Below are 57,671 nucleotides of genomic sequence, written 5' to 3'. Positions count from 1 at the left end.
CGGCCCTCTACGCCGCCGACGCACGCGGCACCTGGCACGGTAGCTCGATCACGGCCACCTCCGTGCTGCGCGGCTCCGGGATCCACGCCGACATGCTCGACCCCAAGCACGCGGCCCGCAACGCAGAGCTGGTACGCGGCATCCTCCAGGAGGGCGGCGCCGATGCCCGATGAGGCGGAGGACGAGTGGAGCACCCGTGACCGGGCGGGGGACGGCGCCCCCCGGGTCATCGTCATCGGCGCCGGCGTCGCGGGAATGTCCACCGGGTGCTACGCGCAGATGAACGGGATGCGCTCCCGCATCTTCGAGAAGCACGTACTGCCCGGCGGCTGCTGCACGGCCTGGTCGCGCGACGGCTACGTCTTCGACTACTGCATCGAGTGGCTGATCGGCACGGCCGCCGGCAACGAAGCCAACCAGGTCTGGCGCGAACTGGGGGCGCTCGACGGCAAGACCATCACCAACTTCGAGATGTTCAACCAGGTCGTCGACGAGACCGGCCGCTCCGTGACCTTCTACAACGACCCCGACCGGCTGGAACGCCATCTGCTCGAACTCTCGCCCGCCGACGCCCGGCTGATCCGCTCGTTCTGCCGGGATCTGCGCAGGTTCATCGACATCGAGCTGTACCCGTTCCTGACCGCCCCCGCCCTGCGGACCGTACGCGAGAGAGCGGCGTTGCTGCGCACCGTCCTGCCCGCGTTCCGGCTGTTCTGGCGCACGGCCTCGACGCCGATGCACGCATTCGCCGACCGGTTCCAGGACCCGCTGCTCCGCCGGGCGTTCCGCAACATCTTCTTCCAGGACCCGGAAGGCTTCCCGCTCCTGCCGTACCTGTTCAACATGGCCGGCGCCCACCACAACAATGCCGGTTTCCCGCAAGGAGGTTCGCTGGGCCTGTCCCGGTCGATCGAGGAGCGCTACACATCGCTGGGCGGCCGGATCAGCTACCGGGCGCGCGTCGAGCGGATCCTGGTCGAGGAAGGGCGCGCCGTCGGGATCGAACTGCGCAACGGCAGGCGGTACTACGCCGACCATGTCGTCTCGGCCTGCGACGGCCACACCACGATCCACGGCCTTCTGGAGGGCCGGTTCACCGGACCCCGGATCGACAAGCTGTACGACGAACTGCTGCACCGCCCCGGAACCCTGTTCCCCGCGGTGGTCTCCGCCTTCGTCGGGATCCGGGGCGAGCTGGGCCCCGGCCGGCCCCACAGCACCACATATCTGCTCGCCCCGGAGGACGCCGCGCGACTGCCCGGCGCGCTCCAGAGCAGTGTGGTGGTGCAGCTGCGCTCCGACTACTCGGACGGATTCGCCCCGCCCGGCAGATCGGTCGTCCACTGCACCTACTTCAGCGACTTCGGGTACTGGAAGGAGCTGCGCGCCGCCGACCGCAAGGAGTACCGCGAGAAGAAGCGCCAAGTGGCCGACTTCGTCAGGGGATTCCTGGAGCGCCAACTGCCGGGGGTGGGTGAGCGCATCGAGCTGGTCGATGTCGCGTCCCCGGCGACCACCCGGCGCTACACCGGCAACCACGACGGTTCCATCCTGGCCTGGAAGGCGTTCTCCGAGGCCGACGACATCGCGGCCAAGCTGGTCGGCAAGGACCGTATGCGCCTGCCCGGCCTGCGCGGATTCTCCATGGCCGGGCAGTGGGTCGGCATGGGCGGACTGATCCGTGCCGCGTCCACCGGGCGGTTCGTCGTCCAGTACCTCTGCGACGAGCTGGGGCGCGGGTTCACGGCGTCCGAGAGCCGGGGCACCGAGCCCTGGCACCCCGGGAAGCTGGGCCGGCTGCCCCAGCTCGACAAGTGGTCCATGCGTGGTGACACCCGCACATGAACACCGAGGAGAACAGGGACATGCCGCGTACCGAACGAGAGTCGATGATCATCATCGGCGCAGGGCTGGGCGGTCTCTCCACCGGCTGCTACGCCCGGATGAACGGCTACCGGACCCAAGTCCTGGAGATGCACGAACTGCCCGGCGGCTGCTGCACCGCCTGGGACCGCGGTGACTTCAGGCTGGACCCCTGCGTCAGCTGGCTGCTGGGCAGCGGCCCCGGCAATGAGATGCACCAGATCTGGCTGGAGCTCGGCGCGCTGCAGGGCAAGGAGGTCAGGCACTTCGATGTGTTCAACGTCGTACGCGGCACATGCGGCCGGGCGGTCTACTTCTACTCCGACCCCGACCGGCTCCAGGCCCACCTCACGGAGCTCTCGCCCGCCGACTCCGCCCTGATCAGGGACTTCTGCAGACAACTGCGCGCCTTCCGCAAATGTCTCGCCGTCTATCCCTTCCTCAGACCGGTCGGCCTGATGCCGCCGATGGAGCGCTGGCGGATGCTGGCCTCCTTCATCCCGTACTTCAACGTCGTGCGCAAATCCATCGGCGTACTCATGACCGACTTCTCGGCCAGGTTCAAGGACCCTCTGCTGCGCGAGGCGTTCAACTTCATCCTCTACGAGAAGCACCCGGCCTTCCCCGTACTGCCGTTCCACTTCCAGCTCGCCTCGCACGCCAATCTCTCCGCAGGCGTCCCCGAAGGCGGATCGCTCGGACTGGCCGAGTCGATCGAGCGGCGCTACCGCGGGCTCGGCGGCGAAGTGACCTACAACGCCAAGGTCGAGGAAGTACTGGTCGAGGACGACCGCGCGGTCGGGGTACGGCTCAGCGACGGGCGTGAACTGCGTGCCGACATCATCGTCTCGGCCTGCGACGGACGCACCACGATGATGGACCTGCTGAAGGGCCGCTACCTCAACGAGGCGTACCACCGCCTCTACACCCGGACCATCGAACAGCCCGGCATGGTGTTCCCGGGATACTTCACACTCTTCCTCGGCCTGCGCCGGGAATTCCCCGACGCCGACCCCTGCACCACCTATCTGCTCGACGAGACGGAAGCGGCCGGCCTGACCGGCATCCGGCACCCCAGCATCAACGTCCAGTTCCGCAACAGGCATTATCCGGAGCTCTCCCCGCCCGGGACGAGCGTCGCGTACGTCACCTACTTCTGCGACATCGCCCCCTGGCGCGCCCTGGACGAGGGCCCGGAACAGGCGACCCGGACCCGAGGCGGGAAGGAGCTCCACACGCTTCCGGTCCGCCACGGCCGCGGCTACTACGCGGCCAAGCGCCGGGCCCGCGAGACACTCGTGGCGTTTCTGGAGCGACAGCACCCCGGCATCTCGGACGCCATCGCCGTACGCGATGTGTCCAGCCCGCTCACCCAGGTGCGGTACACGGGCAACTACGACGGCACGGTGCTCGGCTGGCAGCCGTTCGTGGAAAGCGGGGAAACGCTGGAGAAGCTCGTCAAGAAACACGGCCCCGGCCTGCCGGGACTGCGGAATTTCTACCAGTCCGGAGTCTGGGCCACCACGGGCGGTCTGATCCGCGCGGCGGCGGCCGGCCGCCACGTCATGCAGTTCATCTGCCGCGACGACGGCCGCGAGTTCACCGCGTCCGTCGACCGGAGCGGTCCGCCACCGACCCACCGGGTCATCGAGGTGGGGCCGCGGCCGGTGCCACGGCCCGTCGCAGAGGGCCGCCCGGCCCTCGTCGAGAGAGAGGGAACGGGATGAGGGCCAGGAAATGGGTGGTGCGCGAGCACATCGAGGGCGTCCCCGACATCGAAAGGGTCTACGGACAGGTCGAGGAGGAGATCGACACCGAACTGGCCCCGGACGAGATGCTCCTGAGGACGCGCTACGTATCGGTGGACCCCTACCTCCAGGGCATCGCGCTGGACACCCCGCTCGGTGCGCACATGGGGGCCGACTCGATCATGGAAGTGCTGGAAGCGGGTCCGGAGGCGGCCCACCGCCCCGGTGATCTGGTGCAGGGATTCGGCGGCTGGCGCACCCATCTCGTGAGCAACGGCGCGCCCACCCCCTGGCAGACCGGGACGTTCCCGATGGTCTTCCCGGCCTACCGCCGTCTGGACCCCCGCTGGTACGACGACGCGCTGCCGCTCCCCACCGCGCTCAGCGTCATGGGCGGCCCCGGCATGACCGCCTGGGGCACCCTGACCAAGTTCATGTCGATCCGCCCGGGGGACACCGTTGTGGTCAGCGGCGCCTCCGGATCCGTCGGCTCACTGGTCGGCCAGCTGGCCAAGCTCGCGGGTGCCCGGGTCGTGGGCACCACGTCGACGGCGGAGAAGGCGGACTACCTCGACGAGCTGGGATTCGACGCGGTCGTCGTCTACCGCCACGGAGACAACCGCGAGGCCGTACGGGAAGCCCTCCTGTGGGCCGCGCCGGACGGCGTCGACAAGTACTTCGACAATCTGGGCGGCCCCGTCACCGACGCCGTGTTCTCCATGCTCAACATCGACAGCCAGGTGGCCGTGTGCTGGCAGTGGGCCACCCAGGTCGGCCGTGACGTCACGGGACCGCGGCTGCTGCCGTACATCATGTTCCCGCGCGCCCACGTGCGAGGCATCTTCTCGCTGGAATGGTTCACCGACGAGAACTGGCGCGCGCTCCACGACGAGCTCGGGGGCCTGATCCGGCGGGGCGAGGTGCGCTGCGGACACACCCTCCACCACGGCTTCGAGAACATCCCCGACGCCTATCGGAGCCTCTACCAGGACACCGGAGCCAGCCGGGGCAAGGTGCTGGTCGAACTCTGACGCCGGCCCCGCAGCACCGCATCCCGCCCGTACCCGCCCAGCAGTCCGCCGTACCCACGCAAGCCAGGAGGTCCCATGTCCTGCCCCGCCGACGCCCACGTCCGCCCCGGCCCGCCGATGCCCCCGCTGCACCGTCTGACGTTCGACCCGCCCGGCCCGCCCAGGCCCGTCGAGTTACCCGATGGGACACGGGCCTGGCAGGTGAGCCGCTACGCCGACGTCCGCAAGGTCCTGACCGACAGCCGATTCGGACGCGCACGGCTGCACCCGCCGGACGCGCCGTCGCTGTCGGGCGAATCCGGGCTGGTGAGCAGCCTCGACCTGATCTTCAACCAGGACGGCGAGGACCATCTGCGCCTGCGTCGCACCATGCGGCGTGCCTTCACACCGCGGGCAGTCGCCCGCTGGCGGCCCTGGATCGAGACGATCGTCGAACAGAGCCTGGACGAACTCGCGGAAGGCGATCGTCCGGTGGACCTGGTGGCCGGCTTCACCCTGCCGCTCCCGGTCGCGGTGATCAGCAGACTGATGGGGCTCGATACCGATGCCCGGGAGCAGCTGCGCCACTGGAGCCAGTACGCCTTCTCGGACGGCTCCCATCCCGAGGAGGAAATGACCTCCGCGCTGGCGGAGTTCGCCGTCTTCGGAGCGAAGCTGCTGTCCGAGCGGCGCAGCACACCGGGTGAGGACCTGACCAGCATGCTGGTCAAGGCGGCCGACGAGGAGGGCGGCATCCCGGAGGGTCAACTCGTCGACCTGGTATGCGGGTTGGTCGTCGGCGGCCATGACAGCACCATGACGATGCTGGGCAATTCGCTGCTCTATCTGCTCGGTGAACGGCCGGAGGCCTGGCCGCGTCTCGGGGCGGACGAAGAGGCCGCCGGGGCTTTGGCGGAGCGACTGCTGCATCTGATTCCGCTCGGCGACGACCGGGGGACCGCGCGCCATGCCGCCATCGACACGGAGGTCGGCGGTGTGACGATCCCGGCGGGTTCGGTGGTGCTCGCCGACTGCGGCTCGGCCAACCGCGATCCCGACGTGTTTCCGCCCCGGCCGTTCGACGACCTCTTCGCACCCCTGGCGGCGCCCACCCTGGCGTTGGGGGCGGGCTCGCACTACTGCCTGGGGGCCTGGCTGGCCCGGCTGGAGCTCCAGCTCGCGCTGCACCGGATCGCCGCCCGCTTCCCCGGTCTGCGTGTGGCCGAGCCCGCCGAAGAGGTCGAGTGGCACCTGGGCACCACTTCACGCAGCCCGCGGCGGATCGTCGTCACCTGGTAGGGGTGGCCGTTCGCGGGGCGGGCGTCACACGGCGGGCTTCGGCCAGTCCTGTGCGTCCGCCCACGCGGCGTAGGAGGTCCAGGGGACAGCGGGGAACTGCGTCCGCAGCGCCGCCATGTCCACCTGGTAACCGCTGTCCACGAAGAAGCTGTACATGGCAAACATATCGGGGTTCGCGGTGCGGAGGTCCTCCAGCGAAGACTGCCGGAACGCGACCGTGCCACCTGCGGCCCGCCCGATCTCCGCAGCCATCCGGACCGGTGTGGGATCGTCGCCCGCCACCTCGATCCGCTGCCCGATCCAGCGGTCCGGATCGGCGACGACCGCGGCCACGACACGGCCCAGATCCTGCCGCGCCACCTGCTGGATGGAGGTGTCGCCGGGAACCGGCATGGTGAGCCGACCGGCGGCCACCTCGTCCACAGCACCCAGTGCGTTGTCGTAGAAGTAGGCCGGCGCCACCACCGTCGCCGGCAGCCCCGAGGCGGCCAGCAGCTTCTCGGTCCTGGCCTTGGTCTCGAAGTGCGGGACACCCGTGTCGCGGTTCGCACTGGCGACGGAGGCCATCACCAGATGCGGCAGAGCGGCGTCCGCGGCGGCCCGCACGATCGCCGCGCCCTGGGCGACCTCGGCGTCCAGGCCGTCCTGGAACGGGGTGGTGACGGCGAACGCGGCGGTGGTGCCCCGGAACGCATCAGCGAGCGTGGCCGCGTCGAACAGATCCCCCGGCACGACCTCCGCCCCGGCCGCCGCCAAGGCCCTGGCCCGTCCGCTGCCGGGATCGCGCACCACCGCGCGCACGGCGCGTCCCGACTCCAGCAGGGCGGTGGCCACCGCGCCGCCCTGGCCACCGGTCGCGCCGAGTACCGCGACGGACATGAGGTCTCCCTGATCGAGCGACATGTGTCCATGCTGCCCAGAACCGGCGGGAGCTGCCACCGGGACGGATCAGCTGCCGGAATTGGCGGCGTTGCGCCAGACGGTGAGGTCCAGAGTCATATACGTACTGGGCGAGTCCTCGCCCGAGAGCCCCTGGACCGTAACGAGGCCCATGTGCCCCGTCCCCGTCGTGACACAGATCTGCCGGCCCTTCGAGATCGTGTTCAGGTAGATGGTCTCGGTGAACCGCGTCTCGGCACGGCAGGTCGCGAGCGATCCCTCCTGCCCCGGATCGAGCAGTACCAGGCTTCCGCCCGTGGTCTCCGCGTCGAGATATCCACCGGTGTCGTAGGAGAGCTCGTACCCACCGTCCTCGCCCTGCTGGGGCCGGACGTTGTCGTCCCCGAGCGTCAGGTGGTAGCCGGCCGTCAGATTGATTCCCTTGTACTCATCGGGCTTCGGATCGGGCCTGGTGCTCGGCTTGGAGCCGGCCTCCTTGTTCCCTTCCTTGGTCCCGTCGCCGGCCTGACTGCTCTGGGAGGAACCGCCTGCGTGCGTCTGCTCGCCCTTGTCCTTCTCCTTGAGCAGCACGTACAGCGTGCCGCCGCCGACCACACCGAGGATCAGCGCGGCGGCGATCGCGACGACCGCGCGCCGCTTCCCCGAGTCCCCGGCGGGCCGGGGCGCCTGGGGCGCGGGCTGACCGGGATACGTCTGTGCCTGCGCGGGCATCTGCGTCGGCATCTGGGTCGGGGCGTAGGCATGGGCGTGGGCCTGGACCTGGGCCGGAGTGGGCGCCTGGTACTGGTGCTGCGGCTGGGGCGGGACCTGGGAGGGCTGAGCCGGCTGAGTGGGCTGATACGCCACGGGCGGACCGTATCCCTGCGGCGGGGTGGCCGGGGTCACCGGCGTGGTCGGCGAGTAGGCCACGGGCGGGGCGGAGGTGGGCGGCGGCGGAGTCTGGACCGGAGCCGGGGCCGCCGCGCGTACCGTGATGTCGGCGGTGACCGGAGCCGGCAGCCAGTCCTCGGGGCGGCGCAGCACCGTCTCCGCGTTCGCGGACTGGCACAGCGCGATGACCTCCGCGATCGACGGCCTGGCCGCGGGGTCCTTGGCGAGGCAACGGCTGACCAGGTCCATCAGCCGCTCCGGGATGCTGCTGAGGTCGGGCTCCTCGTGCACGATCCGGTAGAGAACGCCGTGCGAGGTCCCCTCGCCGAACGCCGGGACCCCCGTCGCCGCGTATGCCGCCACCTGGCCGAGCGCGAAGACGTCGGTGGCCGGGGTCACCTTGCGCCCGGCGGCCTGCTCCGGCGCCATGAACGAGGGGGTGCCGATGGTGACGCCGCTGCCGGTGAGCGAAGTCGCGTCGGCTGCGTGGGCGATACCGAAGTCGATGACGCGGGGGCCGTCGGCGGCGAGCAGCACATTGGACGGCTTCAGGTCACGGTGGACGATGCCCGCGCCATGGATGATGTGCAGGGCCTCGGCCATGCCGGCGATCAGCAGCACCACCGTCTCGACGGGCAGCGCCCCGTGCGCGACGACCGCGTCGGCGAGCGAGGGGCCGGGCACGTAAGCGGTGGCCAGCCAGGGCTGCGCAGCGTCGGTGGCGGCGTCGATGACCGGCGCCGTGAACAGACCCTGCACGCGCTGAGCGGACTGCACCTCCTGCGTGAACCGGCGGCGGAATTCGGCGTCCTCGCCGAACTCGGGCCGGATCACCTTGATGGCCACGGGCCGTCCGCCGGGTGTGTATGAGAGGTACACCTTGCCCATACCGCCCGCGCCGAGCTTGGCGGCGAGCCGGTACCCGGCGATGGTGGTCGGGTCGTCTCCGTCGAGCGGCTGGAAGACCTGGGAGGCCCTTCCCGAGTCCGGCTGCTGACCACTCATCACTTACGTCTCCCACGCAGAACGCCGATGTCGAAACGGCACCTTATACAAGGACGGGCCGTCGGCGCCCGTTCCGGCCAAGTACTCAGAACCGGGAGGACGCTGCCGGTGGTGAGCCCGGTTGCAGATCCGCGTCAGGCGGCAGCCTGCGAGCCGCGTACGTGCCCGCGCACGCCGTCAGCAGCATCACGCAGCCCGCGAAAATCAGCCCGGCCTGGCGCAGCCCGAGCCAGGTGGCCATGGCGCCGACCCCGACCACCGGCAGGGAGATTCCGCCGTAGGCGACGACGAAGAACGCCGAAATCGTGCCGCCGCGATGCTGCGCCGGGGCCGCGCCGCTGATCAAAGTGAGCGCGGCACGGAAGGCCAGGCCCTGGCCGGTGCCGCCGCACAGGGCGCCCAGGACCAGCAGGAGCAGGGACTCGGCGAGCAGTGACGACGCCACCAGCAGCAGGCCGACGACGAGGACGCCGCAGCCGACCGGGAGCGCGAGGCGTGCGCCGATCCCTTGGGTCAGGGACTGCCCGGCGGTCGAGGCGAGGAAGACGGAGAAGACCACGGCGCCCGAGACGGCCAGATTGTGCACATCCAGCGTCCGCGATGCGAAGCTCGGTGCGACCGCGGTGAACAGGCCGAGCAGCGCGAAACCGGCGAAGGCCGCCAGTGAGGCGGGCAGGAAGACCCCCTTCACCTCGGGGGGAACGGCCAGCCCCAGCGGCTTCAGGGGCGGCCGGCGCTTCGGCTCGGCAACGGTCTCCGGGAGGAGCCAGGTGATCCCGCAGGCAAGCGTCACCAGTCCCAGATGGACCCAGAACGGAAGCGTCAGCGGCCAGGGCGTGTACTGCGCGAGGATCCCGGAGAGCAGCGGCCCGCAGCCCAGACCGCCCATGTTCGCCGCGGTGGCGGCGAACCCCGCACGCGCCTTGTGCCCGGGGCCCGCCAGTTCGATGACGGCCGCCGTCGCGGCACCGCTCAGCAGCCCGGCCGCGCAGCCGGACAGCAGCCGCCCCGTGAAGAGCAGTGGCAGACCTCTTTCCAGCAGGAAACACCCCGCACTCGCCGCCGACAACGCCAGGGCGCACAGGATCACAGGTCGTCGGCCGGCCTCGTCGGAGTAGTTTCCCGCCACCAGCAGCACAGTGATGACCGCGACGGCGTAGACGGCGAACACAACGGTCACCATCAGTTCGGAGAACCCGATCTGCTCCTGGTAGAGACCGTACAACGGGGTGGGCAGAGTGGTGCCGGCCATTCCCACGGCGAACACCAGCGCCGCGGCCACATAGCCCGGCCGCCACCGGCCACCGGCAAATCGTGTGCATTCGTGAACTGTCACGCGCATCACCTCGCGGCCGGTGCCCCGTCGCGGCCGGCTCCGGGGCGGGTCAGTCCCAGAGCTCGTGCGTCATGACCCGCTCGGTGTACGCCGGCCTGCCGTCGGTGTAGACGAGATGGAGCCGCGTGAACTGCCGCAGTTCGGGATGGGACGGCCAGGTCTTCGGGCGGTCCAGCCGGACGATGACGGGGTAGGAGTGGAACTTGCCGGCCGCGCAGTAGGGCTGACAGTCGTTCACCGCGTCGAGCGCCGTGCCCGTGGCGGAATTCGGTCCCCAGTGGGACCAGTGGATGTCGATGAGGCGATTGTTGCCGTCCCCGCAGGCGAGCAGGAAGTCGCCGGGGCGTACCTGCGCCTCCGAGAAACAGTCGACGGCCACGGTGCGATCCGCTGGGCGGGACTCCGTGGACGCGGGTGCTGATGCGGAAGCGGATGCCGGAACGGGAATCGCCGCTGCGAACGCGGCGGCGGCGCACAGCATGACCGCTGTCCTGAGGTTGCGTAGTTGCATATCGGCTCCTCGGCTGCCTCTTGTCGGGCCCACGCCGCCCGGGGCGGTCGCCGGGCATGACGCCCTTCTTCCAGCCGTCGTTCCTGAATCGACAATATGGCCGCACCCAGTGATACACCAACCGTACGGGTGATAACAGTGTAAAAATGGTGCGAAAGGTGTTCGGTCCGTCGCCCGGACGCCGTTCGTTACCGGTTGGTGCTACCTTCCGGTCGCGCCGGTCTTCGCGGGCGTTCAGGTGGCGTGGTCCGCGGGCCCCGTGGCCGACTCCCACTCCGAACGTGCGGGGCCGTCGAACGCGGGCGTGAAGTCCGGGTGTTCGCCCAGCCAGTGTGCCAGCCGGGCACGCACCTCCTCGGTGCCGTATGCCTGATCGGCCGTCAGGACGAGATGGCGGGCCTTCGCCCGTGCGCGCATGACCAGCGGGTCGTCGAAGGCGCAGGCGGCGAGAGCCGCCCTCTCGCGGCCGGCCGCGGTGGGAGGTTCCGTCGACACCCGTGCGGGATCGCTGAGTTGAGCCGCATCGGCCCGGTCCGCGGCGACCTGGGCGTCGAACCACGGGCGCAGGTCGCGCGCCGCCCATCGGCGGTACTCGGCGGTGAACGACGCCGGGTCCGAGGCCGTGCCCGCATGGTGGGCCACCCACTGTCCCGCCAGCAGGGCCATGGCCACTCCCTGCCCCATCGTGGGATTGGTGTACGCGAGCGAGTCCCCGATACCCACCAGGCCGGTGGCCACGGGCCCGTCGGCGTCGGCCAGCGAGGTCCAGTGATTGTGCAGGCCGCCCATCGTGAGTACACCGGAGACCGGCTCGGGCTCCAGGTCCAGCCATGCCGCGATGGCGGGGAAGGTCCGGGCGACCCTTTCGAACACCGCGGGGTCCCGCAGGGCCGCGCGGGTGGGATCGGCGGTGGAGACCGTCAAGGACGCCGCGAAGATGCCGTTGTCCGACGGGAACACCCCGCCGACCGCGAAGGCCGAGAACGAACCGGGTCTGATGCGTCCGGGATCACGCGGCCCGTCGGCACGCAGCCGGTACCAGCGGCAGAAGTACGCGATCGGGACGCGGTGGTTCTCCACGACCGCGTCCCGGCAGCCCTCCTCGGCAAGCCACCGGGGCACCGGGGACCGGCGCCCGCCGGCGTCGAGTACCAGATCCGCGCGGTGCGCCTGCGACGCGGACCGCACCCCCGTGACCTGCGGGATGTCGCCGTGCCGGTCGACAGTGAGCCCCTCGGCGGCCTCCCCGAGCCGCACATCGACGCCCGGTTCGCGGTGCACCGCGTCGTGCAGGGCGGCCTCCAGTACTATGCGCCGGGTCCGGAGCGTCACCAGATCCTCGTCCCCGGGGCGGGCGGGCGGACGCTCGGCGAACCAGTCGAACTCGTTGTGTTCCCGGGCCCCCATGCGCAGCATCGCGCGGTACGCGTCCGGAGCCTCCGCGCGCAGCACGGTCCGGACCGGGGCCAGAAGACCGTGCGGCTGGACCGCCTGCGGCACACCGGGGCGGTGCCAGTCGAAGAAGTCCCCGTCGAGGTCGCGTCCCGGCCGGTGGCCGTCCCGCTCGAAAACGGTCACCCGATGGCCCCGACGGCCCAGGAACAGCGCTGCGGCCAGGCCGCCGATCCCGCCGCCGACAATCGCAACCCGCGTCAATGTGGTTCCCTCCACGCCGTGTTGCCGACCCACCGTATCCCAGGGTCCCCGGGGGTGGGACGCCCGGACGGGGCGTCGGAGGGCTCAGTCCCGTTCCAGCAGCCGCTCGGTCGCCGACAGTGCCGTGCGCAGCGCACTCGCCCGGTCGGCTCCACGCCGGCCCAGGACGACCCTCGTGCTCAACCCGTCGAGCAGGGCGAGGAGTTCGGAAGCGCGCGCCGCCGTATCGAGGTCCGCGGCGAAGCGGCCCTGCCGCACGCCCTTGGCCAGGAGTGCGCTGGTCGTGCCATCCGTCCGCGTGCAGCAGCGCGCCGCGCATGACGCCTTCGATGGGGTATCCGGCCTTGAGCGCCACTTTGCAGGAGGCCGGGTTGGCCACCGAGTGGCACAGCCGCAGCCGATGCAGGCCCAGCTCCTCCAGGGCCCACCGGCTGACGCGCTTCACCGCCTCGACCGCGACCCCACCGCCGCGGGCCGCGGGCAGGAGCCAGTAGATGATCTCGGCGCTGCCGCCTTCGAGATCGACGTCGGTCAGCCCGATGAGTCCCGTGGCCTCGCCACCGGGCCGGGCGACGGCCCAGACCGCGCCCGTCTCGGCCTGCCAGCGCCCGTGCATGCGCTCGATCCTGTTGCGTGCGTCCTGCGCCGACTCCACGGTGAAGAGGTTCCATCGGCGAATCGCCGGATCCTGGTCGGCGGCTGCCAACGCATCGGCGTCCTCCAGGCACCAGGGTCGCAACTCCAGGCCGTTGGGGAGGCCGAGTACCAGTTGGGCGTTCCGGGCCATCCGACCTGCGGAAACGACAGGGGGTATGGGTGCACTGGTGATCATCGGGGCATCGTGCCACAGGCTTTCGGGCGCGCGACATCGGATGTCGGCGCATCCGGAATCAGGCCCTGCGCAGCACGAAGGGCGCCCGATGAGCAGCTGCCCATCGGGCGCCCTTCGTGGTGCGTCCGGATGATCCTCTTCCCGGGACGGGGGTGCCGGCCCGGGGGAGGGGAGTGCGCCGGGATCAGACCGCCGGGGCCGGGTAGGTCGGGTACTCCACGCCGGAGACGTGCTGGACGACGCGGATGACCTGGCACGAGTAGCCGAACTCGTTGTCGTACCAGAGGTAGAGGATCGCGTTGTCGCCGTCGACCTTGGTGGCGCCGGCGTCGACGATCGAGGCGTGGCGCGAGCCCATGAAGTCGCTCGACACCGCGTCCGGGGCGGTGGTGAAGTCGATCTGGCGCTTGAGCGGCGAGGTCAGCGACACATTGCGGAGGTAGTCGAGGACCTCGTCGCGGGTCGTCTCGCGTCCGAGCCGCAGACTGAGGATCGCGATCGAGACGTCCGGCACCGGGACCCGGATCGAGCTGCCGGTGATCGGCGCCTTGAGCTCGGGCAGCGCCTTGGCGACCGCGGACGCGGCACCGGTCTCGGTGATGACCATGTTCAGCGGCGCGGAACGGCCGCGGCGGTCGGCCTTGTGGTAGTTGTCCAGCAGGTTCTGGTCGTTGGTGAACGAGTGGACGGTCTCCACGTGGCCGCGCAGGACGCCGTACTCGTCCGCCATCGCCTTCAGCGGCGGCACGATCGCGTTGGTGGTGCAGGACGCGCAGGACAGGATCTGCTCGTCCTGCTTGATCGTGTCGTGGTTGACACCGTGCACGATGTTCGGGACGTCGCCCTTGCCCGGCGCGGTCAGGACGACCTTGTCGATGCCGGGGCGCAGGTGCTTCGACAGACCCTCGCGGTCGCGCCACTTGCCGGTGTTGTCGATGAGGATGGCGTCCTTGATGCCGTACGCCGTGTAGTCGACCTCGGACGGATCGTTGGCGTAGATCACCTTGATCTCGTTGCCGTTGGCGACGATCGTGTTCTTCGACTCGTCGACGGTGATCGTGCCCTGGAACTGGCCGTGGATCGAGTCGCGGCGCAGCAGCGAGGCGCGCTTGACGATGTCCTGGTCGCCGCCCCGACGGACGACGATGGCGCGCAGCCGCAGGCCGTTGCCGGAGCCGGCCTTCTCGATGAGCAGACGGGCGACGAGGCGGCCGATGCGGCCGAAGCCGTAGAGGACGACGTCGCGTCCGTCACCGAGCTCGAGCTTGTTGGCACCCGTGGCGCCGGCGACGGCCTCGGCGGTGAACTCCTCCACCGAGAGACCGCGCTCGTCGGCGGCGTAGGTCGCGGCGAGCATGCCGATGTCGATCTGGGAAGGACCGAGGTCGAGCGTGGTGAGGGCCTGGAGGAACGGCAGCGTGTCGGTGACCGACAGCTCCTCACCGGCGATCTGGCGGGCGAATCGGTGGGTCTTCAGGATGCTGACCACCGACTTGTTCACCAAGGATCGGCTGTGGAGCAGGACCGTTACGTCCCGCTCCCGGTGCAGTTTCCCGATGACCGGGATCATCGACTCCGCGATCTCCTCGCGGTTCTTCCAGCTGGTGAACGAGTCGTCATTGACAGTCACAGGTTTATCTTTCGAGCTAGGCGGCGCTCATATGGTAACCCCTCGCTACTTTGGTCATCCAAACGGGCCGCCCGTGCCGGGTGCTGTCAGGCCGTCTCGCGTGCGGCGCGGGCCAGGATGCCCAGGCCCTCGTCCAGTTCCTCGCGGGTGATGGTGAGTGGCGGGAGTATCTTGACGACCTCGCTCTCGGGGCCGGAGGTCTCGATCAGCAGGCCCAGCTCGAAGGCGCGCCGGGCGGTCCGGGTCGCCCGGTCCCGGGCGTGGAACTCCAGGCCCCAGATCAGACCGCGGCCGCGGGGATCCTCGGTGTCCTCGAAATGCTCGGAGCGGATCGCCCGGAGCGCCTCCTCGACCCGGTCGCCGAGTGCGAGCGTCTGCTTCTCCATCGCCTGCCCGTCGGCCCAGTAGGCGTCCAGCGCGGCGGCCCCGGTCACGAACGCCGGATTGTTGCCCCGGAAGGTGCCGTTGTGCTCGCCCGGCTCCCAGATGTCCAGTTCGGGCCTGAAGAGGGTGAGTGCGAAGGGCAGGCCGTAGCCGCTGATGGACTTCGACACGGTGACCACGTCCGGCACGATGCCGGCCTCCTCGAAGGAGAAGAACCCGCCGGTGCGGCCGCAGCCCATCTGGACGTCGTCGACGATCAGGAGCATGTCGTGCCGCCTGCACAGGTCTTCGAGGCCGCGCAGCCACTCGCCACGCGCGACGTTGACGCCGCCCTCGCCCTGCACCGTCTCGACGATCACCGCAGCCGGCCGGTCGAGGCCCGACCCGGAGTCGTCGAGAAGCCGCTCGAACCAGAGGAAGTCCGGGCTCCGGCCGTCGAGATAGCCGTCGAACGGCATGGGTGTTCCGTGCACGAGCGGGATGCCGGCGCCCGCCCGCTTGAAGGCGTTTCCGGTGACGGCGAGCGAGCCGAGCGACATGCCGTGGAAGGCGTTGGTGAAGGATACGACGGACTCGCGGCCCTTGACCTTGCGTGCCAGCTTCAGCGCCGCCTCGACGGCGTTGGTGCCCGTCGGGCCCGGGAACATGACCTTGTAGGGCAGTCCGCGGGGGCGCAGGACCGTGTTCCGGAAGGACTCGAGGAAGGTGCGCTTGGCCGTGGTGGACATGTCCAGGCCGTGCGTGACGCCGTCCCGCTCGATGTAGTCGATCAGCGCGCGCTTCAGCAGCGGGTTGTTGTGGCCGTAGTTGAGCGAGCCCGCGCCGGCGAAGAAGTCGAGGTACGTATGGCCGTCCTCGTCGTACATGCGACTGCCCTGCGCACGGTCGAAGACGGCGGGCCAGCCGCGGCAGTAGCTGCGGACCTCCGACTCCAGGGTCTCGAATATGTCCGGGCCGGGCCGGGTGGCGGTCATGCCGCGACCTGCGCGAGGTCCACGGCGAGGGCGAGGGCGGGAGCGACGGCCGGGGCTTGGGAGGGCAGGGCGTTCTGACGGTCCATAACGAATCCTTAGGAACAGAGGGAGGGCTGGTGAAAGGAGTCCGTCGAGCCGTGCGCGGCGTCCCGGATCCCGACTGCCCGAACCGGTCGCGCGCAACTCTGCGAGGCATCGAATTTCGCATCGAAATTCGCCTCCATCCTATTGGAGATGAGACCTGCAGAGAAAAAGTCGAGGTTTTGCAGGATCTCCGGCCGGATTCTAACTCGGCCCTGTCGAGGATCAATCAAGCTCTGATCCGTGATTCCGTGGAGACTGTTTTCGGATGCCGTGAGCGGTGGCATACGGCTCGCTCGCGTCCACTCTCACCTCGGCTTTCTCGATGAGGTCGACGAAATGGGGCTCATTTTCCAGTCATTGACCGTGAGAGATATTGCCGATGTCGAAATACGGCGCCTAATGTTCAACGTGTCGGAAGGCGGACCGCGACCCGGGCTTTCGCAAGGGGTTCTCTTCCTTCCTCGCCGGCGCCCGTCGGCGGGAACTTCGGTAAAGAAGCGGAGGTGACAGAAATGGCTCTCGACATCGAGATCATCGAGGACGGCCAGGTGCTGCTGCACCACCCGTCCACCTGATCATCCCTGAGGGGATGACGGTCAGTCCGGCTGCGGTGCCGCAGAGCACCGCAGCCGGACCTGGGCCTGTCCGGCGGACAGGCCCGGGTCCGGGCGAAAGCAGCCGAGAGGGAGAGACGAATGAAGGTCCGCCGCCCCGAGCAACTGCTCCTGCGCTGGGTGCCCGAAGGGCTGGAAGCCGGCGTACCCGGGCGACGCCAGTGGATCCGGCTCTCGGACGATCTGCGCAAGGTGCTGGACAGGGCCGGAGACGGGATCGAACTGGACGATCTCGCGGGCGCCTTCGGCGCGGAGCACGCGGCCGGCGTGCGCGAGGCCGTCGGTGCGCTGCTGAGACTCGGAGTGCTCGTCGCGGTGGACGGCGCGGACCGGATGCCGCCGCTGTGGCAGCGTTGGGGAGGCCTGGCCCAGCGCCTCCACATCGAGGCGCGCGACGCCGACTATCTCGTCGACTCCCCCCGGCGGGCCGACGAGGCGGACGCCATCCTCACCGAGGGCGATGCGCCCGAGGCGTTCAAGGAGTACACCGACCGCCCGGTCGTGCCACTGCCCCGCCGGCCACTGAACCTGACCGCACCCGTCGACGACGTGTTCGCCGCGCGGCGCACCCATCGCCGGTTCACCGGAGCTCCCGTCACGCTCGACCAGCTCGGCACTTTGCTCTTCCACAGCTTCGCGCCGCACAGGTTCATCGACGGCGGAGCCTTCGGGGTCCAGCAGTGCCGGGTCAGCGCCTCGGCAGGCGGCCGCCACGAAGTGGAGGCGTACGTCGTCGCGTACGACGTCACCGGCGTCGAACCCGGCCTGTACCACTACTCGGTGGCCCGCCACGCGCTGGAGCTGCTGGACTCCGACGCCTCCCGTGCGCGAGTGGCGGAACTGACCTACGGTCAGGAAGCCTCCTACGACGGTGCCTTCACCGTCTTCACCACGGCCGTCGCCAACCGCCTGGCGTGGAAATACCGCCATCCGCGGGCCTATCGGCTGTGGATGTACGACGCCGGGCACTACGGACAGACCTTCGCGCTTGCCGCCACGGCCCTGGGCCTCGGCCCGTTCCAGACCGTCGCCTTCGTCGACAGCGAGGTGGAACGGTTCCTCGGCGTCGACCCCGACGAGGAGTTCGCCGTGTATCTCCTGGCCGCAGGGGTCCCGGAAGGGCCCGCCTCGCTGCTCCCGGCCGACTTCGCCTTTCCACGCCCGGGCGCGGTGCGCTGACGCACCGGTTCTCGTCTCCTGACCCCGGGCCCGCACACGACAGGAGTACGCCATGGGCTTGAAGCGCTGCACCGCGCTGCCCCCCGAGGAGTTCCGTGAATCGGTGTTCGGCCGCCGGTACCTGCACACACCGGCCCAGGACCTTGCGGAGGACTTCGCCGACCTGTTCTCCCCGCAGGGCCTGGAGGACCTGATCTCCGGCGGCTTGCGCACCTCGTCGCTGCGGCTGGTCCGCGACGGCGTGGAGGGCGACATCACCCGGGGATGCATCCCGGAGTCCGGCGACGCGCCCGGCACGGCGCCCTTCCCCAGCACCGACGGAATCCGGGCCGGACTCAAGGCCGGACAGACGCTGATCGTCCGTTCGCTGCACCGCTTCCACGCCCCGATCCGCCGCTTCGCGCACGAGCTCGCCGCCGAACTGGGGCACCCCGTCAAGGTCAACGCCTTCGTCACGCCGCCGAACTCCCAGGGCGTGGACCTGCACTTCGACGTCCAGGACGTCCTGGTTCTGCAGATCGCCGGTGCCAAACGCTGGCTGCTGCGTACCCCGCCGCTGCCCGATCCGCTGGCGGCGCACGCATGGTTCGACGTCTCCGCCCAGCGGCGCAAGGAACTGCAGGACGCCTCCCAGCCGCTCGCCGACCTGGTGCTGCGGGCAGGGGACAGCCTGTACCTGCCCCGGGGAACCATGCACTCGCCGATGACGCAGAACGAACTGTCCATCCACCTCACCGTCGCCGTGTCGAGGACCACCCGCCACGATCTGCTCACCGAGCTCGTGCGCAGAGCGGTCGACGACGACTGGCTGCGCGCCGGGGTGGAGACGGACCAACTCGTCGCCGACCCCGACCTCGCGCGCCGCACTCTGAGGGAGGCCGGCGAACGGCTCGCCGCGCTGGGCCGCGACATCTCCACGGACGAAGTGCTGTGGGCGGTGCGCAAGTCGGCGTTCCATGAGCAGACCCCGGAACCCGTGCCGGTCCTGCCCGTGGACGACGACGCGTGTGCAGACGGTGTTCATCGGCTCCGGACCGGCGTGTACTTTCACACGGCTTGCGTGAAGGATGACGTCCAGCTCTCGGTGGGCGGCCGTCGGGTGCGGCTGCCCGCGGCAGTGCTGCCTTTCCTGGAGGGGCTGCGCCGTGATCCGGTCGCGGACCTGACCGGTCTCGGCGCGGCGCTGGGAGAGAGCAACGCCCGGAAGGTGGCCGCGGTGCTGGTCGACATCGGTCTGCTGCTGCCGCCCTCCGTGTCTGCTCGGCCCGCCGGCCGGCCGGACGGTGCTCGGGCACCGTCCGGTGTCGTACCGCGTAGAGAAGTCGTACCGCGTAGAGAAAGCGACCCGGACAACTGATGACAGAAGACACCACTGCCCCGGACCGCGCCGGCCGAGGTGCGGGAAAGAGCGGCTCACCCGGTGGGAAGCTGCGTGACCACCGGTCCTTCCTGCAGTTGTGGCTGGGGCAGGCCAGTGGAGCAATCGGCGACCAGGTGCTCCCCGTGGCGCTCAGCCTGTACATCCTTCACCGGGGCGGTGGAGCGGGTCAGGTGGGCCTCGTGCTGGCCGGCCGGGCCGTCGCCCTGGTCGTGTGCCTGCTGATCGGTGGCGTGATCGCGGACCGGATGCGCCGCACCCGGATTCTGGTCGCCGCCGACGGGTTCCGCGCCGTGCTGCTGCTGACCACCGCGCTCCTGCTCACGCAGCTGCCGCTCGGTCTGCTGCCCCTGGTCACCGCCCTGGTCGGCGCGGGCGAGGCGCTGTCCCGTCCGGCCTCCCGCTCCCTGCTGCCCAGCCTGCTGCCCGATGCCCTCCTGGAGCGCGGAAACGCCCTGGTGTCCGCGGCGCAGCGCGGCTCCGCCGTCCTCGGCGCACTGGCGGGCGTCGCCGCCGTCACTCTGATCGGGGTGCGGCCCGCGCTGCTGGTGACCGGCATCGTGTTCGCGCTGGCCGCGTTCTCCGTGATGCGGGTGCGGGACACCGGGCCCGCGACGGCTTCCCGCACATCGCCGCTCGCCGATGCCGCGGCCGGACTCCGGGCCATTCGCAGCCGGCCATGGGTGATGGCCGTCATGGGAACGGTCTGCCTGCACCTCTTCGCCGGTTCGGCCACCGCGCTCACCCTGCTGCCGATCGTGTCGCGGCGTGAGTTCGGCGGAGATGTGGCGTACGGCGTCGTGCTCTCCGCGATGGGGCTCGGCGCGCTCCCCGCCATCGCGCTGGCCGCGCGCTGGCGGCCCAAGGCCCGCGGCGCCGTGTCCATGCTCGCCCTGACCGGGTACGCGTTGGTGCCGCTGAGTCTGGCCGCACCGTTCCCGCTGCCCGTCGTGATCCTCTGTTTCGCACTCGGCGGCTTCGTGGTCGAGCTCTACTTCGTCTACTGGCTGTCCGCGCTGCAACGCGCCATTCCCGACGAACTGCTCGGCAAGGTGTTCGCTCTGGACCAGCTCGGCGCCTATGCCCTGCTGCCCGTCGGATACGCGCTCGTCGGGCCCATGGTCGGCCTGATGGGCATGACCGGAACGCTCATCGCGGGCGGTGTCGTCGTCGCCGCGTCGAGTCTGCTGTGCCTGGCTGTCCCCGGTGTCACACGCTTCGCCAACCCCTCGGACGACTGACCCGACCGCAGCGCAACGGCGGCGTGGGACGGTGCGCGCCGTTCACACCGCTGCCGCCAGGTAGCGCAACGAGGCCAGCGCCGGGCGGACGACGATCCGGTCGGGCGCCCGGCCCCTCGCCGCCAGCACCTCCCGCAACAGCGCCTCCCGCTGGTGCAGGACCCCAGGCCGGCCCATGAGCACCTGCTGCCACTCGGCTCGTGTGGCGCGGTGCGAGGCCTCCGTCCCTGGGCGGTACTCGACCCGGCAGTCCAGCACGATGCCTGCGTCCACCTTCCCCGGCAGCGGGGAGAGGCCGATATGGACGGACGTCTCGGGGAAGTCCACCACCACGGTGTCCAGATGACAGGAAACATGGAGGGCACCGGCCAGACGTCTGTCGCCGATGATCAGCGCGAACCGGAGAGCGAGGCCCTGCCGTTTCACGCCCGTCCGCCGACGGCGTCCCGGCGGGGAGCCGATGGGGTGCGGTGATGTGCCTGCGTCGGTCATGAACTGCCCTCCTTATCGTTCCGTTGTGGTGGACGGCGTGCTGTTGCCCGTCAGAGCCGAGTCCACCAGAGTTCCGGCGGCGCCCGTGTAGTGGGTGGGATCGAGCAGTACGGTCAGTTCCCCGTCCTCGAAGTGTCCGGACAGTTCCGGGATTTCCGCGAGCACCGCGGCCAGCGCCCGCCCGGTCCGGGCCGCCTCCGCCGAGGCCCGGGTGAGGATCTCCCTCGCGGCGCGTTTGCCCAGCCGGGGCGCGAGTACGGCCACGATCCGCTCCGAGACGATCCGGCCGCCGGTGAGACCGAGATTGGCGAGCATCCGGTCGGGGTGCACCAGCAGGCCCTCGGTCAGCTCGACCGCCGTGTGTGTCGCGCCGCCGGTCAGGCGCAGGCATTCGCGCAGCAGGGCCCACTCCGCGTGCCAGGCCCCCGCCGACCGTTCGTCCTCGGACACCAGACACTGTGTGAGACCGGCCGCCATGACGGGAACCTGAAGCGCGGCGCTGCGCAGCAGCGTGGCCAGGACCGGGTTGCGTTTGTGGGGCATGGCGGACGAGGCGCCCCGCCCGGCCACCGAGGGCTCGGCGACCTCGCCGACCTCCGTCCTGGACAGCGATTGCACATCGACCGCGATCTTTCCGAGTGCGCCGGTGACGAAGGCGGTGACGGCGGCGATGTCGGCGACAGGGGTTCGCAGCGAGTGCCAGGGCAGTACGGGCCGGGCAAGCCCCGTCTCCGCCGCATAGGCGTCGGCCAGCCGGTCGACGTAGTCGGCCTGCTCGTCGTCATGGGATGCGGATGTGTCGTGTGGGACGGTGTCGCCGGCCGATCCGTACTGCAGATAGCCGGCCAGGGTCCCGGCGGCTCCGCCGAGCGAGAACGGCAGGCCGCCGTCGATCAGCCGCCCGACCCGCTCGGCGGCGTCGACGACGAGCCGGCGCCAGCCGGCCGCCTTGAGCCCGAACGTGGTGGGCACGGCGTGCAGGGCCAGGGTGCGACCGGCCATCGCCGTGTCGCGATGCTCCGCCGCGAGCCCGGCACAGGCTTCGGCGACCCGGTGCAGATCACGGTGGACCACCCGAAGGGCACGGTCGGCGACGAGCATGGTGCCGGTGTCGAGGATGTCCTGGCTGGTCGACCCGCGGTGCACGTAGTCGGCGGCGTCCGGGTCCTGCGCGGCCACCACCTCGGTGAACGCCGCCACCAGACCCACCACGGGGTTGGCGGTCTCCCGCGCGCCGCGCGCGATGGCGACCGGGTCGATCAGTTCGGCGCGGGCGCACGAGGTGATGGCCTTCGCCGCGGCCCCGGGCAGGGTACCGAGCCGTGCCTGTGCCCGCGCCAGCGCGGCCTCGGCGTCCAGCATCGCCTGCAGCCAGGCGATGTCGGACACGACGGCCTCGACGGGGGTGCCGGCCCGCACGGGGGACAGCAGGCCGGCGTCCACGGCCCCGGGCCGGAAAGCCTCAGGTCGGTGGTCCCGGTGCGCCGTCATGCCGTCACCTCGGCACGCTGCCCGCCCAGCGGCTTCTCGCCGCTCAGCTCCACGACGGCATGGGAGAGAACGGGGGAGAGGGCCAGCACGGCCCGGGCGATGGCGTCGGCGTCGCCGAGCGTCACCGAGCCGACCCCGGGGCGGGCCCCGGCCGCGGTCACCCAGTGCACGGACTCCGTGGGGATGCCGAAGCCGAAGCGGCGCGGATGGGCCCGCCCCTCGGCATCGACCACGTGGTACGGCCGGTCGGTGACCTCCATGCCTCCGGTCTCGTACGTCCTGCCGCAGTCGGCGGGTATGTGGAAGGTGCGGCACTGCCCGGTGGCGAGGAGCTGGCGCAGCAACGGGTCGGCGGTGCGCCGCAGATCGGGTTCCGGCAGCCTGGCCTCGATCAACGTCGTCGCCCGGTACCGCGCTCCCGGTACGGCAGGGGAGTCCGCGACGAATCCGGGACGCTCCTCGTCGACACGGACACGCATGCCCGGTCCGACGACTTCGAGGACACCCGCCTCGATCAGCGCGGCCATCTCCTCGATGCGGGAGACGGGCGGGCCGATCGAGAGGAAGGCGTTGAGCCCCGTGTACCAGCCGTCGAGCTCATCACGATGGGAGTCGCCGTCCAGGCCCGCGTGGTCCACCACCAGCCTGATCTCGTTGCGCAGATCACGCAGCACATCCAGGGCGGCCTTGTGCGGGTCGTCCACATTGCCGCCCCGGGCACGTCTGATGTCCCGCTCCAGGTAGGTCAGCAGCCAGCCGCGGAAATCTTCGGCGGAGGTGAACCGGCGTCCTCCGTAGGGCCGTTCCGTCTCCTCCCAGCTCCAGTGATCCAGGTCCTCGATGCCGAAGTCCCGGACGACCGCGGACCGCGCCCCCTGGTCGGCGGCCGCCAGGTAGGCATCGGCGAGCCGCGCCCCGTCCGCCGCACGTCCGCGCGAGGCGAGCAGCGTGCTGTAGTAGACGCTCTCCACCTCGCGGGCGATCAGCGGCCACAGGGCGGTGGAGAACTGGAGCCGGTCACCGCTCCGGTGACGCTCGGACAGCTCCCGGATGGTCCGGGGCGTCAGCAGCCGCGGCGTGTGGCGGTGGTGGATCCCCTTCTGGTTCTCGCCGCGGGCGTGGTAGGGCATCCCGCGCCGTGAACCGGAGACCAGATGCGGTTCCAGGCCGGACGGCCGGTAGCGCAGCCGCCCGCCCTCGCCGGGCTCCCGTTCGAACTCGCCGCCGCGCCCGGACGTGAGCAGCGCCATGTGGTCGAAGAAGTTGAGACCGAGACCGCGCAGCAGCACCGGTTCGCCGGGGCCGATGTGCGTCAGGTCGAGGTCGGCGGGGTTGGCCGGCAGCAGATGGGCGAGGCCCAGTGCGGCGGCCTCCTTCCCGAGTCCGCTGTCCTGCCGGGAACCCACGTGTCCCAGGGCGAGTACCACGGCGTCGAGCCCGGCCAGCCGGGTGCCGTCGGTGAGCAGCAGGGTCTGCGGGCCACCGGTGTCGTGCAGGGCGACCGCGGTGGAGCGGTGCACGGTGACGTCGACGTGTTCCGGTGCGGCGGTGACCACCTGGCGGAAGGCGTCCTCCAGGTACCGGCCGTAGAAGGCCCGGGTGGGGTAGGTGTCGCCGTCCATGGCGCGCGCCTCGGCCAGTGTTGCGTCGTCGTGGCCGGCGAGGAGCTGGTCGAGACGGCTCATTGCGCTCAGAGCCCGTGCCCAGTCGTGGAGGCTGGGACCGCACTCGATCGGGCCCGCCATCTCCACGGAGTCGTCGGTGTAGACGGTGACCTGCGAGGCCACGGTGTTCATCAGCAGTTGCCGTGGCTGGTCGGTGCGCCACACCTTGCCCGCGCCGGGCCGCGCCGGGTCGACCACATGGACGGTGACGGCCGGGTGCGAGGCCGACTTCCGCTCGTTGGCACAGAGCCTCTCCAGCACGGACAGCCCGCGCGGTCCGGCACCGACGATGCAGACGGTGAGCTCTCTCCTACTCACAGGGGTCTCCCAGGATGACGGGTCGGAACCGGGCCCGGGCCGGGGGCGCGCTGGGGCCGCCCCCGGCCGGGTGGGATCACTTCTCGAGGCAGAACTCGTTGATCGGGTAGCCGACGTGCCGGTCCTCCACGGGCAGGTAGCCGAGCACCTTGTCGCCGGGCTTGAGCTCGGTGCTGTTGAGCACCGAACCGCCGGGGCCGAGGACACGGACGTGCCAGTCGTCCTGCAGGATGAGGTTGGCGGTCCGGCCGTCGGGGCCGACGGCGTCCACGGACAGCAGCGGACGAGACTCGATCTTGACGCGGCCCACCGTCACCAGCCGGGTCTTCCCATGGATGTCCACGGCCGTGACCTTGCTGCCCGACTTGAGCTCGCTGAGATAGCTGGTGCGCTGGTCCTTGGCGAGGGTGTACGAGTGGATGGCCCCGGCGTTCACCCGGAACGGACGCGTCGGCATGTACGGCAGGGGGTGCGTCTCGCTGACGCAGAGGATCATTCCCTTGGAGTGCGAGCCGACCAGGATGCCCTCGTCCTTGCGGAAGTACGTGGCGGTGTCCACGCAGGCCCGCTCACCCATGCCCACGTGGGCGGTGGCCGTGACCTCCAGCTCGACCAGCTCCAGATCCGGGACCCCGGTCTCCGCGGTCTGCTTGAGCGCCGTGGCGTCGCCGACCCGTGACGGGGCCATCAGTACGCCGTCCGAGCCGAGTTCGAGCACGCCGAAGATGATCTCGGCCTCCTCGACGTCCTTGGCGACGGTGATCAGGCTGCCGTTCGCCCCGGCGGCCGCGGCGATCACGATCTCCAGCGGGATCTTCGTGGGGTCGCGGAACAGCAGGAGGCTCCACTTGTCCGTGCGGCCGGACCGGCAGGCGTCCTCCAGCGTCGCCGCGTCCACGATCTCCACGAACCGGCCGAACTCGACGGTGGGGTGCAGGACCGACAGCTCGGCGGGGTCCCCGTGCTTCGCCGGATCGACCACGACCACGTCGGCGGAGCCGAAGTCCTCCGGCAGCGGCTGCCCCTGGGGGAAGAGGACCTTCTTCACCGTGGGCGGCAAGTGCTCCAGGTCCGCCGGGTCGGCGGCGAGTATGCCGTCCACGCGGGCGTGGATCGCCTCTTGGAGGACGGCTTCCTTCGCGGAGCCGACATTACGGATGTCGATCCAGCAGAGCTTCACACCACACCTGCCATTCGTGAGGAGGGGAAAGGAACGGAATCGGAACCGGGACCGTGCACGATGTCCGCCAGCTCCCGGACGGTCTTTCCGGGCGCCGGGGAGGTGAAGACCCGCCGGCCGACCGCGAGGCCCCGGCATCCGGCGGCCATGGCAGTACGGGCGAAATCGGGTAGGTTCTCGCGGCTGTCGGAGCCACCCGCGACCAGGACCGGAACGGGCGAGGCGGCCACCACTTCGGCCATGCGTTCCGCAGGGCCGGCGAAGACCGTCTTCACCAGGTCGGCACCGAGGTCGGCTGCCACGTTGACCACGTGGGCCACCTGCTCGGGGGACGCGGGTCCGGTCAAGCGCGGACCACGTGGGTAGATCATGGCGAGCAGCGGCATGCTCCACCGGTCGCAGGCAGCCGCCACCGCGCCGAGATCGGCGAGTTGAGCGGATTCGGTGTCGGAGCCGATGTTCACATGGACGCTGACCGCGTCCGCTCCGAGACGGATCGCCTCTTCCACGCCCCCGACCAGGACCTTGGCGTTGCTGTCGGGCCCCTGTGCGGTACTGGCGCTGAGATGCACGATCAGCGAACAGGTCACGAACAGGCCCGGATCGAGCAACCGGGCCCGCCCCTTGTGCACGACGATTCCGTCTGCGCCGCCCCGGACGATGTCGAGGATCAGCTCGTCGAAACCGGTGTTCGTGGTGATGGGACCGTCGGACACGGAGTGGTCCAGGGGAACGAGGAGAAGCCTGCCGTCCCCATGACCGGACATTCTGATCTGGCGTAATGAATTTCCTGTTAACGCGGCGCTCACCATCAGGTACTCCTTCTGCCTGGCAAATATTTGCAGCAGGCCGGAGGCGGAGGTCAGTTGCGGTGGGTCCGTCGTAGCGTCGCAAAGAGTGTTCAAGAAACAGTTGGAAGAACCGTCGAATCCCAGCTCCGGCGGCTTCCGGGCGGGCGTCCGGCCCCGTTTCGACGGCGGGTGACGTGCGTATACGTGCAAGTGTGGGTTTCCCTCAGTTGCACATATACGCAACACTCCTATGAATCTTTACAGCCAAGAGGGCTGGATTCTTTCCTGACCGGGCAACGGGTCGATGTTATGTTCGGGCCGCTTGACTGGATTCATCTGGCTGGTCGTCATCACTGGTGACCGAATTGTCTAATGGGGGATGCGTGTACCGTTCGACGTATCGGACTGAGCGCGGACTGGAACACCCTGTTGTGCTTCACCACCCTGTACGTGAGCGTGTCGATGTCTGTATCGACGGAGGAGTGCTGGGTTCGCTCCACATAGGCGTCGGGGCGACGGCCCAGGCCGTTGCGATCGCGCCGAAGATCCGAACGGTCCTTGCCATGCTGTTGGTCCACGCCGGCCAAGTGGTCCCGGTGCAGGCCCTCATGCGCGAACTGTGGCAGGACCACCCGCCCGCGACCGGCCTGCGGACCCTGCAGACGTACATCCTGAACTGCCGGAAATTGCTGTCCCGACTCACGGGATGTCCGGCCCGCTGGGTCTCCGAGGAAGTACTGGTGACCGGGGCCGGTGGCTACAGCCTGAAGAGCACCCATGTCCGCCTGGACTGGATGGAGTTCCAGCGCCTGAGGGATCTCGGTTTCAGTGCCCTGGAGGAAGGAAACAACATCCTGGGAATCGAGCATCTCGACGCGGCTCTGGAGCTGTGGCGGGGGGACGCCCTGGTGGACGCTCCGGTCGGCCCGGTGCTCGACTCCAAGCGGCGATTCTTCGAGGAGTCCCGGCTCGACGCCATAGCGGTGCGGGCCGATGCGCAGATCAAGGCTGGTATGCATCAGCGGGCCATCACGCAGCTCGCCGCGGTCACCAGTGAACACGCGCTCCATGAGGGCCTGCACGCCCAGTACGTCCGCGCACTCGCGCTCGGCGGCCGCCGGGCCGAGGCATTGGGAGTGCTTCGCAATCTCCGTGCCCGGCTGGTGAGTGAGATCGGGATCGAGCCGGGTCACCCGCTCCAGCAGCTCCAACTGGCCATTCTCAACTCGGATTCGGGCGCCGTCTGAGCCGTGCGGCCGGTGGTGACGGCTCGCGCCGGCCGTCGCGCACCCGTGGCCGAGGAACCCAGGGTTCCTCAGCCACGGGTGCGCGACCGCTATGCGGAGGCGGGCTCTCTGAGAAGGGCGGCGAGTTCCTGCCACACCTCGGCGCAGGCCGTGGCCATCGCGGAGATCGAGTCGGCGCAGTGCGCAGGGACTGCCTCCACGATCCGGTGCCACTGATGGTCCTCCGTCAGATGGAGTTCCATCATGCGCAGCAGCAGACGCCCCGTCTCGGTCATCCTGAGGGAGGGGTCCCGGCACAGGCTCCGGAACATCGCCTCCCGTGCCTCGGCCGGCATACGGGCCGGATAGCGGTGGTGGGCGGGGGGCGGCGTGGCGGGACGCGGAGGGGGCATCCGCTTGGACGCCGGCTTCGGGCTGCCCGGCTGCCTTCGCGACGGTACGGGATTGTCCCCGCGTTTCAGCCGCTCGCGTACATCGCGGACCGTGCCCGGTGAGATGCCCGCCTTCCTTGCGATGGTGCGGAGCGACGCGGTGGGGTCCTCCGCGATGAGCCGGGCCGCGATCCTGCGTCCCTGGGCGCTGTTGAGCGGGCGGACCCGGCCGTCCCTGCCGATCCGGGCCGACTGCTGGAGCGGGCCGAACGCCCGGAGGCGCTGAGCGCCCACCGTCTTCGCCGAGAGGCCGGTGAGGGAGGCGATGGCGCGGTCCGACAGATCCGGGTGCGAGTGGATGATGCGCGCCGCGGCGGCGGTGCGGTCGGCCAGGGACAGCGGCAGGCCGTGCCCGACGTTGGCCCTGACCGCGAGGACGAACGCGTCCTCCGTCGGTCCGTCGAAGAACTGCACCTCGATCTCGCTGCTGCCGCGCCAACGGGCGGCCAGGAGGCGGTGCATGCCGTCGATGACACGCATCGAGGGGCGGTGCACGACGATGGGCGGAAGCGGCTCCTCCGACTCGGCGAGCGCGCGGACGTGCTCGTCGTTCTCACCCAGACGGCGAGGGGAATCGGCTCGCAGCAGGAGGCCGATCGGTACTGCTTCCACAGCGGACAGTTCTGGACCGAGCGTGACTAAGAGGCCGTCATGCGGGCTCATTGGAGCAATCCACCTCCGGTACGGGAACACTCAGCGGGCGAGCGGGTGCGTGGTGACGCCGGCAACGGCCGGGCGCATCATCCTGCCCCGGCCAGCCACTCCCGTACCCCGCTCATCGCGGTGCCCGAACTGTCGGCGTCGATGTCCTGGGTGAGATCGGCGATCGTGACGCCCTCGAGCGCCGCGCGCCAGGCGGCGTCGGCGGTGGCCATCGCACGCGACACGGCGCAGGCGTTCATGCACTCCTCGGGTGGCAGTGCCAAGGGCCCCCGCTTCCGGATCTCCGTACAGCGGAACGTCGGTTCCGGGCCGTCGATCGCGCGTACGACGTCCAGCGCGGAGATCCGCGCCGGGGGCCGGGTGAGTGCGTACCCCCCGACCGGCCCCGGAGTGGAGTGCAGGATCCCGGCCTGCGACAGCGCTTGCAGGTGTTTGGCGAGGTAGGCCGGGGGGATTCCGTGCAGCTTCGCCAGCCGGGCGGCCGATACGGGGTTCTGGCTCTGGCCGAGCGTGACGCAGCAATGCAGGGCCCACTCGACGCCGTTGGAGAGCTTCATGACTCCAGGATAGCAATCTCAGACACTTAGTATCCGTGATTCTGCTATAACGTGGATGTCAGATATCCGAGATACTTGAAGGTGCAGGTCATGAGCGAGACTGAAGATCGTTTACATTCGTCGTCGTCTGCTGCCGCGGCACCTGGGCCCACGACACAGGGCGCCACGCCGACGGTTGCGCAGGGGCGGGCCGCACTCGGGTTCGCTGCCGTCGCCCTGTTCGTAGCCGCGGCCAATCTCCGGCCCGCGATCGCCGCCGTCTCTCCGCTGGCGGACCGGATTCGCGCGGACCTGGACCTGTCGGCGACCGGGCTCTCCTTGCTGACGACCGTCCCGACGCTGGCCATGGGGCTGTGCGCACCGCTGGCCGCGTCCATCGGCCGCAGGTGGGGACTGCAACTGGGCGTGCTGATCGGTCTGGCCGTTGTCGGGATCGCGACCGCCGCACGCGGCCTGGGAGAGGCCACCTGGCTGCAGCTGTGCTGCGCCGCTGTGGTGGGCGCCGGGATCGCGATCGCGCAGACGCTGCTGCCGGCCGTGGTGAAGACCCGTTTCGCCGACCGCGCCGGTCTGGTCACGGGGATCTACACCGCCGGACTCGGACTCGGCGGCGCCGTGGCGGCCGGAGTCAGCGCGCCACTCGCCGACGCCCTGGATTCCTGGCCCGCCGCCCTGGCGTCCTGGGCCCTCCTGGCCGTCGCGGGCATCGTCTTCTGGTCGGCGGCCAAGGGGTCGCTGGGCCTCTCGCAGATCGACGGCCCCAAGGGCCTGGCGACCACCGGCCTGCCCTGGCGCTCCGGGCTCGCCTGGCGGATCACCGCGATCTCGGCCGGCAACTCCGCCCTGTACTACTGTGAACTGGCCTGGATCGCACCGCTGCTGCACGACGACGGCGGACTCAGCGAAGCCAGCGCCGGGTTCGCGCTCACGGTGATGATCTCCATCCAGGTCGTGGCGATGCTGGGTGTTCCCGCGCTGCTCGGCGAACGCGCCGACAAGCGTTTCGGCCTGGCGCTGACCACGGTGCTGACCGCCGTGGGATTCGTGGGATTCGGCTTCAGCCCCGGCACCGGCACCTGGCTCTGGGTCATCGCCATGGGCGTCGGCCACGGCGGACTCTTCACGCTGGTGCTCACGCTGCCCGTCGCGGCCAGCCGTGACGCCGCACAGGCCGGGCGGTTCGCCGCGATGGCGTTCTTCGTCGGCTACGCGTGCGCCGCCATCGGGCCGGTCGTCGTGGGCGGTCTGCGCGACGCCACCGGCGACTACCAGCTTGCGTTCGGCCTCCTCGCCGCCATCACCGCACTCATGCTGCTGCCCATTGCCCGGTTGTCGCCGCAGCAGATCGAGAAGGCACAGCGGTCCGTGTAGGGCCGATCCGAAAGCAGGGCCGCGACCGGGCCCTGATCCACCGGCCGGGCTCCGAGTGCCCGGCCGGACCGACAAGCCGGCAAGAGCCCGTCTTCCCTCCCCCGGGGCGGGCTCTTGCCTTTTCCCGTGCCCCTGCACGGCGTTGAGCGCTCCTATGACTCGGTCTCGACAGGCGTTTGCGACGCTGACAACGCAAGCACCCCTGGCAGCGGGCCGCCGGTCGGCCCCCATTCGGTCGAGAGGATGCGCATGACCAAGGCGAAGGCACGCATAGCCATCGTGGGAGGTGGCATCGCCGGCCTGGTCACCGCCACCCTCCTGCACGCTCACGGCGCCGATGTCCGTATCTTCGAGCAGTCGCAGCAGTTCGGGGCGGTGGGCGCCGGCATCCAGCTCTCACCGAACGGCGTCCGTGTCCTGTACCGGCTCGGACTCGCCGACGCCCTCGCGGAGACCGGGGTCAGGGCCGGGGCCATCGAAACCCGGCGCTGGAACGACGGGAGCCCGATCGCCCGGGTGGAGCACGGAGCCGACTGCGACGAACTGTTCGGCGCCCCCTACTACCTGATCCATCGCGCGGACCTCCAGCACTGCCTGCTGTCGGCCCTCCCCGAGGGCATCGTCGAACTCGGCAAGGGCTGCGCCGGCGTGGTGGAGCGGCCCGACGAGGTCGAACTCCACCTCACCGACGGCTCCGTCACCGGAGCCGATCTGGTCATCGGGGCCGACGGTGTGCACTCCGTCGTCCGTAAAGCGGTCGTCGACGACGAACCCCGCTTCTCGGGCTACTCGGTACACCGCGGACTCGTCCCGGCCGATGTGATGCCCTCCTTCAAGGACGATCCGCGGGTCATGTTCTGGCTGGGCCCGAAGCGGCACGTCACGTACTACCCCGTCGTGGGCGGCGACACCGTCCACTTCAGCGCTGTCTGCGCCACCGCCGACGGACGCCCGGAATCCTCTTCCTCCGGCCGGGAGACCGAGGACCTCGACGCGGCGTTCGCCGGCTGGCACGAGGAGGTGCGGCAGGTGGTGACCGCCGCCGAGTCGGTCACTCGCTGGGGCCTGTTCGACCGGGACCTGGCCGCCCGGTACACGACGGACCGGGTGGTGCTCCTCGGCGACGCCGCGCACCCGACGCTGCCCTATCTGTCGCAAGGGGCGAACCAGGCGCTCGAGGACGCCGTGGTCCTCGCCCGGTGCCTGCGCGAAGCCGGTCCTGGCGACCTGACACCGGCGGTACACCGCTATGAGCGGCTCCGCAGGCCGCGCACCGCCGAAGTGCACCGCCGCGCCCGCGAACTGGCACGGACCTTCCATCTCCCCGACGGCGCGCACCAGGTCGCACGCGACCGCGGGATGGGGGCGAGCCAGAGCCTGCAGCACCTGGATTGGCTGTACGGCTACGACACCGAGTTCGCCCTCACCACGGGCCCCGAAACGGCTTCCCGGCGAGAGCCGACGGCCCCGATCTTCAGCCATCGGCTCTGACCTACGAGGAGGACCAGTGCTGCACACCCTGTTGGGCCGGGTCACACGAGGGAACGGCTTCTACATCGGAGACATCTTCCACGCCGCCGCGCGCCGGGACGCCTCGACCGACGTCACCCTCGACCGCCCGCTGCTGTGGGCCCCTGACCGGGGCACGCAGTTCACCGTCGGCCAACTGGCCGACCAGATAGACGAGCTGGCGGCCCGGCTCTGGTCCTCGGGGGTCAGGCCGACCGAGCGGGTGGCGCTGTACAAGACCGACAACTTCGACATCGCCCTGCTCGCCTGCGCGGCCGCCCGGATCGGTGCGGTGCCCGCGCTTCTCTCACCGGCCCTCGACGGCGCGACGGTGGGCAAGCTGCTCGTCCGGCTGGAGCAGCCGTGGCTGCTCACCGACGGCGACACCCTGGCGGGGGAGCTGCGCGACGTACCGCTGGCCGATGTCGTACGCAGGACCCTGCTGTCCGTCGGGGAGGTTCCCGAGCATCTCGCCGACGAGGTGCCAGAGAAGAGCGGCGCGGTGGAAACGCTGGCCGCGCACGCGGGCGCACCCAGGCGCGATCCGGTCTTCCTCCACCCCCGCCAGCCGTCGCTGATCACGCACAGCTCCGGGACGACAGGCGTACCGAAGCTGGCCGTGCACTGCCCCGAGATCGGCTGGCACCGGCTCGTGCCGCAGCGCATGGTGTCGTGGCCCATCCGCGAACGGGAAACCGCGGCGCTGTGCATGACGTTCGTCCACTCCCGCTTCTACCAGGGACTGGCGATGTTCCTCAGCCACGGCAATCCGATGGTGATCGCCGTCGACCCGGATCCGGAACACATCGGCCCGCTGTTCGTCCGGACACGGCCCGGATACATCGAGACCCACCCCAACACGTACGTCGACTGGGAAGAACTCGACCAGGCACCGGGCGCACCCCTGTCGAGCGTCCGGGTCTACGGCGCCACCTTCGACGCGATGCACCCGCGCACCATCCAGCGGATGCTCGGCGCCTCGAAACGAAAGCGGCCGGTCTTCGTCCAGTTCTACGGACAGTCGGAGATCGGACCGATGGCCGGCCGCTGGTACACGCGACGCACCGCCCACAAGGCCGACGGCCGGTGCGTCGGGCTTCCGCTGCCCGGCTTCATCTCGATGCGGGTCGTCGACGGCGACGGCAGGCGGCTGAGCCACGGGCGGACCGGCCACCTCGAAGTGCGCAGCCGCACCCGCATCCTCACCTACCTCGGCGAGGACGAACGGTACGAGCGCGAGCTGCACGAGGGCTGGTGGCGCGTCGGCGACGTCGGCCGCCTCAGCCGGTGGGGGCTGCTCCACCTGATGGACCGTGAGGTGGACCGCATCGACTCGATGGAGAGCAACCTCGCGGCCGAGGACCTGCTCATGGAACGGCTCGACGAACTGCGCGAAGTGGTGATCGTGGCAGGCCCGGAAGGCGAACCCGTCCCCGTGGTGGCCACCCGGGGCGAACTGCCGCTCGACGAGCGCCGTTGGCGCAAGGCGACGCTGGACCTGCCTCCGATGGCCCCGTTCCGGCAGTTCAGGTTCGACGACCTGCCGCGCACCTCCACCCGCAAGATCCAGCGCTCCGAGCTGGCCAGGCTGGTCGGGGAAGGACTGCCGCGAACCGCGCGGCCCGGCGAGACATCAGACACAACGGTGGGAGCGTGACGATGCAGAGTCCAGCAGGCCGTCAACTGATCGAGCTCATGGCCGGTTTCTGGAAGACCCAGGCGGTCTATATAGCGACCGAATCAGGCATCGTCGACCACATCCCGGTCGACGGCCGCATCCCGGCCATCGAGCTGGCACTGGAGACCGGGACCGACCCCGACGCGCTGGGACGGCTGCTCCTCTTCCTGGAGAGCCTGGGCGTGGTGGACGGCGACGAGACGAACGGCTACGCCCTGACCCCCGTCGGTGAGCTGCTGCGCACCGACACCCGCGATTCGATGCGTGACCACGTACGCATCTACGGTTCGCACTTCTACCAGGCATGGGGCGCCCTGTCCCACTCGCTCCGGACCGGTGGCTCGGCGTTCACCCATGTCTACGGCAGCGACCTGTTCTCCTACCTCCACCAGAATCCCGAGCTCTCGCTGACGTACGAGCGGGCCATGGTGGCGGGCACGCCCTTCTTCGCCGAGGTCAGCGGCGCCTTCGACTTCTCCGGGGCGCGGCGCATCGTGGACGTCGCCGGCGGCCACGGAGCACTGCTCAACGAGATCCTGAACGCCAACCCGGGCCCGCGCGCCGTGCTCTTCGACGCCGCCCATGTGATCGAGGAAGCCGCCGGCCGTCCGATCGCCACGGACCACGCGGACCGGTGCGAACGGGTTCCCGGGGACTTCTTCGAGTCGGTTCCCGAGAACGGCGACGTCTATCTCCTCTCCCGCATCCTGCACTGCTTCGACGACGAGGCGTGCCACCGGATCCTCACCAACTGCCGTCGCGCGATGGCACCGGGCGGCAAGCTGGTGATCCTGGAACGGATGCTCACCAAGGGCACCGGCTCCTCACTGACCCAGGGCTACAACATGCACATGCTGGTCGTGCTGGGCGGTGGCCGCGAGCGCGACGAGGCCCAGTACCGCACTCTCCTCGACAAGGCGGGGTTCGCGGTGGAGTCCATCCATGAGCTCCCTCTGGAGACGCATCTCCTGGTCACGGCACCGAGCTGACCGACGGACCGGCACCCGCAGACGAATCTGGAGAAACCTTGAACAGCCAGTCCGAACACGAAGAGAGTCCGGCGGACCATCCGGAACTTCCCCTGGCGGCAGGGGCGTTGTCCCGGGCAAGAGCCCTGTCCCTGCACAACACCCTGCACACGGACACCGGAACCGCGGTGCTGGACCAGGTGATCCGGCACGCGAAGAACGATCCCGACCGCCACGCCGTCGTCGACGGCGAACGGTCGCTGAGCTACCGGGGCCTGCTGGGACGGGTCGCCACGGCGAGGCAGGCCCTGCTCTCCCACGGTGTGCGCGCGGGTGACGTGGTCGCAGCAGTCGGCCCCCGCAGCGCGGACACACCTGTCGTCTTCCTGGCACTGGAGAGCCTGGGCGCCTCGTACCTGCCGATCGACCCCGCCTGGCCGGAGATCCGGGTCCGGGACGTACTCGATCGCAGCCGGGTCGCCGTGCTGCTGGACTATTCCGGTGCCGGCAGCGGCGCCGCGCGGGCGGCCGCCGAGTCCGAGCGGATCACCGTGGTGCGCCTGCCCGCGGAGTCCGAGGCCGGCGAACTGCCGCGTCGCAGCGTCACCGACCGGGCGGGCGAGGCCCGCTACACCATCTTCACCTCGGGTACCACCGGTCGCCCCAAGGGCGCGACGATCGAGCACCGAGGTCTGCTCAATCACCTCTGGTCCAAGGTCGCGGACCTGTCGCTGGACTCCCGCGACGCGGTGGCCTTCACGGCGCCGTTGGTGTTCGACATCTCGATCTGGCAGATGCTCTGCCCCTTCCTGGTCGGCGGCCGGGTCGTGGTCGTGAACGACGCCGTCACGCGGATGCCGCGTTGGCTCCTGGGCACCCTTGAGGACACCGGTGTGACCGTCGCCGAACTGGTGCCCACGGTCATCGGCTGGCTCGTCGACGAGACACGGCACCAGGGCGGCGACGCGCTGGGGAAGCTGCGCTGGCTGCTCTCCACCGGCGAAGAGCTGTACCCCGCCGCGGCGGCACGGATTCTCGACGCGTTCCCGCAGGTGTCGCTGGTCAACGCCTACGGTCCCGCGGAATGCTCCGACGACGTCACCCTCCACGTGGTGACATCGGCCGATCTCGCCCGCCGCCGGCTGCCGGTCGGTTCCCCCGTCGCCAACAACTCGCTCTATGTGCTCGCCCAGGGCGAGGACGGCACCTGGCGAGCGGCCGAACCGGGGGAGACCGGCGAACTGTTCGTCGGCGGTACGGGGGTGGGGCTCGGCTACCTGAACGACCCCGACACCACCGGCCGCGCCTTCTTCCGCGATCCCTTCGACCCGGCCTCGCCGACCGGACGGCTCTACCGGACCGGCGACCTCGCCCGGTTCGACGAGGGGCTCGTGTACTACCTCGGCCGCAAGGACCGGCAGGTGAAGGTCACCGGCGTCCGGATGGAACTCGATGAGATCGAGGCCGTCCTCAGCCGGCATCCCGGCATCGGGCAGTGCGCCGTCACCGTGTCCGACGACGGCGGACTCAGCGAACTCGTCGCCCACTACACCCTGAGCGCCCCGGTGCCGCAGCAGGAACTCCAGGACGCCCTGAGTGCGGCCCTGCCCCCGCCGATGGTGCCGCGGCGCTGGCGGGAGTGGGACTCGCTGCCCCTGAGCAGGAACGGAAAGATCGACCACCGGTCGCTCCAGGCGACCACCGCCATCTCCCGGAATGAGGCTCCATGACCACGGCAGCGGCGAAGACGTCAAACGGCCTTGCCCACACGTCCACGGGCCCGGACACCGCGGACCGGGCGAGGGCGGCGAGCCGCGCCGCGGACCTGGCGGAACGCGCCGCTGCCGTGGCCCGCGTCGCGGAACAGCACCTCGCCGAGACCGAGCGTGACGCGTCGTTCCCCGAGCACGCACTGGCGGAGATGCGCCGGACCCGGCTGCTGGCCCTCCTCGTCCCGGAGGCCGACGGAGGCCTCGGCGGCACCGTCACCGACCTCGTCGACGTCAGCATGATCCTCGGGCGGGCCGACATGTCCGTGGCGATGATCTTCGCCATGCACTGTCAGCAGTCGGAGGCGATCGTGCGCTTCGCGAAGCCGCCCCTGCGCGAGGAACTGCTCGCCCGGCTGGCTGCCGGTGAGCTGTACCTGGCGTCGGTGACCACGGAGTCCGGCAAGGGCGGTGACCTGTTCAAGTCGTACGCCCCGCTGCGCGAGACCGAGGAGGCCCTGGAGATCGACCGGGCGGCGCCGATCTCGACCGGTGGCAGCAACGCGGACGGCTTCCTGATCACCATGCGCAGCCCGTCCGCCACCGCGGACCACCATGTCTCCCTGGTCTACGCCCACCGCAGCCAGCTGACCGTGGAGACCGCCGGCCAGTGGTGCCCGATGGGGATGCGCGCCACGCACAGCCTGCCGTTGAAGATCACCGGCACGGTACCCGCCCACCACGTGATCGGTGAGCACGGGGCCTTCCACCAGATCGTCCAGTCGGTCTTCGGCCCACTCGCCCACATCGGCTGGTCGGCGGCCTGGCTGGGAACCGCGAGCGGGGCCCTGTCCCGGGTGCTGCACCTGCTGCGCGACCCGGCGGGCCGCAAGCGGTTCGACCTCCGCTCGGAACTGCTGCTGACGCGGCTGTCCAGGGCCCGGCAGCGGCTCGACACCGTCCACGCGCTCCTGCGCCGTACGGAGGCATTGGTCGCCGGCGGAACCGACTGGTCCTCCACCGGCAGCCAACTGCTGCTGAACAACCTGAAGATCACCGCGGCCGAGGAGTGCTGCGCCGCCGTCGACGGCCTGATCGACGCGGTGGGCCTTCGGCACGGCTACCTCCAGGACTCACCGACCCGGCTGGAGAAGTCCCTGCGCGATCTGCGCTCCGCCGTACTCAATTACAGCAACGACCGACTCCACCTGGCGGACGGGCAACTCTGTCTGCTCGACCCGGACGTCCGGTTCGACTGACCCGTCGCCACACTGCCGCCGTCGCCGTCGCGAAAGGGCCGGGGCCGAGGCAGTCGCCCACTCACATCCCCGAATCCGAGGATCCGTCATGCCTGAGAACAGCACAGAGAACCAGTCCGACAACTGGAGTACCGCACTACGCTACATCGCGGGACGGAAGGCGGCGGAGGAGTCCCTGGGGTTCCTCGCGCACATCAGCTCCGCCATCCGGGAGACCGCTGACCTCAAGAGCGTCATCCCGGCGGTGGCCAGGGCGTCCGTCCCCTTCTTCGCCTCCGCGATCTCACTGGACGCGTCCTCCACGCACTCCGGGCCCGTCGTCCAGTCCCCGACCGACTTCTCGGCAGCGCTCGAGGGAATGCGCACCCTCGCCGCGAAGAGCGATCAGCGGCAGCTGGTGATCAGCGAGCACGAGGGCTTCGCCAAGCAGACCGACCCGGTGCACCTGGAGCAGCTGCACGAGTGGAAGATCAACTCGGCCGTGGCCCTCTCGCTGGACTACCGAGGTGTTTCCGGCGGCCGTCTCGTCCTCGTACGGGATTCGACGCAGCGCCGAGGCGCCTTCGGCCCGGGGGATCTCGCACTCGCCTCCGAGCTGGCGGACAGGGTCGCGGCATTCAATGTGCTCGCCGCCTACCTGACGGCCGACAACGACCGATAGGTCCTGTCCGGCGAGAAGAACAAGGAGTAGTGATGGCAGCGAGCTGGACAGATGTGCGCTCCTGGATTCTGGAACGCAACCCTGAACTGACCGAACTGGACCCGGAAACCGACATCATCGAGAAGCGCATCGTCGATTCCCTGCAGTTCGTGGAGCTGGTCCTCTACGTAGAAGAACTGCGCGGCACGATGCTGCAGTCGAACGAGGTCGGTCTCGACTCCTTCCGAACCCTCAAGGCCATCGAGAAGAACTTCCTTCATCAGTAGCCGGAATCAGTGCTGGGGGTGGCGACAGCCATGTCATCGGGGCGATCCATCGTTGTGCAGGGCACTGTGGGAAAGGCCGAGGACGTCGTGGTCTTTCTGCCACCGGCGGGCAGCATCACATCACCGTACTTCCCGATCGGAGCCTGTCTGCCGGACACACTGCCGGCGGTGCACTGCGAGATGCCGGGCCGCGGCCGCACCGCAGGGGAGCAGACGCCCGGGTCCGTGCACGGCGCCGTGGACCGCTGGGCGGACGAACTTGCCGCGCTGCTGCCAGGGCGTCGGCTGCACCTCTTCGGACACAGCCTGGGAGCTCTGTTCGCCTACGAGCTCGCGATCCGGTTCGAGGACCGGTCGGGGACCGAGGCCGCCAGTCTGTCCGCCTCCGGCGCCCGCGAACCGGGAAGCACGCCGCGCTCGCTCGTGGCCACCGCCTTCGCGGCCCTGCGCGGGCAGCGGGGCACCACGGACAAGGAAGGCGACCGCGAGGGCGCGTGGCTGACCGACGATCTGCGGCTGCGGCAGGAGTACGTGACGGCGAAGCAGCCGATCCGCGCACCACTGGCGCTGTTCTGCGGAATCTCCGACCCTTTCGCCCGGCCCGCCGAAATGGAGGAATGGAAGCGCTTCACGAAGGGCCCCTGGCTGGGGATGTTCACATTCCCCGGCGGGCACGACTATTACCTTTCCGGCCAGGAATCAATCGCAGCAGAGATCAGTCAAATCGTGGATCGCAGTCAGGATCCGGAACGAATGGGAGTGGAAAATGACGGTTGACAAGCCTTCGGTCGAGCAGCTGATCGACGTCATCACGAACAGTTCGGTGGGGATCGCGGTGACCGACGGGTCGGGCGCCGTCCTGCTGCACAACAGGGCGCAGTCCGTGCTCATGGGCGGCGAGGCCGGCCGGCTCTCCGGACGCATAGCGGTCGACGGGGCGGAGAGCGGACTGAGCGCGCTGCTGCAACGGCTGGAGAAGGACAAGCGGGTCGAGAACCTCCAGGTCACCTACCGGAGCGCCGACGGCAAGGAGGAGCGGACCTCCCGCGTCAACGCCGTGCTGACCGGCAGCGGCGACAGCACCCGGATCCACTGGGTGAGCCGCCCGGAACTGGGCGAGCGGCTTCCGGTGTCCAACACCAGCACACCTGACGCCACGTCCGATGCCGCGGCATGGATCCGCGCGGTCGACGAGTGCGAGCTCCCCTCCCTGGCCCCCGGCAAGGAAGAGGAGGAGGTGATGCGTGAGTTCTACGAGGTGGCGCCGGTGGCGATCCACCTGATCGGGGTCAACGGCCAGGTCATGCACGCCAATCCGACCGACGTCGCACTGGTCGAGTACAGCTCGTCGCCCGCCGAGTACGTAGGCCAGCACATCCGCAAGATCTACGAGGACCAGGGGCTGCTGGACGACTTCCTGTCGCGCTGGGACGAGGACTCGCCGATCATCAACTTCCGGGCGAACTTCGTCACCAGGGAGGGCGCTCCCAAGCCGGTGCTGATCTTCTCGACGGCACAGGCCGAGGGCGGCAGCGTGAGCAACACCCGCTGCTTCGTGTTCAACGACCCCGAGCCGCAGCGCGCACGGGACGCGATCAGCGCGTTCGGCTGGCCGGCCTGACGGCCGGGCGGGCGGTGCGTGGCACGACCCACGCACCGCCCGCCGGCGGCGTCCCCGTCATCGAGGTCCCGGGGGCATCAACTCCCGTAGAACAGCAACCTGTTCGGAGGAGAGATCCATGTCGAAAGTGCTGGTTGTTTCCGGTAGTCCGTCCCCGTCCTCCAAGACCGAACTCATCGGTGATCATGTGGCGCGGCGGCTGGCCGAGTACGAGTGGCACACCGGACATCTGAGAGTGCGCACCCTGCCCGCCGAGCCGCTGCTCGGCGCGGATGTCTCGCATCCGGCGATCGCCCGGGCGCTGGAACAGGTCGCACGGGCCGACGGGATCGTGCTGGCGACACCCACCTACAAGGCGAGCTTCTCAGGCTTGCTGAAGACCTTCCTGGACCTGCTGCCACAGGCCGGATTCACGCACAAGGCAGTGCTTCCGCTGGCCACCGGAGGCAGCGTCGCGCATCTGCTCGTACTGGACTACGCGTTGCGGCCGGTGGTGCATTCACTGGGCGCCCGTCATGTGGTGCAGAGCTTCTTCCTGCTGGACAAACATGTCGAGTTCCAGGGGAATGAACCGAGAATTCTGCCGGAGAGCGCGGGAAAGCTCGACGACGTCATCGAGCAGTTCTGTAAATCCCTGATCACAAACCCTTGATCACGAACCCCTGATCACAGACCTCCGATCACGAAACCCTGATCACCGAATCCCCGGCCGCGAAATCCTGGGCACCATTCGGTCCGGACCCGGGGGATCCGAGCGTTCGCTGTCCTTCGACCCGCCTTTCAACACAGCTGGAGCGCAAAATGGTCGACAAACCTGCCAAGGGCAAGTGGCTCACCGGCTGGGACCCCGAGGACGAGGACGCCTGGCACCGGAGCGGACACCGTGTCGCCCGCCGTAATCTCGCCCTCTCCGTGCTCTCCGAGCACATCGGGTTCTCCGTGTGGACACTGTGGTCCGTCCTCGTCCTGTTCATGTCCCCCGACATCGGTCTCGGGTTCGACCCCGGCGAGAAGTTCCTGCTGGTGGCCACCCCCACCGTCGTCGGCGCGCTGCTACGGCTGCCCTACAGCTTCGCGGTGACGCGCTTCGGCGGACGCAACTGGACCGTTTTCGCCACCGCGATACTCCTCGTCCCCACGCTGCTCGCCCTGTACTTCGTCCAGCGACCCGGCACACCTCTGTGGGTGTTCCTGTCGATCGGCGCCGTGGCCGGAGTGGGCGGGGGTAACTTCGCCTCCTCGATGACGAACATCACCGCCTTCTACCCGCAGCGCCACCAGGGCTGGGCCCTCGGCCTCAACGCGGGCGGCGGGAACCTCGGTGTCGCGGCCGTCCAGCTCGTCGGACTCGCGGTCATTTCGGTGGCGGGCCGGACACATCCCTCCTACGTCGCGGCCGCCTACCTGCCGCTGATCGTGCTCGTCGCGCTGCTGGCGGCATGGAAGATGGACAACGTGGACTCCGTGCGGGCGGCCCCCGGAGCCCAGCGCGAGGCGGCCAGGGACCGGGACACCTGGTGGATCTCCCTGCTGTACATCGGCACGTTCGGCTCGTTCATCGGCTACGGCTTCTCCTTCGGACTCGTCCTGCAGAGCGAATTCGACGCCACCCCGGTCGAAGCGGTCGGCTACACCTTCCTCGGCCCGCTCCTGGGCTCCCTCTCCCGCCCGCTGGGCGGATGGCTGGCCGACCGGATGGGCGGGGCGAAGGTCACCCTCTGGAACTTCCTCGGCATGGGCGCCGGCACCCTCGTGCTCGTCGTCGCGTCCCGTCTCCATTCCTTCGCCCTGTTCACCACCGGGTTCACCGTCCTGTTCGTGCTCAGCGGCCTCGGCAACGGCTCGACGTACAAGATGATCCCGGCGGTCTACGCGAAGAAGGCGGAGCACGAAGTGACCGTCGGCCACGACGCGGTCGGGGCCTTCGCCCGGGCCCGCCGGCTCTCCGGCGCGGTCATCGCGATCGCCGGTGCGGTGGGCGCGCTCGGCGGTGCCGCCATCAATGTCGCCTTCAAGCTCTCCTACTCCGAAGGCTCCGGCTCCGGCATCCCCGCCTTCGTGGCGTTCCTCGCCTACTACGCGCTGTGCGTGACCGTGCTCCGGTTGGTCTATCTGCGCCGCACGCCGACGCAGGGCAGAGGCGCGGCCCGCGCCGCCAGGGAGACCAGCCGTGTCTGAACTCCCCGCCCTCAGGCCGGAGACGGACACACACTGCCCGTACTGCGCCCTGCAATGCGGTACGAGGCTGACGGGCGACCGGGACGTCGGTGTGAAGGTGGAGCCGACGGACTTTCCGGTGAACCGGGGGAGGCTCTGCCAGAAGGGCTGGACCGCCCCCGATGTACTGGCGGCCGCCGACCGGCTGACGCGGCCCCTGGTCCGCGGCCCGGACGGCCGGCTCACCGAAACGTCCTGGGACACCGCGCTGGACACCGTGGCCGAGGGGCTGCGCCGGATCCGCGCCCGGCACGGGCCCGACGCGGTGGCCGTGTTCGGCGGCGGCGGACTGACCAACGAGAAGGCCTATCTGCTGGGCAAGTTCGCCCGTCTGGCCCTGGCCACCAGCCAGATCGACTACAACGGCCGGTTCTGCATGTCGTCCGCCGCCCTCGCGGGAAACGAAGCCTTCGGCCTGGACCGGGGGCTGCCCTTCCCCGTCGGCGACCTCCGGAGCGCGCGGACCGTGCTGCTGGCGGGTGCGAACATCGCCGAGACCATGCCGCCCCTGATGCAGCACCTGGAGCGGGCCGAGCTGATCGTCGTCGACCCGCGCCGCACCGCCACCGCAGGGCGCGCGAAGCTGCATCTGCAGCCCGCGCCCGGCACCGACCTCGCCCTCGCGCTCGGCCTCCTGCACATCGCCGTCGTCGACGGACTGCTCGACCAGGACTACATCCGGCGGCGCACCCGTGGCATCGAAGGCGCGGTGCGACGGGCGATGACGTGGTGGCCCGAACGCGTCGAGAGCATCACCGGAGTGCCCGTGAGCGCGCAGCGCGAAGCCGTCCGGATGCTCGCAGGAGCCGAGGCCGGGGCCGGGGACGGGGGCGCGTACGTACTCACCGGGCGGGGCGTCGAACAGCACAGCCGGGGCACCGACACCGCGGCCGGGTTCATCAACCTCGCACTCGCTCTCGGACTGCCCGGATCCGGCCGCGGCGGATACGGGTGCCTGACCGGGCAGGGCAACGGCCAGGGCGGTCGGGAACACGGACAGAAGGCCGATCAGCTGCCCGGCTACCGGTCCATCACCGACCCCGCGGCGCGGGCCCACGTCGCCGGCGTATGGGGAGTCCCGCCGGAAGACCTGCCCGGCCCCGGGCGCAGCGCCTATGAGCTTCTGGACGCCCTGGGCGACGACGGGGGCCCGCGCGGACTTCTGGTGTTCGGGTCGAACCCGGCTGTCTCCGCACCGCACGCCTCCCACGTGGTCCGGCGGCTGGCCTCGCTCGACCTGCTCGTGGTGGCCGACTTCGTGCCCTCGGAGACCGCGCGGATGGCCGATGTGGTGCTGCCCGTCACCCAGTGGGCCGAGGAGGAGGGGACCCTGACCAACCTGGAGGGCCGGGTACTGCGCCGCCGCGCGCTGATGGCGCCGCCGCCGCGGGTACGCAGCGACCTCCAGGTCCTGCACGACCTCGCCGTACGGCTGGGCGAGCCCCCGGACCGCTATCCGGCCGTTCCGCAGGACGCGTTCGACGAACTGCGCGCGGCGTCCCGGGGTGGCAGGGCGGACTACTCCGGAATCTCCTACGAGCGCCTGGACACCGGAGAGAGCCTGCACTGGCCCTGCCCGGCCGCCGCGGACCCGCACCCGGGCACGCCCAGGCTCTTCCTGGACCGGTTCGCCCACTCCGACGGCCGGGCACGCTTCGCCGAGGTCGAACACCATGGCCCCGCCGAGGACATCAGCCCCGCGTACCCGCTGTACGCCACGACCGGCAGAATCCTGGCGCACTACCAGTCCGGGGCACAGACCCGGCGCGTCACGGAGTCGAACGCGGCCGCCCCCGAGCCGTTCGTCGAGGTCCACCCCGACACCGCGGCCCGGTCCGGTCTGGCCGACCGCGGTCTCGCCCGGGTCACCTCGGCACGGGGCAGCATGACGGCCCGGGTCCGGCTGGACGCGACCATGCGCCTGGACACGGTGTTCGTCCCCTTCCACTTTCCCGGGGAGGGCCGGGCCAACCTGTTCACCCACCCCGCGCTGGACCCGCGCAGCGGAATGCCCGCGTTCAAGGTGAGCGCCGTGCGGCTGGAGGCACTCCCGGAGGCGGCCCCATGAACCGGATCCTGATCGTCGGCGCCGGACCGGCGGCGCACCGGCTGGCCGAGCGCCTGCGCCATCACGGGCACGCGGAGGCCCTCACCGTCCTCGGAGCCGAACCCGCGCCCGCCCATCACCGGCCGCTGCTGTCCCACGTGGTCGCCGGCCGGCTCACCCCCGAAGCCCTGCGCATGCCGTTCCCGCCCGGCACCCGGGTGCTCACTGACACGATGGTGACGGGCATCGACCGGGAACGGCGCGAGGTCCGCGCGCAGCGTGGCGGTGTCGGGACCGTCCACCCCTACGACACCCTGGTACTCGCCACGGGGGCGCGCGCCGCTGTCCCCGCCATCCCCGGTGCGACCGGCGACGGCGGTCGCACCGGGGATGGCGTCACCACCCTGCGCACCGCGGCGGACTGCGAGCGGATCACGGGGAACACCGTGGTGGTGCTCGGCGGCGGACCGCTGGGCGTGGAGACCGCGAGTGCGCTGGCCGCGCGGGGGACCGCGACCACCCTGGTCTGCGACCGCCCCCACCCCCTGTACGAGCGGCTCGGGGACACCGGCGGCGGCATGCTCACCGAGCTGCTCGCACGGGAGGGGGTCCGGGTACTCGGCGGACGCACGGTCGTGCGACGCACACCGGGCAGCGTGCTGCTGGACGACGGAACCACATCGCGCGCCGACACACTCGTCCTGTGCACCGGCGCCGTCCCCGCCGCCCGGCTCGCCCGTCAAGCCGGTCTGGAGGTGCGCGACGGGATCGTCGTCGACGACCGGCTGCGCACCGGCGATCCCCGCATCCATGCCATCGGCGACTGCGCCGAACACCGGGGGCGGGCGGCGGCGGGGCTCGACGCCGCCTGGGCCCAGGCCGAGGACCTCGCGGAGATCCTCACCGGCCGGGACACCGCCCACCGGCCCGTTCCGCCCGTGTTCCGGTTGCGCACCCGGGCCGTGGACGTGTCCTGCATCGGCTCACCGGACGCCTTCGAGGCTCCCGGCGTCCGGATGCTCGGGTTCACCGACCGGGACGGTCACCGGTACGCACGGCTCGCGCTGCGCGACGAACGCGTCGTCGCGGCCGTGCTGTTCGGCCTGCCGCAGGCCATCGCCACCATCGGTCTGCTCCACCGGCGAGGGCAGCAGCTCCCCTCCGACCGGCTGGGGCTGCTGCTGGGGTGGCCGCCGCGGCCGTCGTCGCGCGAGTCCGACACCTACGAGGACGCGATGATCTGTCTGTGCAACAACGTCCGGCGCCGGACCCTGTCCCTGGCCTGGCGGGCGGGAGCCCGTACGGTCACGGCTCTCGCCGCGGCGACCCGGGCCACCACCGGCTGCGGCGGCTGCGGGCCGCAGGTGGCGGAGCAGTGCGACCTCTGGGAGAGCGAGGCCCGGCGGGAACCCGGGAGGGCGGCGTGACCCGCACGCTCGTCGTCGTCGGGCACGGCATGACCGGCCACCGGCTCGCGGAACGCCTGCGAGCCCTGGACACCTCGGGCGCCTGGCGCATCGTCGTCCTGGCCGAGGAAGCTCACCCCGCCTACGACCGCATCCGCCTGTCCTCGTATCTGACGGGCGGCAGCAGGCAGGACCTCGCACTCGCCGGCCGGGACTTCACCGAGGACCCCCGGGTGGACCTCCGTCTGGGATGTGCGGTGGTGTCCGGCGATCGGGCGGAGCGCACCGTCCGGACGGCCGACGGCGAGCAGTTGCCGTACGACGCGCTGGTACTGGCCACCGGTTCGGAGCCCTTCGTGCCGCCGGTGCCCGGCCGGGACCTGGCGAACTGCTTCGTGTACCGGACCTTCGACGACCTGGACGCGATCCGTGGCGCGGCACGCCGGGGCCGACCATGCGTCGTGGTCGGGGGCGGACTTCTCGGTCTGGAAGCGGCCCATGCGCTGCGCCTGCTGGGGATGCGGCCCCACGTCGTGGAGAGTGCCTCTCATCTGATGCCGACGCAACTCGATGCCGGTGCGGCGCGGGTGCTCCACCGCAGTGCCACCGGGCTGGGCCTCCGGCTGCACTGCGGTACGGCGGTGGCGTCGATCGAAGCCGGCCCCGACGGCGCCGTACGGGCCGTCGTTCTCGGGGACGCGACGGTCCTGGAGAGCGACCTGGTGGTCTTCGCGGCAGGAATCCGCCCGCGGGACGAACTGGCCGCGGCACTCGGACTGGAGCGCGGTGAGCGCGGCGGCGTACTCGTCGACGAGAACTGCCGCACCGCCGACGAGCACATCTGGGCCGTCGGTGAGTGCGCCGCCGTGCAGGGGCGCTGTTACGGCCTGGTCGCCCCCGGATACGGCATGGCCGAAACGGTGGCCGGCCGGCTGGCGGGCCGGAGCCCCCGCCCTTTCGACGGCACCGACACCTCCACGTCCCTCAAACTCCTCGGTGTGCACGTGGCCACGTTCGGCATCATTCACCCGCGGGGCGGTCCTGCCGCCGAAGCCGTCTTCGCCGAGGGCACGACCCGCTACGCCAAGGTCTTCCTGGAGCCGGAGTCCGGGCGCCTGCTCGGCGGGATCCTCGCGGGTGAGACAGGCTCCCGGACCGCGCTCGGCCCCTTCGTCGGCCACCGGCCTCCGGCAGACCTGGAGCAGCTTCTCCTGCCGTGACCCGCGGGTCGCGGGAGTCAGCTGCGGGTCCGCTCGGCCGGCGGATGTTCCACGCCGGTCCCGTCCTCGGCCGGCGATGGGGCGATGAGGTGCTTCGGCATGGCCGGCTCGGGCATGGTGCGGTACAGGAGCCAGCCCAGGGCGGGCATCAGGATCAGGGGAGTGAGGGCCGTCTGCAGGGAGGTCGCGTCGGCGATGCTGCCGATGACCGGGCTGACCAGGCCACCGATGCTGACCGTCAGCCCGAGAGTGATCCCACTGGCGGTGCCGACGCGCGAGGGCAAGTAGTCCTGGGCGAGGGTGACTTGCAGCGAGAACGGGACGTACAGGCCGACGGAGGTCAGGGCGATGAACAGATAGATCGCCGGGCCGGGGACGAAGACGATCCCGGCGACGGCGCCGACCGTGATCAGATACGACATGCGCACCACCGTGACCCGGTCCCACCGGTTGGCCAGGCGGCTGCCCAGCACGGTGCCCGCCGCGCCGCCGAGGTAGAGGACGAAGAGCGCCGCCGTGCCCGCCGCCGTACCGCCTCCCGTGCGCTGCCGGGCGTAGAACGAGATGAAGGTGCTCAGGCCGACGAAGGCGATCGACCGGCAGACCACCGCGAGCGACAGCTTCACGAACGAAGCCCTGTCGTCGGTCCCCGTCGCCGCAGCCGCCCCGGGGCCGGTGGATGCCGACTGCTCCAGCGCACGCAGGACGGGCAGACACAACACACTGCCGACGACGGCCGGCACCACGAGCAGCGGTGAGAACCGCAGTCCGCCGGTGGCCACGACGGCGGTGACCATGAGGGGGGCGACCGCGAAGCCGACGTTGCCGCCGAAGGAGAACCACCCCATCGAGCTGTGGCTCCCCTGGCTGGCGAGCCGTGCGACGCGGGCGGATTCGGGGTGGTAGGCGGCGACCCCGATCCCGGACACCGCGACGAACAGCAGTGTCAGTGGGTACGAACCGCTGAGGCCGCTGAGTGCGACCCCGAGCCCGCCGAGGACGGTGCTGACGGGCAGCAGCCAGGGCATGGCCCGTCGGTCGGTGAGCGCCCCGAACACCGGTTGTGCCACCGAGGACAGCAGCGACGCGGCGAGTACGATGCCCGAGGCCGCCGCGTAGGAGTAGGCGCGCTCGGCGACGAAGAACGGGACGAGCGACGCCACGGCGCCCTGATAGACATCCACACACGCATGCCCGACCGACAGTAGAACGATTGATCTATTCCTTGGCATGACATCATCGTCATCGCCGGACGGTGTGTCGCGCTTCCGATAATCTGCCAACCATTGTCGAAATTCCGCCTGTCAGCGTCTTCGGGAACCGCGTGCGTAGTAGCCCGGTGTCATGCGGACGGATATGGCGAGGCGGTTCAGTACGTTGATGGCGATGACCGTCGCGATCAGATGGGTCAGTTCGCGCTCGTCGAAGTGCCGGGCCGCCTTCGCGAGCGCGAGGTCGGAGGCGGAGCCGTTCGCCGCGACGGTCAGCGCCTCGGTGAGTTCGAGCGCCGCGAGCTCCTTGTCCGTATAGCAGTGCCGGGACACCTCCCAGGCGCTGAGGTGGGCTATTCGCTCCGCCGATTCGCCCGTGGCGAGGGCGTCGGTGGTGTGCATGTCCAGGCAGAAGGCGCATCGGTTGAGCTGTGAAGCGCGAATTCTGACCAGCTCGGCCAGGCCCGGGTCGATGCCCGCACTCGCGGCGCGGTCGAGCTCGAGCATCGCCCGGTGCACCTCGGGTGCGAGCCTGCCGGTGTCCAGACGGGGCGTGTGATCGGAGGCCGAGTGGTTTGTCATGGACGACACGTTACGGGTGTCGTCGCACAACGGAACGGGCCGGCGCCGGTCACTCCCACGATCCCGGACTTATCGCCAACTTGGGTCGCTGTACTGCCTGTTGGCCGGAATGGGATGAGTCAGGGCCGACGGTTGTGGGTGCCCGGGGTGTAGCCGAAAGCGCGGCGGAAGACATCGATGAACGCGCTGGTGGACGACCAGCCGCAGTGGTGCGCGACCGTGGTCACCGGTACGTCGTCGGCCAGCATGCGAAGGGCGTGGTACAGACGCAGTTGGGTGCGCCACTGCGGGAACGTCATGCCGAGTTCGCGGCGGAAGAGACGGCTGAGGGTGCGCTCGCCGGCTCCGGCCGTGGTCGCCAGGGCGGCCAGCGTGCGAGGGTCCGCGGGGTCCTGGTGCAGGAGGTCGCAGACGGCTTTGAGGCGGGGGTCGGTGGGGGCGGGCAGCTGTACGGGCTGCTGGGGCGAGGCGCGCAGCCGGTCGAGGAGCACCGCGCGCAGCCGCAGCCGCTCCGGGGTGTCGTCGTGGGGGCTTCGGGTACAGGCGAGGATCAGTTCGCGCAGCAGGGGGTCGACCGAGAGGACGGTCGGGGCGTCGAGACCGAGCGGATTGGTGTCGGCGGGCAGGCCCAGCAGATGCAGGGCGAGATGCCCGTGGGCGCGGTGGGCGTGGACGCAGCCGGCGGGGACCCAGATGGCCCGGGTGCCGGGAGCGAACCAGGTGCCCGCGTCGGTGGTGACCGCGAGAACGCCGGACCCCGCGTAGACGACCTGGTGGTCGTCGTGACGGTGTGCGTCGATGCGCTCCCCGGGAGCCATCGCCTGGGTGCGGGTGGGCGCCTCGGGGGAGTGGCGGATGTCCGGCATGAATCAAAACTCTATCGGAAGAGCGCCAGGCCGCAGTGTGGAGTGGTCGGCGAACAGGGCTCGGGAGCCTCGAAACGGCCTTGTGGGTGTGATGCCACCCATAGGGGCCACGTCACATCCTAGGGCGGGTAGTAGACACGACCCCCGCCCGAACGGTGCAGAACCAGTCCAGAGCGTCTCATTTCGGACATTACTCCGTATTGGGGTAGTACGTCACATCATTGACCCCCGCCACGGCCGCCGCTAACCATGGCTGTCATCACGGGGAACCACGACCGGCCCGGACACACCACCGGACCCGCTCACCCCCGTCCCGCACCACACAGGGGCCCCCGCCCCGCCCCGCCGCCGCCGACACCGGACGGCACCACCACACCCCCAGGAGTCACTCCCGCATGACCACGCAGACCCGCACCGCCCGCACCGCCCGCATCCGCACCCTGGCCGTCACCGCCCTCGCCACCACCGGCGCGGCCGCAGCCGCCCTCACCCTGACCTCGACCTCCGCACAGGCCGCCGAGACCAAACAGAGCGCCCCCGTCGTCCGGACCGCCCCGGCCGGCGACGTCCAGGACACCCAGCAGACCGGCAAGGGCTACGCCAACAACCTCGACGGCTGGATCAAGCAGTCCCTGGCCATCATGAAGGCCAAGGGCATCCCCGGCTCCTACGAAGGCCTGCACCGCAACATCATGCGCGAGTCCGGCGGCAACCCCAACGCCGAGAACGGCTGGGACATCAACGCCCAGAAGGGCACCCCCTCCAAGGGCCTGCTCCAGGTCATCCAGCCCACCTTCAGCGCCTACCACGTCGCCGGCACCGCCCACGACCTCACCAACCCCGTCGCCAACATCACCGCGGCCGCCAACTACGCCGCCGACCGCTACGGATCCATCGACAACGTCAACTCCGCCTACTGACAGGCGGATGGCGCGCCGTGACGGTCCACTACTGTGCACACCGCCGACGGGCGAGGTGGACCGTGATGTCGGCGGCAATCTCAACGGTCTCAGGCAGAACCCCCGTGATCCGGCTGAATACCTGCTCGCGCTCCGGGGACGGCAATACGAGATAGGCCGAGATGGTCGAGAGCTGGCCGACATAGTCGGCAGCACTCATCGTCAAGCGCCGTTCGATCACGGACTGTTGAACGCCGGTGAACCATTCGGACCGTTGCAGCTCCGTACCCGGCCACTGCATGTCGTGCCCGGGAGGCGTCCCGTCCGGGGACGGAATCTCGTCGCTCTCCAAGAACGGTGCCCGTGCCGCGCGAACAGCTCCCGCCACAGCCGGGTCGGCCAGTTGGATCGGTCCGCCGCGCCGATCTCCAGGGCGGTGCGAGCCGGCTGACCCGCGTACGCCATCACCTCGGCGAAGAGCTCCACGGGATACCCCGGCCGGAACCGCTCGTACGCTTGCGCCATCACTCCGAAACTCAGTGCGCGACCGGACATGCCGAGCATCCTGACACGGCCTGCGTCGTCACCCTCGTGTTGAGAGCGACCGATCCGGTTACGAGTTGACGACCTTCGCTCCACCGTGTGTGCACATATGGCACAGTCGTGCCGTGGATGCACTGCGACCTCAGGACCCCGCGCGCATGGGCGCCTACCACCTTCTCGCCCGTCTCGGCGCGGGCGGCATGGGGCAGGTGTATCTCGGCAGGTCGCCCGGCGGACGGCTGGTGGCTGTGAAGGTCATCCGAGAGGAGATCAGCGACCACCCCGAGGCGCTGGCCCGGTTCCGGCGGGAGACCGCGACCGTCGAGGCCGTGCGCAGTGCCTACACCGCGCAGTTGATCGAGGCTTCGCTCGACGCGCCTCCCTACTGGCTGGCCACCGAGTACGTGTCAGGGCCCACCCTGCGCGGCGCCGTGGGTGCGAGTGGGCCCTTCCCGGCGGACAGCGCCCTGAGACTGCTCGCCGCGCTCGCCGAAGGACTGGCCGCGGTCCATGCCCATGGAGTCACCCACCGGGACCTGAAGCCGCACAACGTGATCCTCTCCCCGCAGGGGCCGCAACTGATCGACTTCGGAATCGCGCGAGGACTTGAGCAGACGATCCTGACCCGGGACGGGATGGTGTCGGGGACCCCCGGCTTCACGGCACCCGAGGTGCTCCTGCGCAACGAGGTGGGCCCGGCGGCCGATGTCTTCGCGCTGGGCGCGACCCTCGCGTACACGGCGACGGGCCGGCCTCCGTACGGCACCGGCGAACCGGCGGCGGTGAGCTACCGGACCGTGCACGAGGACATCGACCTGGCAGGCGTACGGCCCGAGCTGGCCGAAATCATCCGGCAGTGCGTGGCCAAGGGCCCGGAGGACCGGCCCGAGCCGGCCGCCGTGATCGCGCACTGCGCGGTGGACTCGCCGCTTGCGTCGGACGCCCACTACCGGATGCTGGTACGCACCGCCGAACCCGTACCCGAACCCGGGTACGCGACGACGCCGCCCACGCCGTCCGGCGTGCACCTGGAGGCGGAGCCGGAGACTGGAACGGTCCGGGCGTCGGAGAGCGGGGCCGGGACACAGCCGACGAACCGCGAGCCGGTCGTCGGCACGGCGGAGCTGGTCGCGACCACCGCACCCAAGGGGCTGCCGGACACCGCACCGGACGACGGCCCGGACCCGCAGCGGCGCCCCGCCCGGACCTCACGCGGCAGAGCCTGGCTCGCGGTGTGCGCGGTGGCGATCGCGGTGCCGATGACAGTCTGGCTGCTCCCGGAATCGGACAGCAGGGACACCGGTGCCGACCCCACGACGGAGATCACCACGTCCGGGCAGCCGACCGCGCCGCGGACGGCCTCTTCGCCGTCCGCCGGCAAGCGGCCGGCCGGTGGACCGCCGGACCACATCGTGAACGACCGCGTCTCGCAGGACCGCTGGACCCTGTCCGACGATCCTGCGCAGGCAGCCCAGGGCATCGGCTCCTGCGATCTGTCCAGCATCGCCGATGCCTCACCGCCCACCGGACTGCGGTCCTCCGTCTCCCACACCACGGGCTCCGACACCGCCACGCTGGAGCTGCGCCCGCAGAACGCCGGAGAGGGCGAGAGGCCGGCGCCGTACTACATATCCGTGGGGGTGCGGCCCCCGCACGAGACGGACCGATCCACCGGACGGCCCCTCCGGTCCGTCAGCAAGGGCATCGGCTTCACCAGCAAACCCGTCGACATCTACTCCCGTTGGACCTCCGGCGGAACCGTCAGGTTCAAGTACCCCGACGACTTCCGTGCCCACTTCGGCGAACGCACCGTCGACGCGCTCCCGGTGGGAGACGACAGGGGCGACTGGACCGTGGTGCTGTACCACGTCGAGGGCGGGTCCACGAAGTACACCTCCGTCGTCTGCAACGGCTTCCACGCCTGAGACGCACACCGTCAGTCGTCGGGCTTCTCCCGGACCGGGACGTGCTGGCGGCTCTCGCCGGGGAACGGCGCCGGGGTCCACCCCTGCACGGGAGCCCGGCCCTGCCGAATACCGGCCCACTGGACCCGGCACCGGTCGCAGCCGCGCCGGCCGCACTCGCGCCGCCGAAACGAACAGAAGGAACCGGACGACGATGAAACCGCTGATCGGCACGGAACGCCGCGTCACCGTATGCGCACTGGCCACGCTCGCCCTCGTACCGCTCACGGCATGCGGCGGCGAGGATCCCCACCCCTCGTCCCCCTCCTCCCCGGCGGCGTCCTCCCCGCGCGCCGGGGCGACGGGACCGGCCGAGGGCGCGAAGCCGTTCACGGGACGGTTCAAGGAGCTCGAGCGCAAGTTCGACGCACGGCTCGGCGTCTACGCCATCGACACCGGCACCGGTCGCGAGGTCACCCACAACGACGGAGAACGCTTCGCCTACGCCTCCACGTTCAAGGCACTGGCAGCGGGAGCGGTGTTGCGCAAGTACTCCGTGGACGGGCTGGACGAGGTGATCACGTACTCCCGGGACGATCTGGTCAGCAACTCCCCGGTGAGCGAGAAGCACGTCGGCACCGGGATGAGCCTGGGCGCGCTGTGCGACGCCGCCGTCCGTTTCAGCGACAACACCGCGGCCAACCTGCTCCTCGACCGGCTGGGCGGCCCCCGGGGCCTGGACGCGGTGCTCGCCGGGATCGGCGACGACGTGACGCGGATGGAACACGGGGAACCGCAACTCAACCAGTGGTCGCCCGGTGCCCTGTCCGACACGAGCACGCCACGGGCGCTCGCGGGCGACCTGCGGGCGTTCGTCCTCGGAGGCGTCCTCGAAAAGGGCGAACGCGCGCAGCTGACGAAGTGGCTGCGGACCAATGCGACCGGAGACGAGCTCATCAGGGCCGGAATGCCCAAGAACTGGGTCATCGGCGACAAGACCGGATCCGGTGGCACCTACGGCACCCGCAACGACATCGCCGTGGTGTGGCCGCCCGACAAGGCCCCCATCGTGGTGGCGATCCTCTCGAACCGGAGCGAGCCGGACGCCGACTACGACAACGAACTCATCGCGCAGGCGGCGTCCGTGGTCGCCGACACACTGTCGTAGCCGAGGTGCTTTCTCAAGCGGTACGCGCCTCGATGGCGTGCCGGATCCAGACGTTGGGTTCGACGTAGACGGCGTGATCGTGCGCGGTGTCGCAGTGCACCGGTGTCAGCGCGCCGGGTACCTCGACGGCACCGTCGCGGTCGAACGGCAGGCCGGTCCACTGCCGCCACTGAGCCAGTGAACCGCTGACCGTCATCGAGGCGGGAGCGACCTTCTCGACGGTGCCGCCCGCCTTGACGTGCACCCGGACCCACGGGTCGGCGGGCAGTCCGTCGTCCCGGCGGCGGCGCAGGTATTCGGTCATGGGCACACGAGGCTCCACGTGCTTGGCCGTCGGGCGGACCGGCGCCAGCAGGGCGTCGTGCCCCTGCCGGCCGGCCGCCTGCCGCAGCGCGGCCAGCATGCGATAGGACAGACCCCGGCCGAGATAGTCGACGTCCACCGAGATCTCGAGCGCACTGGCCGCGGTCGGCGCGTTCCCGAACTGCCGGTCGCGGAACGCCCACACCAGCACTCGGTCCCAGCCCTGATCGGGCATTTCCTCACGTCCGTCGAGTTCGGAGTTGAACGGCACACTGAACCCGCGTGCCACGACCCGGTCACCGTCGGTCGCCGCCACGCAGTACTGCGGGAATTCCTCGGGAACCTGGCTCAACAAGGCACCCGCGACGGGTTCGTGGTGGGTGAACACGGGCCAGGAGTCGTTGATCTCGTAGAGTCGCGAGACCAACGACGGACGCTCGGCGAGCGGGATGATCCGGATGCTGTCGTTCTCTGTCACAACGGAGCACCCTGCCACAGGCCGTCATCGAGGCCAAAGAAGATTGTTTCCGGTCACCACCTGCGACGGGCGGCGTCGGGGCCGAGGGCCGCCGGCCCGGGCGGAAACCGCCGCGCGGTCATGGAGCCTCGTCGCCTACGGTTGAGTACCGGTCAGCAGTCCGCGCCGTGCGGGGTGCGGCCGGGGCGGAGACGACACACGGCGGAGCACTGACGGGAACGGTTGGCCGGATGATCCACAAGGTCGGTTCCGCGACATCGCAGGCAGCCGCGGACAGACGAGCCGCAGACTTCCACCGGCTGCTCACCTGGGCGATCTCACTGCTGCCGGACGACGCGCGCCCACCCGCTTCGGCGGAGTTGAACGACACCGTCCTCGCCGCCCGGGCGCGGCGTTCCGACGCGCGGACGCGCAGCTTCGAGGACCGGGCCGCCGCACGCGCCCGGCCTGCGCGGACGCCCTCGGCCGGGCCCGAGGAAGCGATCGCCGCGCTGCGCGCCGCCCGGACTGTGCTGGACGCCGACGCGGTACTCACCGCCGGACCCGTCGACTGGTCCGCACTGGCTGCCGCACACCGGCGTGAACCGTTCGCACGCACCCAGCGAAGGGGCCTGATCGCCCGCACCGACTGCCCGGACGATGTCACCGCCGCCCTGCTCACACCCTGGGACCCCGGAGTCGCGAACCGGCTGGTGGCCCGTCAGCATCAGCTGCCCGCCTCCGCCCCCGAGCGGCTGCCCGACCACGAAGGCGGCCTGCCGGACCTGCTCGACGCGGCCGCCGACGAGGTCGAAGCCGTCTCGGGCTGAGTTTCCGCCGCGCCGCCATTCCGGGCGCGGCTCCGTTGCCACCGTGAGCCAGGTGCCGTCGCGGGACCGGACGACCGGAAGCCCCGACCGGCGATACCCAGGATCGCAATGGGGCCCGGACGGCCCGGCGGGGGAGGAACACCGCCGCGTCCGCCCGGGAGCGCCTACGGCTTCTCGACCCCGAGCCACTGGAGGATCTCGGGGGTCACGGGGTCGGTGATGTCGGCGAACTCGTCATGCTTCTTGAGGTACTTGGCAACGTAGGGGCAGACCGGAACGACGCGCATGCCGCTCTCGCGTACGTCGTTGAGGGCCTCCGTCACGAGAATCGAGGCCAGGCCCTGACCGGCGAAGGCATCGTCGATCTCCGTGTGGTAGAAGACCCGCTGTCCGTCCCGGTCGCGGTAGACGGTGAAGCCGGCGGTCGTTCCGTCCACCTGGATCGCGTACCGGTGCCTTGCGTCGATGCGCTCCACGACGGGGGCGGAGGCGTTGTGCGTCGTCATGGTGTTTCCAATCGTCGAGTGGGTGGTGGAGGCAGTGGCTCAGTGGCGCGAGGGGTTGCCGCGCGGCTGGATGGTGGCGTTCGGCAGGGTGGGTGCGGGGAGGCGGTCACCGGGGTATCCGTCGACGACGCCGAAGCGTTCGGAGGCGCGCTCCCACTCCTCGCGGGCCCGGACGATGTCCTGGTGGCTACGGCCGATGAAGTTCCACCACATGACGATCTCCTCCTCGAACGGTGTGCCGCCGAGCAGCAGCACCCGTGCCGTTTCTCCGGAGGTGTTGGTGAGCGTCAAGGTTTCGGATCCGGGGCCCACATAGCCCAACTCCGCTCGGAGTACCGGGGTTTCACCCAGGCGGATGCTGCCCCGATCGATGAGAACGCCGTGCTCGAAGCCGGTGTCCACGGTGAGGGTGATGGTCGCGTGCGGGTCGAGGAGGAGTTCGGCGCCGAGCAGTGGGGTGAAGGTCCGCACCGGGGACGCGGTGCCGGCGAGTGTTCCGAGGAAGACCCGGGCCTCGCCCCCGTCCAGGCGGACGGGCTCGGGGACGTAATGCTGGAAGTCGCGCTCCGCGTGCCGGTGTTCCTCGGGCAGCGCCACCCACAGCTGGGCGCCGTGCAGGATCGTGGTCCGCGGGGTCGAGACCTCCGTGTGGCTGATGCCGTGCCCGCCCGTCATGAGGTTGAGCTCGCCGGGGCGCACGAAGGCGTGGCTGCCCATGCTGTCGCGGTGCTCGATCTCCCCGCTGAAGAGCCAGGACACGGTCTGCAGCCCGGTGTGGGGGTGGGGTGCGACATCCATGCCGCCCGTCTCGGCGACGTTGTCGGGGCCGTAGTGGTCGGCGAAGCACCAGGCGCCGATCAGGGTGCGACTGCGCTGTGGCAGGGTGCGCCGTACAGTCATCGCCCGCGGGCCGCCCAGCGGGACGTCGCGCGCGGTCAGCACCTCGACCTGAGGTGTTCCTCCGCCGTGCCCGTCGTTCGCCGAAGCCGCGCGGCGCACCTCGGACGGGTCCGTCTCAGCGTTGCTCATTGCCAGGAACCCCCCTGAATCATGCTTGTTGGATATTCAACTATCATGGTTGGATCTTAGGGCACCACCGCCCGAAGCGCACGGCAGCGGCGG

The 57,671-nt window shown here is 70.3% G+C and carries 50 protein-coding genes and 1 pseudogene (1 of these 51 only partly in view); 28 read left to right on the top strand and 23 right to left on the bottom strand.

Annotation, left to right across the window (positions count from 1 at the left end; all coding sequences use genetic code 11):
- From BT364_RS22125 to BT364_RS22105, 5 genes are all read left to right on the top strand, one after another.
- Positions 1–173 carry the final stretch of a non-ribosomal peptide synthetase/type I polyketide synthase gene (locus BT364_RS22125; protein WP_072486961.1) on the top strand. The gene continues 9,295 nt to the left of window position 1, outside the view, so the window shows 173 of its 9,468 coding nt (coding positions 9,296–9,468); its start codon lies off the left edge, out of view; the stop codon is at positions 171–173.
- Positions 163–1,845, top strand: coding sequence for a phytoene desaturase family protein (locus BT364_RS22120; protein WP_072486960.1), 1,683 nt, complete (start codon positions 163–165; stop codon positions 1,843–1,845). The genes BT364_RS22125 and BT364_RS22120 overlap by 11 nt, the downstream gene beginning before the upstream one ends.
- A 20-nt stretch (positions 1,846–1,865) precedes the next feature.
- On the top strand, positions 1,866–3,590 hold the full coding sequence (locus tag BT364_RS22115) for a phytoene desaturase family protein (protein WP_256260148.1): 1,725 nt from the start codon (positions 1,866–1,868) through the stop codon (positions 3,588–3,590).
- Entirely contained in the window at positions 3,587–4,642 is a 1,056-nt protein-coding gene (locus BT364_RS22110) for an MDR family NADP-dependent oxidoreductase (protein WP_072486958.1), read from the top strand. The genes BT364_RS22115 and BT364_RS22110 overlap by 4 nt, the downstream gene beginning before the upstream one ends.
- A 75-nt stretch (positions 4,643–4,717) precedes the next feature.
- Complete coding sequence (locus BT364_RS22105) at positions 4,718–5,920, top strand: cytochrome P450 (protein WP_072486957.1); 1,203 nt, start codon at positions 4,718–4,720, stop codon at positions 5,918–5,920.
- A gap of 24 nt (positions 5,921–5,944) precedes the next feature.
- On the opposite strand, the gene BT364_RS22100 is transcribed toward BT364_RS22105, so the two are convergent.
- From BT364_RS22100 to ectB, 9 genes and pseudogenes are all read right to left on the bottom strand, one after another.
- Positions 5,945–6,823, bottom strand: a complete 879-nt coding sequence (locus tag BT364_RS22100; RefSeq protein ID WP_256260146.1) for an NmrA family NAD(P)-binding protein — start codon at positions 6,821–6,823, stop codon at positions 5,945–5,947.
- A gap of 45 nt (positions 6,824–6,868) precedes the next feature.
- A complete protein-coding gene (locus tag BT364_RS22095; protein ID WP_072486956.1) occupies positions 6,869–8,695 on the bottom strand; it encodes a serine/threonine-protein kinase in 1,827 nt (608 codons plus the stop codon).
- A gap of 85 nt (positions 8,696–8,780) precedes the next feature.
- Entirely contained in the window at positions 8,781–10,031 is a 1,251-nt protein-coding gene (locus BT364_RS22090; RefSeq protein ID WP_256260144.1) for an MFS transporter, read from the bottom strand.
- A gap of 49 nt (positions 10,032–10,080) precedes the next feature.
- Positions 10,081–10,410 (bottom strand): hypothetical protein, encoded by a 330-nt coding sequence (locus tag BT364_RS22085; protein ID WP_371268634.1) that lies wholly within the window; start codon positions 10,408–10,410, stop codon positions 10,081–10,083.
- Positions 10,411–10,776: 366 nt separating this feature from the next.
- Positions 10,777–12,198: an NAD(P)/FAD-dependent oxidoreductase gene (locus BT364_RS22080; protein WP_072486953.1), complete on the bottom strand. Its 1,422-nt coding sequence runs from the start codon at positions 12,196–12,198 to the stop codon at positions 10,777–10,779.
- An 84-nt stretch (positions 12,199–12,282) separates the two neighbouring features.
- Positions 12,283–12,456, bottom strand: coding sequence for a TetR family transcriptional regulator C-terminal domain-containing protein (locus tag BT364_RS22075; protein ID WP_256260143.1), 174 nt, complete (start codon positions 12,454–12,456; stop codon positions 12,283–12,285).
- Positions 12,457–12,544: 88 nt separating this feature from the next.
- Positions 12,545–12,985: pseudogene (locus tag BT364_RS22070) on the bottom strand (GNAT family N-acetyltransferase); the annotation flags it as partial.
- Between the two features lie 229 nt (positions 12,986–13,214).
- A complete protein-coding gene (locus BT364_RS22065) occupies positions 13,215–14,660 on the bottom strand; it encodes a glyceraldehyde-3-phosphate dehydrogenase (protein ID WP_072486952.1) in 1,446 nt (481 codons plus the stop codon).
- 86 nt (positions 14,661–14,746) lie between these two features.
- Complete coding sequence (gene ectB, locus BT364_RS22060) at positions 14,747–16,018, bottom strand: diaminobutyrate--2-oxoglutarate transaminase (RefSeq protein WP_072486951.1); 1,272 nt, start codon at positions 16,016–16,018, stop codon at positions 14,747–14,749.
- A 779-nt stretch (positions 16,019–16,797) separates the two neighbouring features.
- Here ectB and BT364_RS22055 point away from each other — a divergent pair.
- The 3 genes from BT364_RS22055 to BT364_RS22045 are packed head-to-tail and all read left to right on the top strand — an operon-like array spanning position 16,798 to position 20,514.
- Positions 16,798–17,895 carry a SagB/ThcOx family dehydrogenase gene (locus BT364_RS22055; protein WP_072486950.1) on the top strand — a complete coding sequence of 366 codons (1,098 nt, stop codon included), beginning with the start codon at positions 16,798–16,800 and terminating at the stop codon, positions 17,893–17,895.
- Between the two features lie 52 nt (positions 17,896–17,947).
- Entirely contained in the window at positions 17,948–19,252 is a 1,305-nt protein-coding gene (locus tag BT364_RS22050; protein WP_072486949.1) for a cupin domain-containing protein, read from the top strand.
- Positions 19,252–20,514 (top strand): MFS transporter, encoded by a 1,263-nt coding sequence (locus BT364_RS22045; protein ID WP_072486948.1) that lies wholly within the window; start codon positions 19,252–19,254, stop codon positions 20,512–20,514. Before BT364_RS22050 ends, BT364_RS22045 begins: the two co-directional genes overlap by 1 nt.
- 42 nt (positions 20,515–20,556) lie before the next feature.
- On the opposite strand, the gene BT364_RS22040 is transcribed toward BT364_RS22045, so the two are convergent.
- The 5 genes from BT364_RS22040 to BT364_RS22020 form a co-directional block, all read right to left on the bottom strand.
- Positions 20,557–21,006, bottom strand: coding sequence for a hypothetical protein (locus tag BT364_RS22040; RefSeq protein ID WP_143166528.1), 450 nt, complete (start codon positions 21,004–21,006; stop codon positions 20,557–20,559).
- A gap of 12 nt (positions 21,007–21,018) precedes the next feature.
- Positions 21,019–22,497, bottom strand: a complete 1,479-nt coding sequence (locus BT364_RS22035; protein WP_072486946.1) for a nitrosuccinate lyase — start codon at positions 22,495–22,497, stop codon at positions 21,019–21,021.
- Positions 22,494–24,479 (bottom strand): FAD/NAD(P)-binding protein, encoded by a 1,986-nt coding sequence (locus BT364_RS22030; RefSeq protein WP_072486945.1) that lies wholly within the window; start codon positions 24,477–24,479, stop codon positions 22,494–22,496. The genes BT364_RS22035 and BT364_RS22030 overlap by 4 nt, the downstream gene beginning before the upstream one ends.
- 76 nt (positions 24,480–24,555) lie before the next feature.
- Positions 24,556–25,659 carry a 3-dehydroquinate synthase II family protein gene (locus BT364_RS22025; protein ID WP_072486944.1) on the bottom strand — a complete coding sequence of 368 codons (1,104 nt, stop codon included), beginning with the start codon at positions 25,657–25,659 and terminating at the stop codon, positions 24,556–24,558.
- Positions 25,656–26,471, bottom strand: coding sequence for a 2-amino-3,7-dideoxy-D-threo-hept-6-ulosonate synthase (locus tag BT364_RS22020; RefSeq protein WP_072486943.1), 816 nt, complete (start codon positions 26,469–26,471; stop codon positions 25,656–25,658). The genes BT364_RS22025 and BT364_RS22020 overlap by 4 nt, the downstream gene beginning before the upstream one ends.
- Positions 26,472–26,806: 335 nt before the next feature.
- Between BT364_RS22020 and BT364_RS22015 the strand changes: the two genes are divergently transcribed.
- A complete protein-coding gene (locus tag BT364_RS22015) occupies positions 26,807–27,697 on the top strand; it encodes an AfsR/SARP family transcriptional regulator (protein ID WP_371268633.1) in 891 nt (296 codons plus the stop codon).
- A gap of 89 nt (positions 27,698–27,786) precedes the next feature.
- Here BT364_RS22015 and BT364_RS22010 read toward each other — a convergent pair whose 3' ends face one another.
- Entirely contained in the window at positions 27,787–28,740 is a 954-nt protein-coding gene (locus BT364_RS22010) for a ParB/RepB/Spo0J family partition protein (RefSeq protein ID WP_256260142.1), read from the bottom strand.
- Between the two features lie 128 nt (positions 28,741–28,868).
- The gene (locus tag BT364_RS22005) at positions 28,869–29,348 is read right to left on the bottom strand and encodes an RrF2 family transcriptional regulator (protein WP_072486941.1); all 480 of its coding nucleotides are present in this window, start codon (positions 29,346–29,348) and stop codon (positions 28,869–28,871) included.
- A 90-nt stretch (positions 29,349–29,438) separates the two neighbouring features.
- Here BT364_RS22005 and BT364_RS22000 point away from each other — a divergent pair, with 90 nt between their 5' ends.
- The 15 genes from BT364_RS22000 (at position 29,439) to BT364_RS21930 (ending at position 47,280) form a co-directional block, all read left to right on the top strand.
- Complete coding sequence (locus BT364_RS22000) at positions 29,439–30,719, top strand: MFS transporter (RefSeq protein WP_079179582.1); 1,281 nt, start codon at positions 29,439–29,441, stop codon at positions 30,717–30,719.
- Between the two features lie 249 nt (positions 30,720–30,968).
- Positions 30,969–32,210: an FAD-dependent monooxygenase gene (locus BT364_RS21995; protein ID WP_072486940.1), complete on the top strand. Its 1,242-nt coding sequence runs from the start codon at positions 30,969–30,971 to the stop codon at positions 32,208–32,210.
- A gap of 16 nt (positions 32,211–32,226) precedes the next feature.
- Positions 32,227–33,885: a class I adenylate-forming enzyme family protein gene (locus BT364_RS21990; RefSeq protein ID WP_256260140.1), complete on the top strand. Its 1,659-nt coding sequence runs from the start codon at positions 32,227–32,229 to the stop codon at positions 33,883–33,885.
- Between the two features lie 2 nt (positions 33,886–33,887).
- Positions 33,888–34,895: a methyltransferase gene (locus BT364_RS21985; RefSeq protein ID WP_072486939.1), complete on the top strand. Its 1,008-nt coding sequence runs from the start codon at positions 33,888–33,890 to the stop codon at positions 34,893–34,895.
- Between the two features lie 38 nt (positions 34,896–34,933).
- The gene (locus BT364_RS21980; RefSeq protein ID WP_072486938.1) at positions 34,934–36,604 is read left to right on the top strand and encodes an amino acid adenylation domain-containing protein; all 1,671 of its coding nucleotides are present in this window, start codon (positions 34,934–34,936) and stop codon (positions 36,602–36,604) included.
- Positions 36,601–37,842: an acyl-CoA dehydrogenase family protein gene (locus BT364_RS21975; protein ID WP_079179581.1), complete on the top strand. Its 1,242-nt coding sequence runs from the start codon at positions 36,601–36,603 to the stop codon at positions 37,840–37,842. Before BT364_RS21980 ends, BT364_RS21975 begins: the two co-directional genes overlap by 4 nt.
- Positions 37,843–37,930: 88 nt before the next feature.
- Positions 37,931–38,503, top strand: a complete 573-nt coding sequence (locus tag BT364_RS21970) for a GAF domain-containing protein (RefSeq protein ID WP_072486937.1) — start codon at positions 37,931–37,933, stop codon at positions 38,501–38,503.
- Positions 38,504–38,535: 32 nt separating this feature from the next.
- A complete protein-coding gene (locus BT364_RS21965; protein ID WP_107408281.1) occupies positions 38,536–38,769 on the top strand; it encodes a holo in 234 nt (77 codons plus the stop codon).
- 9 nt (positions 38,770–38,778) lie between these two features.
- Complete coding sequence (locus BT364_RS21960; RefSeq protein ID WP_143166526.1) at positions 38,779–39,546, top strand: thioesterase II family protein; 768 nt, start codon at positions 38,779–38,781, stop codon at positions 39,544–39,546.
- Positions 39,536–40,390 (top strand): nitrogen regulation protein NR(II), encoded by an 855-nt coding sequence (locus tag BT364_RS21955; RefSeq protein WP_072486934.1) that lies wholly within the window; start codon positions 39,536–39,538, stop codon positions 40,388–40,390. Before BT364_RS21960 ends, BT364_RS21955 begins: the two co-directional genes overlap by 11 nt.
- Positions 40,391–40,508: 118 nt before the next feature.
- Positions 40,509–41,042, top strand: a complete 534-nt coding sequence (gene ssuE / locus BT364_RS21950; RefSeq protein WP_072486933.1) for an NADPH-dependent FMN reductase — start codon at positions 40,509–40,511, stop codon at positions 41,040–41,042.
- Positions 41,043–41,191: 149 nt separating this feature from the next.
- Positions 41,192–42,568 carry an MFS transporter gene (locus tag BT364_RS21945; protein ID WP_072486932.1) on the top strand — a complete coding sequence of 459 codons (1,377 nt, stop codon included), beginning with the start codon at positions 41,192–41,194 and terminating at the stop codon, positions 42,566–42,568.
- Complete coding sequence (locus BT364_RS21940) at positions 42,561–44,675, top strand: molybdopterin oxidoreductase family protein (RefSeq protein ID WP_072486931.1); 2,115 nt, start codon at positions 42,561–42,563, stop codon at positions 44,673–44,675. Before BT364_RS21945 ends, BT364_RS21940 begins: the two co-directional genes overlap by 8 nt.
- On the top strand, positions 44,672–46,081 hold the full coding sequence (locus BT364_RS21935) for an NAD(P)/FAD-dependent oxidoreductase (RefSeq protein ID WP_072486930.1): 1,410 nt from the start codon (positions 44,672–44,674) through the stop codon (positions 46,079–46,081). Before BT364_RS21940 ends, BT364_RS21935 begins: the two co-directional genes overlap by 4 nt.
- A complete protein-coding gene (locus BT364_RS21930) occupies positions 46,078–47,280 on the top strand; it encodes an NAD(P)/FAD-dependent oxidoreductase (protein ID WP_072486929.1) in 1,203 nt (400 codons plus the stop codon). Before BT364_RS21935 ends, BT364_RS21930 begins: the two co-directional genes overlap by 4 nt.
- 17 nt (positions 47,281–47,297) lie before the next feature.
- On the opposite strand, the gene BT364_RS21925 is transcribed toward BT364_RS21930, so the two are convergent.
- The 3 genes from BT364_RS21925 to BT364_RS21915 all read right to left on the bottom strand — a co-directional run bounded on the left by BT364_RS21925 (position 47,298) and on the right by BT364_RS21915 (position 49,939).
- Positions 47,298–48,512: an MFS transporter gene (locus tag BT364_RS21925; protein ID WP_072486928.1), complete on the bottom strand. Its 1,215-nt coding sequence runs from the start codon at positions 48,510–48,512 to the stop codon at positions 47,298–47,300.
- A 72-nt stretch (positions 48,513–48,584) separates the two neighbouring features.
- Positions 48,585–49,073 carry a carboxymuconolactone decarboxylase family protein gene (locus BT364_RS21920; protein WP_072486927.1) on the bottom strand — a complete coding sequence of 163 codons (489 nt, stop codon included), beginning with the start codon at positions 49,071–49,073 and terminating at the stop codon, positions 48,585–48,587.
- A gap of 119 nt (positions 49,074–49,192) precedes the next feature.
- Positions 49,193–49,939, bottom strand: a complete 747-nt coding sequence (locus BT364_RS21915; RefSeq protein WP_072486926.1) for an AraC family transcriptional regulator — start codon at positions 49,937–49,939, stop codon at positions 49,193–49,195.
- A 395-nt stretch (positions 49,940–50,334) separates the two neighbouring features.
- Between BT364_RS21915 and BT364_RS21910 the strand changes: the two genes are divergently transcribed.
- On the top strand, positions 50,335–50,859 hold the full coding sequence (locus BT364_RS21910; protein WP_072486925.1) for a transglycosylase SLT domain-containing protein: 525 nt from the start codon (positions 50,335–50,337) through the stop codon (positions 50,857–50,859).
- 28 nt (positions 50,860–50,887) lie between these two features.
- Here the strand turns inward: BT364_RS21910 and BT364_RS43160 are convergent, their stop codons facing one another.
- Complete coding sequence (locus BT364_RS43160) at positions 50,888–51,190, bottom strand: hypothetical protein (RefSeq protein ID WP_256260137.1); 303 nt, start codon at positions 51,188–51,190, stop codon at positions 50,888–50,890.
- A gap of 316 nt (positions 51,191–51,506) precedes the next feature.
- Here BT364_RS43160 and BT364_RS21900 point away from each other — a divergent pair, with 316 nt between their 5' ends.
- Together BT364_RS21900 and bla are read left to right on the top strand one after the other, a co-directional pair.
- On the top strand, positions 51,507–53,306 hold the full coding sequence (locus BT364_RS21900) for a serine/threonine-protein kinase (protein ID WP_072486924.1): 1,800 nt from the start codon (positions 51,507–51,509) through the stop codon (positions 53,304–53,306).
- Positions 53,307–53,499: 193 nt separating this feature from the next.
- Complete coding sequence (gene bla / locus BT364_RS21895; RefSeq protein WP_072486923.1) at positions 53,500–54,453, top strand: class A beta-lactamase; 954 nt, start codon at positions 53,500–53,502, stop codon at positions 54,451–54,453.
- A 13-nt stretch (positions 54,454–54,466) separates the two neighbouring features.
- Here bla and BT364_RS21890 read toward each other — a convergent pair whose 3' ends face one another.
- Complete coding sequence (locus BT364_RS21890; RefSeq protein ID WP_072486922.1) at positions 54,467–55,234, bottom strand: N-acetyltransferase; 768 nt, start codon at positions 55,232–55,234, stop codon at positions 54,467–54,469.
- A 230-nt stretch (positions 55,235–55,464) separates the two neighbouring features.
- Here BT364_RS21890 and BT364_RS21885 point away from each other — a divergent pair, with 230 nt between their 5' ends.
- Complete coding sequence (locus BT364_RS21885) at positions 55,465–56,043, top strand: hypothetical protein (protein WP_072486921.1); 579 nt, start codon at positions 55,465–55,467, stop codon at positions 56,041–56,043.
- 164 nt (positions 56,044–56,207) lie between these two features.
- Here the strand turns inward: BT364_RS21885 and BT364_RS21880 are convergent, their stop codons facing one another.
- Both BT364_RS21880 and BT364_RS21875 read right to left on the bottom strand, forming a co-directional pair.
- Positions 56,208–56,549 carry a GNAT family N-acetyltransferase gene (locus tag BT364_RS21880; protein ID WP_072486920.1) on the bottom strand — a complete coding sequence of 114 codons (342 nt, stop codon included), beginning with the start codon at positions 56,547–56,549 and terminating at the stop codon, positions 56,208–56,210.
- A 39-nt stretch (positions 56,550–56,588) separates the two neighbouring features.
- Complete coding sequence (locus BT364_RS21875) at positions 56,589–57,578, bottom strand: pirin family protein (protein WP_072486919.1); 990 nt, start codon at positions 57,576–57,578, stop codon at positions 56,589–56,591.
- Between the last annotated feature and the right edge of the window lie 93 nt (positions 57,579–57,671).

Origin of the sequence: Streptomyces atratus, assembly GCF_900119365.1 — a bacterium.
Taxonomy (GTDB): Bacteria; Actinomycetota; Actinomycetes; order Streptomycetales; family Streptomycetaceae; genus Streptomyces; species Streptomyces atratus_B.
Note: the sequence above shows the minus strand (reverse complement) of the source record. Positions and strands in the feature narration are given on the sequence as shown.

Bases quoted from the DNA above. Each gene is read 5' to 3' on its own strand.
- BT364_RS21995 (WP_072486940.1), top strand. From the start codon at position 30,969: ATGACCAAGGCGAAGGCACGCATAGCCATCGTGGGAGGTGGCATCGCC.
- BT364_RS22055 (WP_072486950.1), top strand. From the start codon at position 16,798: ATGAAGGTCCGCCGCCCCGAGCAACTGCTCCTGCGCTGGGTGCCCGAA.
- ectB (WP_072486951.1), bottom strand. From the start codon at position 16,018: ATGACCGCCACCCGGCCCGGCCCGGACATATTCGAGACCCTGGAGTCG.
- BT364_RS22105 (WP_072486957.1), top strand. From the start codon at position 4,718: ATGTCCTGCCCCGCCGACGCCCACGTCCGCCCCGGCCCGCCGATGCCC.
- BT364_RS21925 (WP_072486928.1), bottom strand. From the start codon at position 48,512: ATGCCAAGGAATAGATCAATCGTTCTACTGTCGGTCGGGCATGCGTGT.
- BT364_RS22020 (WP_072486943.1), bottom strand. From the start codon at position 26,471: ATGGTGAGCGCCGCGTTAACAGGAAATTCATTACGCCAGATCAGAATG.
- BT364_RS22100 (WP_256260146.1), bottom strand. From the start codon at position 6,823: ATGTCGCTCGATCAGGGAGACCTCATGTCCGTCGCGGTACTCGGCGCG.
- BT364_RS21955 (WP_072486934.1), top strand. From the start codon at position 39,536: ATGACGGTTGACAAGCCTTCGGTCGAGCAGCTGATCGACGTCATCACG.
- ssuE (WP_072486933.1), top strand. From the start codon at position 40,509: ATGTCGAAAGTGCTGGTTGTTTCCGGTAGTCCGTCCCCGTCCTCCAAG.
- BT364_RS21915 (WP_072486926.1), bottom strand. From the start codon at position 49,939: ATGCCGGACATCCGCCACTCCCCCGAGGCGCCCACCCGCACCCAGGCG.
- BT364_RS21945 (WP_072486932.1), top strand. From the start codon at position 41,192: ATGGTCGACAAACCTGCCAAGGGCAAGTGGCTCACCGGCTGGGACCCC.
- BT364_RS22040 (WP_143166528.1), bottom strand. From the start codon at position 21,006: ATGACCGACGCAGGCACATCACCGCACCCCATCGGCTCCCCGCCGGGA.
- BT364_RS22120 (WP_072486960.1), top strand. From the start codon at position 163: ATGCCCGATGAGGCGGAGGACGAGTGGAGCACCCGTGACCGGGCGGGG.
- BT364_RS21875 (WP_072486919.1), bottom strand. From the start codon at position 57,578: ATGAGCAACGCTGAGACGGACCCGTCCGAGGTGCGCCGCGCGGCTTCG.
- BT364_RS22005 (WP_072486941.1), bottom strand. From the start codon at position 29,348: ATGAAGCTCTCCAACGGCGTCGAGTGGGCCCTGCATTGCTGCGTCACG.
- BT364_RS21885 (WP_072486921.1), top strand. From the start codon at position 55,465: ATGATCCACAAGGTCGGTTCCGCGACATCGCAGGCAGCCGCGGACAGA.
- BT364_RS21985 (WP_072486939.1), top strand. From the start codon at position 33,888: ATGCAGAGTCCAGCAGGCCGTCAACTGATCGAGCTCATGGCCGGTTTC.
- bla (WP_072486923.1), top strand. From the start codon at position 53,500: ATGAAACCGCTGATCGGCACGGAACGCCGCGTCACCGTATGCGCACTG.
- BT364_RS21975 (WP_079179581.1), top strand. From the start codon at position 36,601: ATGACCACGGCAGCGGCGAAGACGTCAAACGGCCTTGCCCACACGTCC.
- BT364_RS22000 (WP_079179582.1), top strand. From the start codon at position 29,439: ATGAGCGAGACTGAAGATCGTTTACATTCGTCGTCGTCTGCTGCCGCG.
- BT364_RS22045 (WP_072486948.1), top strand. From the start codon at position 19,252: ATGACAGAAGACACCACTGCCCCGGACCGCGCCGGCCGAGGTGCGGGA.
- BT364_RS21970 (WP_072486937.1), top strand. From the start codon at position 37,931: ATGCCTGAGAACAGCACAGAGAACCAGTCCGACAACTGGAGTACCGCA.
- BT364_RS22115 (WP_256260148.1), top strand. From the start codon at position 1,866: ATGCCGCGTACCGAACGAGAGTCGATGATCATCATCGGCGCAGGGCTG.
- BT364_RS22095 (WP_072486956.1), bottom strand. From the start codon at position 8,695: ATGAGTGGTCAGCAGCCGGACTCGGGAAGGGCCTCCCAGGTCTTCCAG.
- BT364_RS22110 (WP_072486958.1), top strand. From the start codon at position 3,587: ATGAGGGCCAGGAAATGGGTGGTGCGCGAGCACATCGAGGGCGTCCCC.
- BT364_RS21965 (WP_107408281.1), top strand. From the start codon at position 38,536: ATGGCAGCGAGCTGGACAGATGTGCGCTCCTGGATTCTGGAACGCAAC.
- BT364_RS21880 (WP_072486920.1), bottom strand. From the start codon at position 56,549: ATGACGACGCACAACGCCTCCGCCCCCGTCGTGGAGCGCATCGACGCA.
- BT364_RS22035 (WP_072486946.1), bottom strand. From the start codon at position 22,497: ATGACGGCGCACCGGGACCACCGACCTGAGGCTTTCCGGCCCGGGGCC.
- BT364_RS21935 (WP_072486930.1), top strand. From the start codon at position 44,672: ATGAACCGGATCCTGATCGTCGGCGCCGGACCGGCGGCGCACCGGCTG.
- BT364_RS22050 (WP_072486949.1), top strand. From the start codon at position 17,948: ATGGGCTTGAAGCGCTGCACCGCGCTGCCCCCCGAGGAGTTCCGTGAA.
- BT364_RS21920 (WP_072486927.1), bottom strand. From the start codon at position 49,073: ATGACAAACCACTCGGCCTCCGATCACACGCCCCGTCTGGACACCGGC.
- BT364_RS21910 (WP_072486925.1), top strand. From the start codon at position 50,335: ATGACCACGCAGACCCGCACCGCCCGCACCGCCCGCATCCGCACCCTG.